Annotated in this window: 47 protein-coding genes; 14 read left to right on the top strand and 33 right to left on the bottom strand. The window is 49.1% G+C overall.

Annotated elements, in window-relative coordinates:
- The coding region (locus BMW71_RS18240; protein WP_143057679.1) for a T9SS type B sorting domain-containing protein at positions 1 to 1,719 on the top strand (1,719 nt) is incomplete at its 5' end.
- Between the two features lie 10 nt (positions 1,720 to 1,729).
- Positions 1,730 to 2,701: a PorP/SprF family type IX secretion system membrane protein gene (locus BMW71_RS18245; protein ID WP_092177361.1), complete on the top strand. Its 972-nt coding sequence runs from the start codon at positions 1,730 to 1,732 to the stop codon at positions 2,699 to 2,701.
- Between the two features lie 24 nt (positions 2,702 to 2,725).
- Here the strand turns inward: BMW71_RS18245 and BMW71_RS18250 are convergent, their stop codons facing one another.
- The 9 genes from BMW71_RS18250 to BMW71_RS18290 all read right to left on the bottom strand — a co-directional run bounded on the left by BMW71_RS18250 (position 2,726) and on the right by BMW71_RS18290 (position 11,945).
- Entirely contained in the window at positions 2,726 to 3,439 is a 714-nt protein-coding gene (locus BMW71_RS18250; protein WP_092177363.1) for a sulfite exporter TauE/SafE family protein, read from the bottom strand.
- A 2-nt stretch (positions 3,440 to 3,441) separates the two neighbouring features.
- Complete coding sequence (locus BMW71_RS18255) at positions 3,442 to 3,867, bottom strand: FixH family protein (protein WP_092177365.1); 426 nt, start codon at positions 3,865 to 3,867, stop codon at positions 3,442 to 3,444.
- 11 nt (positions 3,868 to 3,878) lie between these two features.
- On the bottom strand, positions 3,879 to 5,294 hold the full coding sequence (gene ccoG / locus BMW71_RS18260; RefSeq protein ID WP_092177638.1) for a cytochrome c oxidase accessory protein CcoG: 1,416 nt from the start codon (positions 5,292 to 5,294) through the stop codon (positions 3,879 to 3,881).
- A 74-nt stretch (positions 5,295 to 5,368) separates the two neighbouring features.
- Positions 5,369 to 6,295 (bottom strand): cbb3-type cytochrome c oxidase N-terminal domain-containing protein, encoded by a 927-nt coding sequence (locus BMW71_RS18265; RefSeq protein ID WP_092177367.1) that lies wholly within the window; start codon positions 6,293 to 6,295, stop codon positions 5,369 to 5,371.
- On the bottom strand, positions 6,282 to 6,473 hold the full coding sequence (locus BMW71_RS18270) for a CcoQ/FixQ family Cbb3-type cytochrome c oxidase assembly chaperone (RefSeq protein WP_092177369.1): 192 nt from the start codon (positions 6,471 to 6,473) through the stop codon (positions 6,282 to 6,284). The genes BMW71_RS18265 and BMW71_RS18270 overlap by 14 nt, the downstream gene beginning before the upstream one ends.
- Before the next feature lie 12 nt (positions 6,474 to 6,485).
- On the bottom strand, positions 6,486 to 8,618 hold the full coding sequence (gene ccoN / locus BMW71_RS18275) for a cytochrome-c oxidase, cbb3-type subunit I (protein WP_092177371.1): 2,133 nt from the start codon (positions 8,616 to 8,618) through the stop codon (positions 6,486 to 6,488).
- Position 8,619: 1 nt separating this feature from the next.
- On the bottom strand, positions 8,620 to 8,808 hold the full coding sequence (ccoS, locus tag BMW71_RS18280) for a cbb3-type cytochrome oxidase assembly protein CcoS (RefSeq protein ID WP_092177373.1): 189 nt from the start codon (positions 8,806 to 8,808) through the stop codon (positions 8,620 to 8,622).
- Complete coding sequence (locus BMW71_RS18285) at positions 8,799 to 11,252, bottom strand: heavy metal translocating P-type ATPase (RefSeq protein WP_092177375.1); 2,454 nt, start codon at positions 11,250 to 11,252, stop codon at positions 8,799 to 8,801. The genes ccoS and BMW71_RS18285 overlap by 10 nt, the downstream gene beginning before the upstream one ends.
- A 63-nt stretch (positions 11,253 to 11,315) precedes the next feature.
- Positions 11,316 to 11,945, bottom strand: a complete 630-nt coding sequence (locus tag BMW71_RS18290; RefSeq protein WP_092177377.1) for a hypothetical protein — start codon at positions 11,943 to 11,945, stop codon at positions 11,316 to 11,318.
- A gap of 195 nt (positions 11,946 to 12,140) precedes the next feature.
- Here BMW71_RS18290 and BMW71_RS18295 point away from each other — a divergent pair, with 195 nt between their 5' ends.
- Positions 12,141 to 12,872 carry an SIMPL domain-containing protein gene (locus BMW71_RS18295; RefSeq protein WP_092177640.1) on the top strand — a complete coding sequence of 244 codons (732 nt, stop codon included), beginning with the start codon at positions 12,141 to 12,143 and terminating at the stop codon, positions 12,870 to 12,872.
- Positions 12,873 to 12,950: 78 nt separating this feature from the next.
- On the opposite strand, the gene BMW71_RS18300 is transcribed toward BMW71_RS18295, so the two are convergent.
- Positions 12,951 to 13,829 (bottom strand): oxygenase MpaB family protein, encoded by an 879-nt coding sequence (locus tag BMW71_RS18300; RefSeq protein WP_244891217.1) that lies wholly within the window; start codon positions 13,827 to 13,829, stop codon positions 12,951 to 12,953.
- Between the two features lie 105 nt (positions 13,830 to 13,934).
- On the opposite strand from BMW71_RS18300, the gene BMW71_RS18305 reads away from it, so the two are divergent.
- Positions 13,935 to 14,813: a ChaN family lipoprotein gene (locus tag BMW71_RS18305; RefSeq protein ID WP_092177379.1), complete on the top strand. Its 879-nt coding sequence runs from the start codon at positions 13,935 to 13,937 to the stop codon at positions 14,811 to 14,813.
- A 21-nt stretch (positions 14,814 to 14,834) separates the two neighbouring features.
- On the opposite strand, the gene BMW71_RS18310 is transcribed toward BMW71_RS18305, so the two are convergent.
- From BMW71_RS18310 to BMW71_RS18330, 5 genes are all read right to left on the bottom strand, one after another.
- Complete coding sequence (locus BMW71_RS18310) at positions 14,835 to 15,224, bottom strand: nuclear transport factor 2 family protein (protein WP_177179703.1); 390 nt, start codon at positions 15,222 to 15,224, stop codon at positions 14,835 to 14,837.
- A 157-nt stretch (positions 15,225 to 15,381) separates the two neighbouring features.
- Complete coding sequence (locus tag BMW71_RS18315; RefSeq protein ID WP_092177383.1) at positions 15,382 to 15,807, bottom strand: response regulator; 426 nt, start codon at positions 15,805 to 15,807, stop codon at positions 15,382 to 15,384.
- Positions 15,804 to 19,967, bottom strand: coding sequence for a PAS domain S-box protein (locus BMW71_RS18320; RefSeq protein ID WP_092177385.1), 4,164 nt, complete (start codon positions 19,965 to 19,967; stop codon positions 15,804 to 15,806). The genes BMW71_RS18315 and BMW71_RS18320 overlap by 4 nt, the downstream gene beginning before the upstream one ends.
- A gap of 999 nt (positions 19,968 to 20,966) precedes the next feature.
- Entirely contained in the window at positions 20,967 to 21,413 is a 447-nt protein-coding gene (locus tag BMW71_RS18325) for a phage tail protein (protein WP_092177387.1), read from the bottom strand.
- A gap of 782 nt (positions 21,414 to 22,195) precedes the next feature.
- Entirely contained in the window at positions 22,196 to 22,927 is a 732-nt protein-coding gene (locus BMW71_RS18330) for an NUDIX hydrolase (protein ID WP_092177389.1), read from the bottom strand.
- A gap of 172 nt (positions 22,928 to 23,099) precedes the next feature.
- On the opposite strand from BMW71_RS18330, the gene BMW71_RS18335 reads away from it, so the two are divergent.
- Positions 23,100 to 24,620: a glycosyl hydrolase family 79 N-terminal domain-containing protein gene (locus BMW71_RS18335; RefSeq protein ID WP_092177391.1), complete on the top strand. Its 1,521-nt coding sequence runs from the start codon at positions 23,100 to 23,102 to the stop codon at positions 24,618 to 24,620.
- A gap of 194 nt (positions 24,621 to 24,814) precedes the next feature.
- Here BMW71_RS18335 and BMW71_RS18340 read toward each other — a convergent pair whose 3' ends face one another.
- The 7 genes from BMW71_RS18340 to BMW71_RS18370 form a co-directional block, all read right to left on the bottom strand.
- On the bottom strand, positions 24,815 to 25,087 hold the full coding sequence (locus tag BMW71_RS18340) for an antitoxin VbhA family protein (RefSeq protein ID WP_244891218.1): 273 nt from the start codon (positions 25,085 to 25,087) through the stop codon (positions 24,815 to 24,817).
- A gap of 510 nt (positions 25,088 to 25,597) precedes the next feature.
- Positions 25,598 to 25,906, bottom strand: coding sequence for a putative quinol monooxygenase (locus BMW71_RS18345; protein WP_092177395.1), 309 nt, complete (start codon positions 25,904 to 25,906; stop codon positions 25,598 to 25,600).
- Between the two features lie 87 nt (positions 25,907 to 25,993).
- Entirely contained in the window at positions 25,994 to 27,265 is a 1,272-nt protein-coding gene (locus BMW71_RS18350) for a mandelate racemase/muconate lactonizing enzyme family protein (RefSeq protein ID WP_092177397.1), read from the bottom strand.
- 3 nt (positions 27,266 to 27,268) lie between these two features.
- Complete coding sequence (locus tag BMW71_RS18355; protein WP_092177399.1) at positions 27,269 to 28,195, bottom strand: SMP-30/gluconolactonase/LRE family protein; 927 nt, start codon at positions 28,193 to 28,195, stop codon at positions 27,269 to 27,271.
- 178 nt (positions 28,196 to 28,373) lie between these two features.
- Complete coding sequence (gene cydB / locus BMW71_RS18360) at positions 28,374 to 29,411, bottom strand: cytochrome d ubiquinol oxidase subunit II (protein WP_092177401.1); 1,038 nt, start codon at positions 29,409 to 29,411, stop codon at positions 28,374 to 28,376.
- A 3-nt stretch (positions 29,412 to 29,414) separates the two neighbouring features.
- Positions 29,415 to 30,800: a cytochrome ubiquinol oxidase subunit I gene (locus tag BMW71_RS18365; protein WP_092177403.1), complete on the bottom strand. Its 1,386-nt coding sequence runs from the start codon at positions 30,798 to 30,800 to the stop codon at positions 29,415 to 29,417.
- A gap of 256 nt (positions 30,801 to 31,056) precedes the next feature.
- A complete protein-coding gene (locus tag BMW71_RS18370; protein ID WP_092177405.1) occupies positions 31,057 to 33,234 on the bottom strand; it encodes a penicillin acylase family protein in 2,178 nt (725 codons plus the stop codon).
- 138 nt (positions 33,235 to 33,372) lie between these two features.
- Here BMW71_RS18370 and BMW71_RS23575 point away from each other — a divergent pair, with 138 nt between their 5' ends.
- On the top strand, positions 33,373 to 33,603 hold the full coding sequence (locus tag BMW71_RS23575) for a hypothetical protein (protein ID WP_143057680.1): 231 nt from the start codon (positions 33,373 to 33,375) through the stop codon (positions 33,601 to 33,603).
- A 28-nt stretch (positions 33,604 to 33,631) separates the two neighbouring features.
- Here the strand turns inward: BMW71_RS23575 and BMW71_RS18375 are convergent, their stop codons facing one another.
- Complete coding sequence (locus BMW71_RS18375) at positions 33,632 to 34,618, bottom strand: DUF4097 family beta strand repeat-containing protein (protein WP_092177407.1); 987 nt, start codon at positions 34,616 to 34,618, stop codon at positions 33,632 to 33,634.
- Between the two features lie 368 nt (positions 34,619 to 34,986).
- Here BMW71_RS18375 and BMW71_RS18385 point away from each other — a divergent pair, with 368 nt between their 5' ends.
- The 4 genes from BMW71_RS18385 to BMW71_RS18400 all read left to right on the top strand — a co-directional run bounded on the left by BMW71_RS18385 (position 34,987) and on the right by BMW71_RS18400 (position 42,606).
- Entirely contained in the window at positions 34,987 to 35,310 is a 324-nt protein-coding gene (locus BMW71_RS18385; protein WP_244891219.1) for an antibiotic biosynthesis monooxygenase family protein, read from the top strand.
- A 34-nt stretch (positions 35,311 to 35,344) separates the two neighbouring features.
- Positions 35,345 to 37,057: an amidohydrolase gene (locus tag BMW71_RS18390; RefSeq protein ID WP_092177411.1), complete on the top strand. Its 1,713-nt coding sequence runs from the start codon at positions 35,345 to 35,347 to the stop codon at positions 37,055 to 37,057.
- A 69-nt stretch (positions 37,058 to 37,126) separates the two neighbouring features.
- Complete coding sequence (locus tag BMW71_RS18395) at positions 37,127 to 41,443, top strand: CusA/CzcA family heavy metal efflux RND transporter (RefSeq protein ID WP_092177413.1); 4,317 nt, start codon at positions 37,127 to 37,129, stop codon at positions 41,441 to 41,443.
- A complete protein-coding gene (locus BMW71_RS18400) occupies positions 41,440 to 42,606 on the top strand; it encodes an efflux RND transporter periplasmic adaptor subunit (protein WP_092177415.1) in 1,167 nt (388 codons plus the stop codon). The genes BMW71_RS18395 and BMW71_RS18400 overlap by 4 nt, the downstream gene beginning before the upstream one ends.
- Here the strand turns inward: BMW71_RS18400 and BMW71_RS18405 are convergent.
- Positions 42,603 to 43,010, bottom strand: a complete 408-nt coding sequence (locus BMW71_RS18405; protein ID WP_092177417.1) for a DUF779 domain-containing protein — start codon at positions 43,008 to 43,010, stop codon at positions 42,603 to 42,605. The two genes, BMW71_RS18400 and BMW71_RS18405, sit on opposite strands and share 4 nt — an antisense overlap.
- A 72-nt stretch (positions 43,011 to 43,082) precedes the next feature.
- Complete coding sequence (locus BMW71_RS18410; RefSeq protein WP_092177419.1) at positions 43,083 to 44,609, bottom strand: aldehyde dehydrogenase family protein; 1,527 nt, start codon at positions 44,607 to 44,609, stop codon at positions 43,083 to 43,085.
- 559 nt (positions 44,610 to 45,168) lie between these two features.
- Here BMW71_RS18410 and BMW71_RS18415 point away from each other — a divergent pair.
- Together BMW71_RS18415 and BMW71_RS18420 are read left to right on the top strand one after the other, a co-directional pair.
- Entirely contained in the window at positions 45,169 to 46,095 is a 927-nt protein-coding gene (locus BMW71_RS18415) for an AraC family transcriptional regulator (protein ID WP_092177421.1), read from the top strand.
- A gap of 140 nt (positions 46,096 to 46,235) precedes the next feature.
- Positions 46,236 to 48,533 (top strand): hypothetical protein, encoded by a 2,298-nt coding sequence (locus tag BMW71_RS18420; protein WP_092177423.1) that lies wholly within the window; start codon positions 46,236 to 46,238, stop codon positions 48,531 to 48,533.
- An 18-nt stretch (positions 48,534 to 48,551) separates the two neighbouring features.
- Here the strand turns inward: BMW71_RS18420 and BMW71_RS18425 are convergent, their stop codons facing one another.
- The 7 genes from BMW71_RS18425 to BMW71_RS18450 all read right to left on the bottom strand — a co-directional run bounded on the left by BMW71_RS18425 (position 48,552) and on the right by BMW71_RS18450 (position 54,390).
- Complete coding sequence (locus BMW71_RS18425) at positions 48,552 to 48,857, bottom strand: type II toxin-antitoxin system PemK/MazF family toxin (RefSeq protein ID WP_092177425.1); 306 nt, start codon at positions 48,855 to 48,857, stop codon at positions 48,552 to 48,554.
- Positions 48,854 to 49,390 carry a glycosyl-4,4'-diaponeurosporenoate acyltransferase CrtO family protein gene (locus tag BMW71_RS18430; RefSeq protein ID WP_092177427.1) on the bottom strand — a complete coding sequence of 179 codons (537 nt, stop codon included), beginning with the start codon at positions 49,388 to 49,390 and terminating at the stop codon, positions 48,854 to 48,856. The genes BMW71_RS18425 and BMW71_RS18430 overlap by 4 nt, the downstream gene beginning before the upstream one ends.
- Before the next feature lie 91 nt (positions 49,391 to 49,481).
- Positions 49,482 to 49,940 carry a DUF1569 domain-containing protein gene (locus BMW71_RS18435; RefSeq protein ID WP_092177429.1) on the bottom strand — a complete coding sequence of 153 codons (459 nt, stop codon included), beginning with the start codon at positions 49,938 to 49,940 and terminating at the stop codon, positions 49,482 to 49,484.
- Positions 49,941 to 50,118: 178 nt separating this feature from the next.
- Positions 50,119 to 50,856 carry a carboxypeptidase-like regulatory domain-containing protein gene (locus tag BMW71_RS18440; protein ID WP_092177431.1) on the bottom strand — a complete coding sequence of 246 codons (738 nt, stop codon included), beginning with the start codon at positions 50,854 to 50,856 and terminating at the stop codon, positions 50,119 to 50,121.
- A 61-nt stretch (positions 50,857 to 50,917) separates the two neighbouring features.
- Positions 50,918 to 51,541 (bottom strand): hypothetical protein, encoded by a 624-nt coding sequence (locus tag BMW71_RS18445; RefSeq protein ID WP_092177433.1) that lies wholly within the window; start codon positions 51,539 to 51,541, stop codon positions 50,918 to 50,920.
- A 195-nt stretch (positions 51,542 to 51,736) separates the two neighbouring features.
- Positions 51,737 to 52,378, bottom strand: coding sequence for a cation transporting ATPase C-terminal domain-containing protein (locus tag BMW71_RS23920; protein ID WP_244891221.1), 642 nt, complete (start codon positions 52,376 to 52,378; stop codon positions 51,737 to 51,739).
- On the bottom strand, positions 52,366 to 54,390 hold the full coding sequence (locus BMW71_RS18450) for a cation-translocating P-type ATPase (protein ID WP_244891229.1): 2,025 nt from the start codon (positions 54,388 to 54,390) through the stop codon (positions 52,366 to 52,368). The genes BMW71_RS23920 and BMW71_RS18450 overlap by 13 nt, the downstream gene beginning before the upstream one ends.
- A 912-nt stretch (positions 54,391 to 55,302) precedes the next feature.
- Here BMW71_RS18450 and BMW71_RS18460 point away from each other — a divergent pair.
- Both BMW71_RS18460 and BMW71_RS18465 read left to right on the top strand, forming a co-directional pair.
- A complete protein-coding gene (locus BMW71_RS18460; protein WP_092177437.1) occupies positions 55,303 to 55,689 on the top strand; it encodes a hypothetical protein in 387 nt (128 codons plus the stop codon).
- A gap of 174 nt (positions 55,690 to 55,863) precedes the next feature.
- A complete protein-coding gene (locus BMW71_RS18465; RefSeq protein WP_092177439.1) occupies positions 55,864 to 56,952 on the top strand; it encodes a hypothetical protein in 1,089 nt (362 codons plus the stop codon).
- Between the two features lie 454 nt (positions 56,953 to 57,406).
- Here the strand turns inward: BMW71_RS18465 and BMW71_RS18475 are convergent, their stop codons facing one another.
- Entirely contained in the window at positions 57,407 to 57,580 is a 174-nt protein-coding gene (locus BMW71_RS18475; RefSeq protein WP_218145607.1) for a DUF2281 domain-containing protein, read from the bottom strand.
- Between the last annotated feature and the right edge of the window lie 91 nt (positions 57,581 to 57,671).

A 57,671-nucleotide genomic window follows, 5' to 3' on the forward strand; every position in this document is an offset into this window, starting at 1 on the left:
GATAACGGCCAAAGCAAGACCTACGGGCAAGCCGATCCGACCTTTGCCTTTAGCAGCAGCGGTTTTGTAAACGGTGAGGACGAATCCATACTGACTGGTGCACTAAGTCGAGTACCCGGCGAAGATGTGGGTAGCTATGCGCTGACCCTGGGTGATTTGAGCGCCGGTGGAAATTACGTTTTTTCACTGGCAGAAAGCCAATTCCAGATTTTACCAAAAACCAAAAACGGAACACTGGTACTGGATGCCAACGGAATGGGTTTATTAGAGCCTTCCCTACTATTGGATCAACCCCTGTCTGCCGGACAGACGGTGATTCTGGAAACGAGTAATTTCACCTGCACGAATCTGGGTAACCAGGAAATAGACGTTACCATTCGCAACCCGAACGGACAGTTGTTTCCATCCACAGCAATGCTGCGCGTGGAGGATCAGACAGCTCCCGTCCCGATTACTAGCGACTTACCGTTGTTGCAGTCCGAATGCAGCATCGAAAGCCTGGAACCGCCAACTGCTATGGACAACTGCGGAGGCATCATTACGGGAACAGCGGATCTTGAATTACCGATTCCAGCGAGTACGGTAATTACCTGGACATTTACCGATAGGACTGGAAACAGCAGCACCCAATTGCAGGAGGTCATCATCGAGGATACCACGGCTCCGGTAATCGAATCGGTTCCTACGGATGAAACCATTTACTTAAACGGAACCTATGTATTACCGGACTTCACCGAAATAGCGGTAGCGCGAGACAATTGCGAATTGTCCCAATTCGTACAGCTACCAGCGGCAGGCACGCAATACACCGATTCAGAAACAATCCGGATTCAACTAATTGCAACCGATGCGGAAGGAAACGAAAGTAAAGTTGAATTTGAACGTCGTCTACTAAATCTCAACCTCATCGAAATCGAGGATCCGGCATTGCTGTCCATTGCCTGGAACAGTCTGTTGGAATCCATAGTTTTTCCGGAAACGATACAGGCACAACTTAGCAATGGAGAGATGGTCGACCTTCCGGTTCATTGGACGCTACCCGTACTGGATACCAAAATAGCCGGTTTGTACCAGTATTTCGGAGTACTGGAGCTGGGCGAAATTCAGAATCCGAATCAGCTGGAACCCATTCTCAGCATATTGGTGGCAGACAAAGCGCTTCCACAGGAAATCACCCTAACCAGCGATGCGTTTGAAGCAGATAGTGATCCGGGGACACGCATTGGAACCTTGAATACCCTGGACCCTGCGGACGACGTGCATGCCTATTCCCTGATTCCTTCCTCGGGTGACAACCAGTACTTTGGAATTTCGGGAACCGAACTATTCTGGAACAGCCGTGAAGCGCTCCCTGGAAAATCCACCTTTACCGTAGAAATCAGTAGTACGGACCGAGCCGGGAACACCCTTACACAGACATTCACGCTGCGTAGAAACCGAATGGAATTGGAAGCCATTTCGGTACCAAACACGTTTACGCCCAACGGGGACGGTTTCAACGACGACTGGGGAATCGACGATCTCCGGTATTACCAAGGAGCAAAAGTGGCCGTCTATGAACGCAGCGGCAAACGCGTCTTTTACACCGAAAGTCCGGATATACGTTGGGATGGAACCTATCTCGGTAAGAAGCTGCCGACCGGCACCTATTTCTGGGTGATCAGCCTGGATGAAATCAACGAAACCCGCAGAGGCGTGCTTACAATTTTTAACGATTAATTAAAGAAAGATGAAAAACAGCCAGACACAAAAAACCGTGTACCTCTTTCTCTTGATGCTTGCTTTACAAACAACCTATTTGCAGGCACAATCCAGAAAATACATCAGTCAATTCAGCCACTTTCAAAGCTATTTTAACCCTGGATTGACGGGGTACGAGGGAAGTGCCTTAAGGGGATTTGTACGAAACCAATGGTCCGGAATGGAAGGCGCACCAAAAACCTATTTTATCAGCGCGGAGATAGATTTTTCTGAAACCAAAGGATTGGAAGACCCTGCGCTAATGGGGAAGAATGCCTTCAGCTTGAATTTACTGCACGATACCTATGGGGCATTCAAGGAAACGGAACTACTGCTTGCCTACGCCAGCCGGGTGCGGCTGACAGCCAGGCACCAATTACGATTGGGGGCGGGCCTCAACTACCAAACGATCCGACTAGACGGAAATGCACTTACTAGTGAACAGGCCGGAGATCCCTTGATTGGGCAGTACGTAGGCGGGTTTTCCGATATGCAGATTTTTGATTTTAATTTGGGGCTTGCGCTTACCCATAAATCGTACTACCTCTCCTATGCCATGCACAACGTAAACAAAGGGCGGATTGCGAGTGGAGAGGAATTTATGGAGGGAAGGCCAGTCACCTATATCGCACAGGCCGGATACCGGGAAGCGCTTTCCTCCCAGGTCTCGCTGATTCTGAATGGATTTTACCGCAACCAGGAAGGCTTGCCCGACAATATCGAATTCAATGTAAAAACCCTGTTGGGCAACAAGCTATGGATCGGGGGTGGACATCGTTTTGATTATGCCAGCAATCTGCAGTTTGGTGTTGTGTTTGACAAGATACGACTGGGATACGTCTATGAATTTCCCTCAAACCGCAGCTACCTGCTGCCTGGACAAACCCATGAATTTGCGCTGGTTTACAGGCTGTTTGGAACCTATGAAAACTCATCCGACCACGCACCGACCATCTGGTAGGGATTGGTCTGTTCAGGCATTTGGTTATTCACAATGCGTAATGTTCGCATCCAAAAGCTCGGTGGTTTGGTTGCTGGCAAAGGAAAGTTTGGGACTTAAGTAGGGGATTCCCCAGCCCATCCCACGTACGATGAATAAAGCGCCCATGAGCAAAGCAAAATAGGGAACAAACCGGTTAATTTTTATCCGGAATCCCATGGAAAAAATGTTGCCGGAGATCATTAATAAAATCATGACCGGAAAGGTACCCAAGCCAAAAAAGAACATGTAGGCCATGCCTTGCAAGGGGCTTTGCATGGCCAAGGAAGCGACCAACGCCATGTAAACCAGCCCGCAGGGCAATAGGCCGTTCAATAATCCGGAAAAAACAAAGGCCCGGGTACCACCCGGTTTGATGGAACGACCGAGCCGGATTTTCAGTTGGGCCAATGATGTGGAAAAAACGGAATTAGCAACCCATTTTTCTGATTTGCGGTAGGAAAAGGCCATGAGCAGCAGGACGACCCCTGTAAGGATGGACAACCATTGTTGAATTCCTGCCAGGGCCATCGAAAAGCCAAGCAAGCCCACCAGACCACCTAAAAAGGCATAGGTGATCGTCCGGCCGGAATTGTACAGCAGTTTGTTTAGCAGGAACTTATTTTTATCCTTTCCGGCCAGTGCCAGGGCTATCGGTCCACACATCCCGATGCAATGAAACGACCCCAATAATCCCCATACAAACGCTGTCCAAAACATGCCTACAGATCAATCTTCTGTTCCTCGAAAAAGCCCTGCCCCTTTTCCTCCCAGTTTAGTTTTACCTTCCAATACCCACTTTGAAGGCTTTTGAGATTCACGGTGTTTGCGGCAGCATTTTGAATGTCTACGGCTATTTTTCGATCCATTCTCGCGTCCGAAGGCCGGAAGAGATGCAACTCGCCCTGCGCTCCAACGGGGAGATTCAGGGTCAACACCTTGCTCTGCGGATCAAAGCTCAGCGCATTTTTCGCTGAATGCTGCGAGTTGGTTACTTTATCAATGTGCTCTTGATACTTGATCTCTTCTTCGTAATAATTTTCCGTAACCAGGTGCAGGTCATCTTGTTTCATACATATGGTCACCATCGTGGCCATTACCGCCACAAAAGCGACAAACACTAAAATTATTCCATTTCCCCAATTCATCGTCTTTAGTTTTAGTTTTCTACCGGCCCCATAAAACTGGTTTTTATCCGGTCTATGGTTTCACCATTTTGTTGCAATAACAGGACAATGCTTTCCTGAGGCACCTGCATGGCTGCTTGTGGCTTTACCAGAAAGAATCGTCCTTCAAATTTCGATTGACCGTCTAAGGTCCAATCGGTATCTCCTACCCGTTCCAATTGGAAGGCAGGATCTTCGGGAACCAGGTTCACTTGCTGTTCGTCAAAGGTCTTATTGATCAGGGTTACCTCGTAGAGGTTGCTGATCTGTTCTCCCTCTCGTTCCTGAAAGGTCATCCCCCTGAATCGGGTCACCGTAGCTCCCAAATCTTCCCGGGTCGCCAGCAGGGCAACAAACCCGGCAATCAGGAGCACAAGTATGGAAGAGTACGCCTTGACCCTACCCGTGATTAATCGGGAAGAGCCTTTTTGAACACTCGTCTCCGAAGCGTAGCGAATAAGCCCGAGTGGACGATCTACTTTTTCCATGACCTCATCGCAGGCATCCATGCAAGCCGTACAATTGACGCATTCCATCTGCACGCCATTCCGGATATCAATACCCGTGGGGCACACTTGTACGCAAAGCGAGCAATCCACGCAATCCCCCAAAGATTGATCTTCAACCTTATTTTTTCGGATGGGTCCTCTGGGTTCTCCCCGCACGTAATCGTAGGTGACGTTGATGGACTGGTTGTCAAGCAATACGCCCTGAAGACGACCATACGGGCAAACCACCAGGCAAGCTTGTTCCCGAAACCAGGAGAATACAAAAAGAAAAATACCGGTAAATGCGATCAATCCCATGAAGCCAGCCAGATTTTCGGCCGGAGGTTGCTGAACAATCTCAAATACCTGATCGATTCCGATGAGATAGGCCATTACCGTATGTGAAATGAGCAAGGAGATAAGGGTGAATATCCCCATTTTCACGGTCTTCTTTCGGATCTTTTCCCCGTTCCAGGGCATGGCATTCAGCTTGCGTTGCTGGTTGGCATCCCCCTCGATCCAATATTCGATTTTACGGAAAACCATTTCCATAAAAAGCGTTTGCGGACAGGCCCATCCGCAGAAAACCCTGCCGAAAACCACGGTAAACAAGATGATGAAAACCACAAAAATCAGCAGCAGGAAAATCAGTAAATGGGTATCCTGCGGCCAAAATACTGCCCCGAAAATAATAAACTTGCGCTCAAAAATATTGAAGAGTAGCCAGGGCCTTCCGTCGATGCGGATAAATGGACCGGCAAAAAGGATAGCCAATAGCAGCCAGGAGACATAGGTCCGCCATTTGTAGAACTTTCCGGATACTTTCTTCGGATAAATCCAGTTCCGTCCACCGTCGCTGGTGACAGTACCTAAGGAGTCCCTAAATTTTTCCGGGTCGAGGCTTTCATTTTTTATCGCCATGGTTGTTAGTCGATTTTTTGTGTATGCGCGGTGCATAGGGTCGGAACAGTCGGTCCGACCCTATTGGTAAACACTTATTCTACAGGTTCCAATCCCAATTCTTCCTCTCCCAGGGCGTCAGCCGGTTCTTCAACCGCAGGGGTGAATTTTTCTCCCTGAGGTTCTTTAGGGTTTGCTGGTGTGGTGCCCTGAAGGGTCAATACGTAGCTGGAAACCTGTTGCATTTGCTCCGGGCTTAGTTGATCCTGCCAGGGGATCATTCCTTTTTCAACCACCCCGTATTTTACCACCGAGAATACATCCTTGATGTCTCCGCCATGGATCCAGTACGCATCGGTAAGGTTGGGACCAACACCTCCCCCGCCATCCATCGCATGACAGGCTGCACAGTTTCCGGTGTACAGCTCTTTGCCCGCCTCGATGGTAGGGGTCGTTGCATCAAATTGAACCGTGGTTTCATCGATAGCCGCCAGCATGGTTTCGCCTCGTTCCTCTTCTTCCAGCGCAGCGATCGCCAGTTCTTCTTCGTATTCTTCGTACTGGTTCTTTCCAAGGCCCAACACGGAATAATTCACAAAGTAGACCACCGCAAAGACAATGCTGATATAAAAGACGTATTTCAACCAGGGAGGCATGAAATTATCCAGCTCCACGATCCCATCGTAACTATGGTCCAGTTGGATGTCTTGTTCCTTTTCGATGGGCTTCATTTTGCCCGTAACAAATTTCTCTTTAAAGTTTTCCCACCAGGAAGGCTCTGCAGCGAGGACCGGATTGTCTTTTTTGATCACGGACATCAAAAAGGACAATAAATACAGCATGATGCCCATGATGATCACAATCAATAGCAACACCACACCGATGATAACCAACAATGTCAGTTGGCTGCTGTCCAATTGTTGCACTTGGGAGGTCCAGCTTTCTCCACTCTCCTGAGCAAATCCAGGAGTCGCCAGCAATAGGGCCATTAAACTGGCTCCAATGAGTTTAAACGTTTTCATGGGAATCATCTTTTTGAGGTTCATCTGCAAGGGGCATTTCTTTCATGTGGTCGATGTACTTTTTGTCGACACGCAGTACCCACCAAAACATTCCGATAAAGAAAGCAACAAATAGCAGAAGCGAGATAATGGGATAGATTTCGATATTTTCTATGGATCTTAAAATTTCTTTTTGCATGATCGGGGTGGATTAAGGGTTCGCACTGGTCGTTTTACTGATGTCGGTTCCCAATCGCTGCAGGTAGGCAATCAAGGCAACGATTTCGGTTTCGGGGAGTACTTCAACCCCCGATTCTTTCAGACCTGCCACAATTGATTCTGCCTGCGCACGCAAATCGTCGATGGCCGTTTCGTCGTAGCCCTCGGGATAGGGAACACCCAATTTCATCATGGTGCGGATTTTAGCACCTATCGAACTATGATCCATTATCGTGGTCGTCATCCAAGGGTAGGGCGGCATCAAGGATCCGGGTGACATGGTCCTTGGGTCCACCATGTGGTGGTAATGCCAGCTATCCGGGTACTTTCCACCCACCCGGTGCAAATCCGGACCGGTACGCTTGGAACCCCACAGGAACGGTCGATCGTATACAAATTCCCCAGCCTTGGAATATTCACCATACCGCTCCGTTTCATTCCGGAACGGTCGAATCATTTGGGAGTGACAACCTACGCAACCATTGGAAATGTAGAGGTCCCTTCCCTGTAGCTCGAGCGGTGTATAGGGCTCCACGCTGCTGATCGTCGGCACGTTGGATTTTATCAAAATGGTCGGAATTATTTCAACCACGCCCCCGATGAGTATGGCCACGGTAGCCAGGACGGTAAAAAACACGGGCTTTCGCTCCCAGGCCCGGTGCCAAAACTCTCCGCCGGTAGGCACGTGTTTGGCCAGAGCCGGCGCTTCGTCTGCCTCTTCTTCCTGAAACGAGCCAGCTGCAGCCGTTTTTATCAAATTATACACCATCAGGATTGCGCCAGAGAGGTAAAGCACCCCGCCGAAGGCCCGCAACATGTACATAGGTACAATTTGTATCACGGTTTCGAGAAAATTCGGGTAGGCCAACCTGCCTGCTTCTCCAAACTCCTTCCACATCAAGCTTTGGGTAAGTGCTGCCACATACATGGGTAAGGCATAAAACAAAATTCCCAGGGTACCGAGCCAAAAGTGGGTATTGGCTAGTTTCACGGAGTACAAATTGGTTCGCCACATCTTGGGCCACAGCCAATACAACATGGAAAAGGTTAAAAATCCATTCCATCCCAGTCCGCCAATGTGCACGTGCGCAACGATCCAATCGGTGTAGTGGGCAATTGCGTTCACATTTTTCAGAGAGAGCAAGGGGCCTTCAAAAGTAGCCATGCCGTAGGCCGTTACGGCCACGACCATGAATTTTAAAACAGGATCTACACGTACCTTATCCCAGGCACCACGCAAGGTCAACAAGCCATTGACCATCCCTCCCCAGGAAGGTGCGATAAGCATGACGGAAAAAGCCACACCCAAAACCTGTGCCCACTCGGGCAAGGCCGTGTACAGCAAATGGTGGGGTCCCGCCCAAATGTAAATAAAGATCAGGGACCAGAAATGGATGATGGAAAGCTTGTAAGAATAAACCGGCCGATTGGCTGCCTTGGGAAGGTAATAATACATCAGGCCCAAAAATGGCGTGGTCAGGAAAAATGCCACGGCATTGTGCCCGTACCACCACTGCACCAGCGCATCCTGTACGCCCGCATAGGCCGAATAACTCTTAAAAAGCGATACCGGCAAGGCCAGGGAGTTGAAGATATGAAGCACCGCAACCGTAACAAAGGAAGCCAGGTAAAACCAAATGGCTACGTACATGTGCTTTTCTCTACGCGTGATCAGCGTACCGATCATATTTGCCCCGAATGCCACCCAAACAACCGCAATGGCAATATCGATGGGCCATTCCAACTCGGCATATTCTTTGGATGAGGTCAAGCCCAGCGGAAGGGTAATGACCGCCGAAAGAATAATGGCCTGCCAGCCCCAGAAATGAAACCAACTCAGGGTTTTGTTCCACATCGGCGCTTTCAATAAACGGGGCATGGAATAGTACACCCCTGCAAAAATTGCGTTTCCTACAAAGGCGAAAATCACCGCATTCGTATGGAGTGGCCGTATCCTTCCAAAAGTGGTGTACGGGTTGCCCATATTGGCCTCGGGAAGAAAAAGCTGGGTCGCAGCGATCACCCCGATCAGCATACCGGCGAGCCCCCAGATAACGGTGGCTGCACCGAAGTATTTTACGATCTTATTATCGTAACTAAACTGTTCAAGTGTTGTTCCTGACATATCACTTCGTGTTTTTAGGTGTTTTTTTATTGGTTGTATGTTTTTTATGTGTCTTTCGCTCAAATAGTATGCGCATGGCAGGCGTGTGCTGATCGTCAAACTGTCCCCCTTTCATCGCTTTAAAAAACAGCCACAAAAACCCTCCGGCCATTGCCAAACTTACGCCAATCAATACAAAAATTACTTCCATCGTAGCTCAGTTTTTTCGTTCATGCCCTTTCTTCGGGCAAAATAGTTGGTCGCCAGTGTGGTAAATAAAACCACTGAAATACTGCTCGCCGGCATCAAAATAGCACAAAATACGGGACTTACCAACCCTTGCACGGCAAAGTAAATTCCAAGTGTATTGTAGGTGAAACTGAGTCCAAAACTACTTTTAATAATCTTTCTGCCCAGTTTTGCGAAATCCAGGTAGGCGGGTAAGTGGCGAAGTTTCTCCCCATCCAGTATGGCATCACTTGCCGGACTAAAATGAGAAATATTCTCGGTGACAGCGATCCCCACATGCCCTGCCTTCAATGCACCGGCATCATTCAGTCCATCGCCCACCATCAGCACCCGGTGCCCCCCTTCACGAAGTTGCTGAATTTGATTCAACTTATCTTTCGGGCTCTGCTGAAAATGCATGCGAAGTGCCGTACCCAGTTTTTTCTCCAACTCGGTTTTTTCATGATCCTGATCCCCCGATAGTAAATGCAGGGAATAATTGGAGGCCAATGCAGGAATCATTTCCTCCATGCCCTGCCGTATGCCACTCTCAATGTAAAACGTCCCCAAATGAACTCCTTCAATGACCAAATGTACTTCATTACCCGCGCTGCGGGCTTGCGGAGATGACTTCATGCCGGCAAACGAGGCCGAGCCCAGGACCAGTGACTGGGACTTGTAAACCGCCCGTAATCCTTTGCCTGGAATTTCCTCCACCTGCTCCAGTTTCACTGCCGGAACGCTCCCCAGCCAACGATTGATTCGGTTACTCAGTGGATGGATGGAATGGTTTACCAGTGCTTTTACTACCCCACGGGTTTCCTCCGAAAGCGATTCTCCCTGGTAATGTACCCGGGCTTTTGACGGCGCGGTCAGCGTGCCTGTTTTATCAAACACCAGGGTGTCTAATCCAGCTAATTTCTCAATTACCTGGGTGTTTTTCAGATAAAAGCCACGTTTTCCAAAAATCCGCATCACGTTTCCCAGCGTAAAGGGCGTGGACATGGCAAGCGCACAGGGACAGGTGATGATCAAAACGGCCGTAAAGGCGCGAATCCCCATGGAAAAGTCGTAAAAACTCCAATAGCTCAGCGCTCCAAATGCAATCAGGAGGACAGTGAAGGTAAACTTTCCGCTGATTCGGGTTGCCAGGGAGGCCAGGGAATCTTCTTGTTCATTTTTCGAAAATGCCTCGTTGTTCCATAAATCGGTCAGGTAGCCCTGCGAAGGAGATTTTTGAACCAATAACTGAATGGCAGCCCCTTTTTGCCGTCCTCCGGCATAGACCAAAGCGCCCTTTTTTACCAGTACCGGGACTTCCTCTCCGGTCACAAAACTGTAGTCGATTGTGGCTTCTTCATCGAGCAATACGCTATCCGCAGGCACCAACTCCTCGTTCCGCACCCGAATTCTATCCCCCACCTGCACTTTGGTCAGAGGGATCACTTGCTCTGTGTTTTGCGTCAATTTACTAACGCCGATCGGAAAATAGGAGGTATAATCACGGTCAAAGGAAAGGGTATCAAAGGTTTTTTGCTGGTACAATTTGCCCAAAAGGAGAAAAAACAACAGGCCGCCAAGTGTATCCAGGTATCCTTCCTGATCAATAAGAAATATTTCATACAAGCTATAGGTAAATAAGGTAACAATGCCGAGTACGATAGGTACCTCCATGCTAATGGACCTGTTTTTTAGCGAATACCAGGCATTTCTGTAATAATCCGAAGCCGAATAAAAAAACACTGGTAAGGCCAATACCACGTTGAGGTAGCGAAACAACTCCCTGAATCCCTGACCCAACAATTCTGCCTCAGAAAAATACTCTGGAAGACTAAAAAACATCATGTTTCCAAAGCAAAACCCTGCCACAGCAAGCTGGTATATCAGTTTTCTGTCAGCGGGCCGGGTTGTTTGCGGCACCATGTCCGATAGATTGATACGCGGCTCGTACCCGATTCCCGCCATCAATGCAACCAGCTCCTTCAAACTAATCTCCTCTTTAAAAAAGCGTATTTGCACTTTCTTCTCGATGAAATTAACCCGCGAATCAACCACTCCTTCGTGAAGTCTGTTAAGATTTTCCAACAGCCAAATGCAGGAAGCACAATGAATCAGGGGGACAAAAAACGTCACGTGTACCTGCTTTCCGTCCTGATAATCAACCAATTTGTCCCGAACGTCTGTATCATCCAGGTAATCAAACCGATTGGTCCGGGTATTTTCCTTCCGTCGGTTTGAACCCGGGGCATCGGACAGGTCGTAATAATCGCAAAGGTCGTTTTCACTCAGCACATCGTACACCGTCTTGCATCCCGCACAGCAAAAGTCTTTTCCCTCATGGTGCAGGATTTCCTCTTCACAGCGCTCACCACAATGGTAGCAGCTGATTTGAGCGAGTTGTTTAACAGGGGTAGATGTATTCTCCATTTGGCGGCAAGTTACTTCAGCGTCTAGCTCAAAAACATGACGAATGTCATTCAATATACTGATTTATATAGCCAAATAAAAGGAAAGTCTTTCGTACCACATGCCGCCTTTGTAAAAATGAAACAACACTTTCGCCAGATCGGCCTGATTGTTTTTGGTAGTGACCAAAAAGGTACACTGATGTTTGACCGCATAGGACCAAAAATCCCCAATTCGATTGAAATTAAATTTAATGAAGGACGTTTCAGCGGTGTGATTGCTCACTTCCTGAATGATTGCTTGCTCCTCCCTCTTTTTTGATTTGGGAATGAATGCCGGAGAAATAATGGTTGCTCTACTGTTGGAAATATTTTCTGAAAAAAGTGCGAGAAATTGTTTGATAATCTTTGCCGAGGCTGGAGTTCCATCGTAATGAAAGAGCAACCGTTCGAACGAAAGCTCCCGATCATACAATAGAACCGGCACCTCGCAAGGCTCGCTTTCCAAAGCTTTGGGGTAGTCCAATCCATGCAACCAATCCAATACCTCCGGTAAATGAGCGGTATATAGTTTAGCGGATGCCGGACCCAGTAGCTGTTGCGTGGTGGATACCTCCATTTCCCCGGTTTGGAATCCCATGGGTAAGGGACAGCCGTAGTGCGCGGTAACAATGTCTTCGGGAAAAGCAAAATGTACGTCCAACTTGCTCTGCATAAGCGTATCTTTTTTTACAAAGCTAGGCCTAGCAAGAAAGGTAAAGAGTGATTTTGGGAAGGGCCAAACATGATAAATATCATCTTTTTCTCAGTGATTGCTTTTTTCAGCCCAAAACGCATCAATAAATTTGGGGCCCATTTAGGGGATTTCGCCAATAAATTGCGAAATTCCACCGATCAAAATCCCCAAGCAATGAAACAACACCTTACCGCTGTAATTTTTGCCCTGGCAATCGTACTTTCCTCCATTGTGTTAGGGAATGCTTTCTGGAAACGGAGCCAGGCCCAGGCGAAAATTTCCGTCACCGGTCTCGGAGAGACGGATTTTATTTCCGACCTGATCGTCTGGGAAGGACTCTTTGAAAAACAGGCCTATACGCTGGGCGAAGCGTATTCGGGTTTGGAAAAAGACCGCAAAGCCGTTACCGAATACCTGAATTCGAAGGGAATTGCCTCGGAGGAACTTGTCTTTAGCGCCGTACAGTCCCGCCAAAATACCCGGGCCGAATACAGCCCTGAAGGCAGGTTCATGGGAGAAACATTTTTGGGATATATCCTGAGTCAAACCATCAGCATAGAATCCAAAGAAGTGGAGAAAGTGGAGAAAATAGCCCGGGAAATTACCGAACTGCTCAACAAGGAAATTCAGTTTTACTCCCAGGCGCCCCGGTATTATTTTACCCAACTCGCAGATTTGAAAATTGAACTGATCTCCAAAGCGACTGAAGACGCTCGCATCCGCGCCGAGACGATCGCCAAAAATTCAGGCGCAACATTGGGAGACCTGATTGTTGCAAACATGGGAATATTTCAGATCACCGGTCAGAATTCCGGCGAAGATTACTCCTGGGGCGGCACCTTCAATACCAGTTCGAAGGCGAAAACCGCATCCATCACCATGAAACTGGATTATCAGATCAAATGACCTCTTCGCCCAATTGCTTACAGAATTTCCCAAACAAAGCGATTCCTTGAAGGCTCCCCATCCGGCACCTACACGAACTCATTTTCCAGGGGTGTTGGTTCCCAATGCTTCGATGGTGTACCCTTTGGGATAACTGGAACGCTTGCGTTTTGTGCCAAGAACCGGTTTACCTGGCTCCGGAATCCAACCCGTCACCAGTGCTCTGACTTTCATCACTACCTTTACCAGAAACACAAGCAAGCCCGGTGGATGGGGGTATCCCATCGCCTGTCGAAGCCGGGAATCCATCAGGCAATAGGCGATGGGCCTGCCCAACCCAAACAGCTTTTCTGGCAAATAGAAACCCAACAGCAATTCCAGGGTTTTATTCCCGATGATTTTATTGGCCGGATCAAAGGAAAAATGAGCGCGTTCGTACGCTACATTAAATGCCTCGAAGGAATCCAGCGAATCGGGTACCTCCCGGATACCCATCCGTTTTGCAAGCTCTTGATAATTGATCAAAATGGCCTCCTTTTCTATCGGGGTAAACGGCCGCCATCCCCACTGGTCCATCCAACGAATGGGTTCAAATATGAATGTGGAGAGTACGTACAAATACTCCTCGTTCGAAATCTTGAATCGACCGTGCATGGCATTCATCCGCGCGATGGCTGCCTGCCCCCTGACACTATCCATGCCATTTTCCAGGATTTCGTAAAGGATGAGTTCGGTGTCGTCGTATCGCTTTTGGGTCCGGTTAACAAATTCTCCGGTCGCCAGCAATAACCTGGATACCGAGGGAACAGCAAATGTCCGGAACAGGGCAAATTCCAGCGCTTTTTCCATGTCCCAGGGAAAACAGTGAAAGGTCAATAAATAGGCAATTCGCTCGTAATCGGAACGGGGATTCAACCCGGTGATCGCTTTTGTATAGGGTTTGATCGTCATCGTATGGACCCGGTCGGTTTCCTGCAAGTTACTTGCTTTTTGCGAAGCCGGAAAGCCATTGACCCGAATTCGGGCACAATAAGCCGGTAAAAACGGAAAGAATTGTTTACTTTCACTGAAAAATTTTCCCTCATGAGAACCCGAATCTGGCTCATTTTCTTTCTTTCAACCCCCCCTTTGGCCTGGGCGCAGCAAATCGTAGAAACCGGCATCAAACTATACCATACACCCTCCGCCACAGAAATCAGCGTTGCAGACATCGTCCAACTGTCCCGGAAAAAACAAGTAATTGTATTCGGAGAAGAGCACAACGATAGCCTGGCACATGTGCTACAAAACGCACTCTATGCTGCTTTGCTGGATGAATACCCACAGGTAATTCTCTCCATGGAAATGTTTGAGCGGGACGTACAGTTGGTGCTAAACGAGTACCTGTCCGGTCTGATCCGTGAGCGAAGCTTTACGAAAGAGAGCCGGGCCTGGAGCAATTACGCCGACTACGCGCCCCTGGTTCAGCTTGCCAAATCAAAAGCACAACAGGTCATTGCGGCTAACGTCCCGGGAAGGTATGCCAGCATGGTCAGCCAAAAAGGGATTGGTACCTTAAAGCAGCTTCCTAAGGCGGCGAAATCTTACTATAGCCTATTTGAACTTCCCCGGGAAGACAATCCCTACCGCCAAAAATTCTACGCGGCAATGGGCGAACATGCGCACCACATGGGGCCCTCGATCTTTCACGCCCAACTATTGCGCGACGCCACGATGGCAGAAAGCATCGTCACTACCTGGAAAAAAAATAGAAAAGCGAAAATCCTCCACCTGACAGGGAAATTTCATAGCGACGAAGGATTGGGCACCGTGGCAGCCGTGAAAGAAAGCAAGCGGGGCCTTGACATCCTTACCATCTCCTGTTTTCCCTCGGATGATTTCCACGCACCTAACTGGGAAGCCCATCGGGACAAAGCCGATATTATCGTTCTCACCGACCCCAATCAACCAAAAACCTATTAAAAGCAGCCCATACGGGCTTCGTTAACTTCGATCGTTAATAACTTTGATTCTATCGTTTTCAAACGTAAACTCCGAGATTCCAGACATATGCAAGCGCTCCCCGGCCTTGAGACCGTTGGGGAAATCCACCGCCAATACGGCCTGGTAATCAACCTCCACGCGAACAAGGTCGCCCGCAAATTCCCAGGATAGAACCGTCTGCTTCCGATGGGAAAAATAGGAAAGGGCTTCCTCGGCCTGTCTTCGAAACGCATCAAGGCCTTCCAATCGCATGCTTACCTCATCGTTTGTCAGGTGTTCAAACACCACATCTACAGACAAGTCCCGTACCATCTCTTCCACATTCTTGGCATTGTAAGCCGCGATGTACTTTTCGATCACTAGTTTATATGTAGCGTTTAGTTGATCCATTTTTAGCATATTTAAACGGGTCGGATTTTCCAAAAACAGGACTCGGCAAAATTACATTTTTTTTGGAGCAAAGGCTCGGGGAGCCTCAAAAAATCATCTCCGTATTTGGAAGCCAGGCACCGGTTGTCCCGCTAACACACCAGCAGTGGAAGAAAGCTTATTTTGCTAATTTAGACAATTGGAGCCAAAATTGTTCGATTTTCAGTATGGCGCTAATAAAACGATCCATCTCTATGGGTTTAGTGATATAGCTATTTGCGTGGTTTTCGTAGGCAAGGTCGATGTCTTTCTGGTTGGAGGAGGTGGTCAACATGATTACCGGGATTTTTTTCAGAGACGGGTGTTCCTTGATCCTCTTAAGCACCTCGTGTCCACTGTATACCGGAATATTGATGTCGAGTAATATCAGATCGGGACGGTTGTCTGGTTGCCCCGCCCCCTCCCCAAAGAGAAAATCCAGTGCTTCTTTCCCATTTTTGGCAACACTTATTCGGGTTTTAATTTTGCATTCTTCAAATGCATCCAAGGTAAGGACGATATCCCCTTCGTTGTCTTCTACTAGTAATAGGTGTGCCTCTATCATCCGAATTCTTTATTAACGGTAAAATAAAACGTACTGCCAACACCAGGACTGGATTCCAGCCAAATTTTTCCTCCCCAGAATTCCACATGTTTTTTCACGATCGAAAGCCCAATTCCAGTTCCTTTGTACTGCTCCTTATTATGCAAACGTTGGAAAATAATGAAAATTTTGTCAAAAAATTGGGAATCAATCCCAATTCCGTTGTCTGCGATACCAAACTCCCAATGTGTTTCTTTTTCGCTGACCCGTATGTCAATCCTGGGCGGCACCCCTTCCCTCGAATAATTGATCGCATTATCCAGCAAGCAATGAAAGGTTTGTACGAGCGGTGCCTTATAGCAGGAAATAGTGGGAAGGCTTTCGGCAGTCAAAACCGCTTCTTTATCGCGTAGCAACTTTCGACGCAAAACCTTGTATTCTTCAATGAGCACGTGTATGTTGACTGGCTCGGGTGTATCCGCAAATTTCCCTGCACGGGAATATTCCAACAAATCCAAAATAATTCGTTTCATCCGTTTTGCACCGTCGGTCGCAAAGTGAATGTATTGGTGGGCTTTTGCATCCAACTGATCCCCGTATTTACGTTCGATTTGGTTGAGAAAACTCGAAATCATGCGCAGTGGTTCCTGTAAATCGTGGGAAGCAATAAAAGCAAACTGCTCCAACTGCTCGTTGGTCACTTCAAGCTCTTGTACGTGCTGTTTCAATAGTTGATTCAACTCCTGTACCTCTCGCTCGTGCTTTTTACGTTCGCTAATATCCGTCAACGCTCCCACCATTCGTATGGCCTTTCCTGACTCATTACGAATAATCATCCCTTTGTCAATCACTGTTCGCTCTTCCCCACTGCTATGGGTAATCCGGTACTCCATCTGCCATTTTTCCCGCGTGGGATCCGCCAGGCTGGCTTTGAGGCTTTCTTTGATTCTGAGAAGATCATCCGGATGATAACAATCCTGCTGAAACTCCGCTGATTTAAAATTTCGTTGCACGTTCCTTCCAAAAAACTTTTCGAAACCCATGCCTCGAAAAATAAGGTCATTTTCGATATCCCAATCCCAAATGGCATCGGTAGTCGCCTGAGTCACTTTTTCAAACCGCTCGTTAGCACGTACTATTTGCATGGCGGTATTTTTTCTACGGGTAATGTCTTTGAAATAAACTGACAAGCCATCAATGCTGGGGTACACGGCCACTTCCAACCACGTGTTTAGTGTGGGATAAAAAACTTCAAAGGCCGCATTTTGACTGGATTCCATCGCCGCACCACATTGCACGTAGAAATCGGTAGCAACAAGATCCGCATACTGTTTCCAAAGATTCCGTCCCAGCATCGACGATCGTGACCTGCCCATCAGCCGCTCGGCTTCCTTGTTCCAATAGGTAATGGTCCACTGCTTGTCTACGGTAAAAAACGCATCTCCAATACTTTCAATGATGTTGATTTTTTCCCGATAGGCCTTTTGCAATTCTTCTGCCGCGCGACGTTTCTCATCGATATTTTTAAAATAGGAAGAAATCCCTCCACCCGAGGGGTAGGTATTGATCTCGTACCAGGAGCCGTCGCCGGGATACTGGTATTCGAAACTCACTGCCTTTCCCTGTGCCGCTACGTCTCGGTATATTCGCTCCATCTGGGTTCCTATTGCCGGGGAAAACTCCTCCCAAAAATTCTTACCCAAAAGCTCCTCCTTCCTCCTGTTAAGCAGGTTTTCCGCCTCTTTATTAAAAAAGGTGAAATTCCAGTCGGCATCTACGGCATAAAACCCATCAGAAATACTACCCAATATCTCGGAAATCCGCAGCTCCGTTTTCTTCATGCCATCGATATCCTGAAAGCTACCGAAAATCTTCGTGCACCTTCCGTTAGTCCGTTCACTCCTACCGATGCACCGAACCCATTTTTCTTTTCCGGTACTCGTTAGCAGGAGCAGTTCTTCGTCAAATTCAACGCCCTGTTCAATTAACTTGTCCACCGCGGCCCTGATTTTCGCTTTGCTGTCTGCCGAATAGAACTCAAAACCACCGGAAAGTGAAGGGTTGTAATCCTCAGGTACTTCCAGGATTTCCTTAACCATCGGGGACCAATACATGGTATCGGAACCTTCCTGTTTGGCTAAGTCTAGTTCCCATCCGCCGATCTTTGCAAGTTGAGAGGCATCCACGATTAACTCCTGAAGCTTTTTCTCCTCAGTAACGTTCTTTGCAGAAGCATATATTACTTGCTCAGTGAGATGGGGATTGCCGTACCAATTTAACCAAACTACCCTGCCAGATTTGGTCAAAAAACGATTTTCAACTTTAAAAATACCGCCCTGAGATTTCAGGTTTTGGAATGCTTCTGCGGTATTCCCGGCATCCTCAGGATGGATGAATTGAGCAAATGAGCTTCCCCGAATTTCCATTTCCTGGTACCCCAGTAACTCGCAGCCCGACCGATTCATTTTTAGAAAATTACCCTGAAAATCGGTAAGACAGATGATATCTGGTAGTGCCTCAAACAAATGAAGTAATTCCTCTTCCAGTCCTTTTCTATTAATCTCCGACCCGATAAACGACTGGAGCATACTTAAGACTGGTTGGTGTTGCTCCATCGAGCCAAGTTGTTCGCAAGCGCCCACCACCAGAACGCCCACCTTGGCGTCCCGGTGACGCAAAGGAATGCCCAGTACCACAGATAGCCCCGAATGCCACGCTGCCTGTCTGCGGACGAAGCATTCGTTCTGTCCCACTTTCTCCCAAATGACAGATTTGTTTTCGCTCCATACCTTGCCAGGGAGCCCCTCATCTACATCCATTTTGGTAACTTTTCCAGATTGATCGTAAAAGGTTTTTCCAGCAGCGTCATGCGCAAAATTGGCGGCCAGACGTAATGATTTCTTTTGAAGACCGGGAATCCATACTTCGCAAAAACTAAAGTCTCCATAAATAGCAATTAGTCGACAGACCTCAATAAGAGCGGATTGAAGGTCGGCTCCTTCGTGAAACGCCACACTGATTTTCGCCAAAAGATCGCGCTGCAACTGCTCATTCATTACAGCGGTCACATCTTTTTCGAGGGCAATCCAGTGACTAACGCGGCCGGTCTCATCCAATACTGGGGAAATGGAAATGGACACCCAAAATTGCTCCCCGTTTTTTTTATAATTAATGGTGGTTATCTCACAAAATTCCCGGCTTTTTACGGCTTCATTGAGTCGCTGAATCGCTTCCCAATCGGATTTGGGTCCTTGCAGTATTCTTGGGGATTTTCCGACAATCTCGCCAAAGGTATAACCGGTCATTTTGGTAAAAGCGTCGTTGACGTAAACGATTCGCGCACCGGAACCATCCTCCGATGTAGCTTCTGTAATCATAATGGAATCACTGGTATGTGTCACCACGCTTTCAAGCAAACGTAATTGTTGCTCCTCCAGCTTCTGCTTGGTAATGTCTTGAACCGTTCCCTCGAATAATAAAGGATTTCCCCGTTCATCACGATTCAATCTTCCCAGCTCGTGTACCCATTTCACATTCCCATTTGGCAATAGTATACGATGACAGACATCCAGCGTTTCTTTCCCGGCAAAGACTGCAGCTTCCTCCTTCAGGAAAAGATCCCGATCTGCCGGATGAATCGTTTCAAAAAAATTTTTAAAAGTTGCTTCAAAAAGCCCTTTTTTTCTTCCCCAGATCCGGTATACTTCGTCCGACCAATTTAATACGCTGGAACCCACTTCTTGCCGCCAATAGCCTAATTTCGCAATGGAAGAAGCCGTTTTCAATTTCTGTTCAGAATCCGTGAGTTCCAATAGTTGCTTTTCCTTTTCTGTTACATCCTGGCAGGTCACCATCAGGCATTGACGACCCTTAAAAATGACCGGGTGCCCATTCACATCCACCCGAATTCGCTCCCCTCCCTTCTTCCTGTGAGTAAACGTGCCAAAATAAATGGGATTCTTTTTGTCGTCCACACCTTCATGCGAAGCGTGGAGTTTGGGTAGCTCTTCCGCAGGCCTCAAGTCCCGAATGGTCATGGATAGGAATTCTTGCCTGCTGTAGCCGTAGTGGTCGATTGCTGATTGGTTAACGTCTACGATTTCAAAAGTTTCCTTATCGTACACCCAATTTGGCAGGGGATTGAAATAAAACAAGGTGCTATAATCGTGAACATTATCCATCAGCGATCTTTCGTCAATTCTAAAAATTAGTGACCGACCATGACCAAATGGGGCCAAAACCTGCCCTCACACTAACTTAAGCATTTCGGTTGTCTTTTCCTTGTAGAATAGACGTTTTTTTTTATAGAAATAACAGCTTTCCTTACCTTTGTCGATTCAGATTTTATACCTGATCAGCGAAAAAGTTCTGAGAAAACCTAGAGTAGGTTAAAACCGATTCAAATACAAATAAAATACTTGAAGCGAGTAGCTATTCCCAATCATGGTGGAGCCCATTTACCTTCGCTTGGTAATCCTGTGTTACAGACACCTCAGGTTTAGCCCGTTTACAGGCACGGCAACACCCATATCCCCATTCCTCAAGCACACAAAGTGCGGCCAGAACGCAACTGTGCCTCGTTGTATTGCCTTACAACAACAGGATCGGCCATTTTGTTTTTCGCTTCTTTCAATACCAGAATCTCTATTTATATCGGTCACCACTACCTGTCAAATGTCTGAACAAAATCCACATCAACTGCCACCGTTACGGTTTTGTCGAAATAGTAGGGCTTTTTATACTACCAATGGTGGCGGCGACTGTCGGAAACGAATTGAACGCGCTGGCCTGATTGGCATCCATCGCTTTTCAGGAATTTCTTTCCCGAAGTACATCAACAGCCAAAAAACGGTAGTTGGATAGCAGTCAGCATCGACTTGCGCAAGGGGCATCTAAAAGACTGACCAACATGTCCATCGCCTGTTGGGCGGAATGGATCAAAATACCCTTTGCGGCATCATCGGGAATAAAACCGTCTAATAAGCCTTTTTGGGTATAATTTTAAAAAAAATGGCGCGCCAAATCCTTTCGGGTAAAAATCAATACCGTCGGTAAACACTCCGGGTAGATGGACTGCTACAAACGTAGCTCTTTCTCAGGGTTCTAGCACTTCTAAAAGGTATGTAGTATCTTTTAGTGCCGATTCACTGTGTCATCGTCAAAAAGCCAAAAACCACATTTTATCCATTCACAATCGTTAATCCTTCGTGCGCCAACTCCATGGACTCGACCGCAATTTCATTGCCTTCGGATTTTAAATCAGTACCTGTGATTTTAGTGGGCCAGGCATTCTGTAAATTCCAGGTCATTGATGGGTGACCGTTCTCATCTAACAATCGAATCGATACCGTTTCTCGTTTAATCGTATTCATTCGAATGGCATTGTACCAGGCATAGAAATGGGTATCGGACTGAAAAATCCCTTTTCGTAGTGTTACCGTGCCTATCCTGCCAATGCCCGGCATTTTGATCACAGAAAAATCACCGTGGCGGTAATCGATGATGTCCGTTTCCGTATCCAGACCGGTAACCTCCTGAAAAACAACTGCTTTTTCCAGTGAATCAAAGGTGACGGTAAAGTAAAACTTTGGCATCGGCCATATCGTATCTTGAACGTCTTCTTCCATGCGCTTGCAGGATTAAAGTGTAAATTATTTTTCGCTGGGGGAATTTGTCAATAAATTCCCTATCCGAAGCGTTGAATAGTCCATTAATCAGCAATCTCCCGTATATCATTCGTAATAGTATTGCCGCTTTTTTCGTTGCCGGTGTTTGATCAGAAAGTGGTGGCTACTATCCCTATCTCAAAAGGATGGTTGCTTGCACACAAACCATGTGCTACCCGACTCTCGGTTTTCAATAACCAAAATAAGGATTTCGGATAGGAAATCAAGGATAATCGGCTTCTATTTTTCGGGAAGTAACGTGAGTTCGACCTAATTTAAAAATCAAAATGTTAAAAAAATAAAGAATAGCATCAAATCACCTCCCCCCGGGCCCCTTCCTGTTTTCAGGAGGGGGAGACAGGGGGTGGTAAAAATACGTCATCGGTAGTTTTTGGGATAGATCTATAACCATGAGAATCGGCTACAGGTATCAAAAACCAGAGGGTGGATTTTTTTTCAGGGCTGGTTACACCCCTATGCTTAATTTTGAAGGTTCTGAATTTGCAGAAAAATCCACCCGTTTTTTCCCATTCAAAGTGGGGATCAGCCTGGGGAAAAGTTTTTAAAGAGTTAAACGAAAGACCACCGAGGTTGTAAAAACCTCAGCGGTCCTGTTCAGAAATCCAAAGTTCTCATTCCTTCGCCGCTCTCTTCTTCTCATCTCATACCAATTTAGTTATCTCTTTTTATTCTATTTGGGGGTAAGAAAGGAAGGGATTCTCCTCCCAAAAATGTCAGTTCTGCTATTTCAGTCTATAGAGATAAGGAGCTTTGTTCTTCGCTCCGGTTAACCTTTTTTCCAAACGCTCGAGTACATCCATATCCAAAATTTTCTTTTGAAAGTTGCTGCGGGTAAATTCCTTTTCAAATATCGTCTCATAAATTTGTTGCACTTCTTTCATGGTAAACTTCTCGGGAAGTAGATTGAAGGCATTGAATTTATGATCAATGTCTGTCCGGAGCGCCGCTAATGCTTCCTGAAACACCTCGTCGTAGTGCATGATCAGTTCGGGTACTTCCTGTATGGGACACCAGTCTATCGAAACGTCGAACTGCGTCAGTTTGGGACTGACTCGTTTCATATCCACCAGGGCATAGTAACCAATGGAAATAAAACGCTTTGTAAACCAGGCATACGCATTGGAATTGTTCGTCTCCGTAAGAAATTTTCGGTCTTCGGAATAATTGGATTGTATCAGCGCATCCAAAAACTGCTTCCGTTTGTTGTCGGCCCTTCCAAAAACCTTGAACTGCTCCAGGTAAATATCTTGAAAACCGGTTCGGTCTTCCAAAATTCGCTTCGCGGCCTCATCGAGGTCCTCTTCCTGCTTAATAAAGCCGCTGTGAAGCGCATAAAAATTGCCCTTGAAGGCCAGTTTGGAAAGCAACACCTTCAATTGGCGGTTTTCGTAACCAAAGATGACACAATCGATCGCTACCTGTGGAATATAGTTTTTATCGCTCAAAACGTCCATACGAATACCAGTAAATGGTGCCAATTATTTAATAGCTCTAAGCTACTCCGAGTAAACCAAGCGTGCTCCTGTGATTGATAGCAATATTAGTAAAAAAATATAAAATATATTGTATATTTTTTTATACAATAAAAAAATTGGATACTTTTGATTCCTTATCAAATGCGTCGTTATGAAATCGATACCAAAATACCTGCCTGTACTGCTCGTTGGGCTAAGCCTTTCCTGTGCCAGCGAAAAGGAGACAGTGGAAACTTCTGCTCTTTTTGACTTTTCCGAAATGGAGCAGATTGCCGAAGTAGACGAACGCTACCAATCGATCAATGTAGAGATGTGTGAAGTGGTCGGTGGCGATTTCTGGGTACCCTACAGTCAAATTGATACGGCGAAAGTTCGGGCCCTTGGTTTTGCTGGTCTCAAGCAGCGCATCCCCTCCATCAACCTATACGATAAAAAACTTCGTACCCTTGCAAAGGGGCTCGGCCCCATGTACATTCGGGTAAGCGGCACCTGGGCCAACACCACGTATTTTCAGGACAATGACGCGCCGAAAATGAGCCAGGCACCCGAAGGCTATGAAAATGTATTGACCCGGGCTGAATGGAAAGGCGTCATCGATTTTTGCAAGGCCATGGATGCCAAATTGGTTACCTCTTTTGCCAATAGTGAAGGAATACGTGATGTAAACGGGAACTGGACGGCTGCACAGGCAGCGCCACTTTTGGACTACACCCATTCAATCGGTGGGGAGATCCATGCTGCGGAGATGTTCAATGAACCTTCACATGCCAGCCATGGCGGCGCACCCGAGGGATATGACGCGGCGCGGTACGCGGAAGATTTCGCGGCTTTCGAAGCGTTCGTATCCCAAACGGCGCCGGAGATGAAAATCATGGGGCCCGGATCGACCGGTGAAGGGGGAATCATCCCGGGAATTGATTCAACCCTGACCACCGATAAAATTCTTACGGCCAGTCCGGCGCCGGAATTTGACATATTTAGCTACCATTACTACGGAGGTGTCTCCCAACGATGCATGGGCCAACTTACCCCGGAAAATGCATTGAGCGAGGAATGGCTTTCAAAGACCGAGGAAGGACTTGCCTATTATGAAGAAGCCCGAGACCAATACCTGCCCAATGCTCCCCTATGGTTGACCGAAACCGCCGAAGCGGCCTGTGGCGGGAATCCCTGGGCAGCTACCTATATCGATAGCTTCCGCTACCTGGAACAGTTGGGGAGACTGGCGAAAGAAGGCGTTCAGGTGGTCATGCACAATACCTTGGCGGCTAGTGAATATGCCTTACTCGAACAGGGCACCCACGATCCACGGCCTAATTACTGGGCCGCTCTATTGTGGAGTAAATTCATGGGAGAAAAGGTATACGATGTAACAGCTTCTATGGATGGACCAGACCTATTTGTGCACAATTTGAAAAATGCTCCCAATGGCTATGCTGTACTGTTGGTAAATCCAAAAGACACCGAGACCTCCTTTCGTATTCCAGCGGATGCCGTGCAGTACCTGCTCACGGCCGATGACATTCTTTCCAAAGAGGTCAAACTGAATGGGGAAGTACTTCAACTCAAATCCGATGATACCTTACCTGAAATCCAGGGCAAGAATGTGCAGGCCGGGGAGTTGGTGATGCCTTCGCATAGCATTCTATTTTTGACCTTCCACAATCTGTAAAGCAAAAAAACGAACCAAAACCACTCCTATTCCAACGGGGGCATACATGACGTGCCTGAGGAATCGAAGGCAAGGTTAATGTTTGGGTTGTTGGATGTCGTATTTTTATTTTCTCCTGTGTGTACAGGATATTCTAATAAACCAAATGTATCATTTAGTTGAACAAGTTTGACATACCGATCCATCAAAAAGAATCAGACATAAGCCTTTTCTTCTGCAAACTTCACCAATTCGCTCAATGAAATTTTGCCTATTACATAATCTCTAATTATTTCAACCCCTTTTGGTGTTGGTTTAAAACCTTCAAACATATTACTTCCTAAAGCATTTGCTGTCCTTTCTAATATCTTTAAATCTGAAAACTTCACTCCCATTATTGTCAGATTATTCCTGTCAATTTCGATTGTATTAAACATATGCTTTGTGGATAAATCCTCAACGAATTTACAAAAACCCTCATTTTTCACTTATATCCCTCTGTTTTAGAATGGTGCATTACGTCAGTATAAAGCTATGTCTTGGAAGGAGAGTTGCGTGTATACGGACTATGTAACCCAACGCATTCCCTGGTTTTGTTCGACAAATTAAGCATTTCGGAGATTGAAGCAAAAAACAAACCGGTTTTTCACATGCCAGCGCTTTGCCAAAAATTTAGGATACGCAAGGCCCGGCCCCAGTCACAATTGCTGCTCATTTCCCCAGGTCGTCCCCACTCGACTTTCAAACGCTAGTGCTTTCGGTGCGCCAATGTTTCAAAGAATCCGCCGATTCTGATCCCAAAGATGTCCTTTCCAAGCTGGGATGATTTCGATGGTCTGGTTTCATCATCTCATTAACAGCATGCATTGAAATTGACAATGGCATTCACCGGAGGGTATCTATTGTTTGAAGAAGACAATTATAGAGACGTGTACTGCTCACTCAAATCACCAGAGACCCACCGCTCCGTTAGCTATATACTGCTTCCGAACGCCACCTCAAACCCCCGCTCCACCAATAATTTCCAGCTCCTGCCCTTTGGCTGGCGGCCCGTCCAGTAGGGGCATGGCCTTCATGATGAGTTCCCGTACCCCTTCTACGTTTAGGGATTGGTCGTGGTCCTCTTTGCTGTCCCAGATTTCGGTAACGTATACGGAATGGCTATCCGCTTTGTCGGTTCCGATTACATATAACCGGCATCCTTTGGCGGTAGCCACCAAATGGGACGCTTGCAATAAAATCGCAGCCAGTGCGTCCTGATGTCCGGGCTTTGCGGTCAATTTGCCATTCAATAGGTATTGGTTCATTTTATACGGATTAGCATTTATTGTTCTAATTAGCGGCCAAAGGTAACGATACCATCTTTTACTTTTTTCCCGGCAAACCTACCGGCTTCACCCCCTTACCACCCGGTGCTCCGCCACAAACTTCGGATCCAGCGTTACGCCCAACCCCGGTCCCGTCGGAACGGTCACTTTGCCGCCTTTGCTGGAAAGGCTGGAACTAGGACTTTCCAGGGGAATGTCATTATTAAAACCCTTGAATTCGTGGTACGGCCCGGCATTGGCAACAGCCGATACAAAGTGCATCATGTACAGGTAACCCAGGCCCGAACCGGAAATATGGGGCGTACAGGGTTTTCCTTTCAGCGCCGCCATTTTGGCCACTTTCATCGAGCGAACCATTCCCCCAAAATAAAAAATATCCGGCTGCACGATATCCAGGGCATCCTCCTTGATCAGCCAGCGAAAACCATGCAGGCTGGGCTCCTGTTCCCCACCGGCTACTGGAATGTTTACAGCATCGCAGACCGCTTTGGTCTCTTCGTACCAGTCAAACGGCACGGGTTCCTCGTAAAAATCATAGGCATACTCCTCCATGATCTTCCCAATACGTATGGCCTCATCAGCGGTATAGGAACCATTGGAATCGGCATAAATCGTCATCTCCGGACCAAAACGCTCCCGCACCAGCGGAATCAGTGCTTCGGTCCTTCCCGGAGGAAAATCGGCATTGTGACTCATCCGCCCTCCTACCTTGAATTTCAGCGCACGCGCTTCGGTTTCCCGGACTTGCTTTTCAATCAGGTCAATGGACGCTTCGGCCGACTTGCCCCGGTAATTATTGGCCTGGTACACGGCGATCTCCGGATGGTAGATGGTTTCTGCCAGGAGGGCTCCCATGCTTTTTCCAGCCAGTTTTCCCAACAAATCCAGAATGGCAAACTCCAAGGTGGCCAAGGGCACCCAGAATGCCAGGTTTTGCAGCTTGTAATTGCTCTGGTACACGTACACCTCCTCCAAAAGCTTTTCCCATTCCCGGGCATCCTTACCGATAAAAAAGGGCTGAATGCGGTTGACAAAAATGGGGTACAGGTGCTTCATCTGCATGTTATTGCTTACGGATAGCCCTTCGGCACCCGCTTTGGAGCGAACGCGGCAGATAAAGTTGTCTCCCTTGCGCAGCAATTCTACCGTCTCAATCCATACCGGATCCTTCAGCGCATCCAGACGCAAAACCGGTTCGGCCAAAATTCGGTCCAATGCTTCTTCCTGTCGGCGTCGTTCTTCCACCACATTTCCCCGAGATCCGCTCGTAAAGGCTGTCATCCCTACCATTGCGCCGAGGGCAGAACGCTTGATAAATTTCCGTCTATTCTCTTTCATGGTTTACTTATTTCCTGCTACGTTTAATTCCACCGCATACAGTCCGGTTCGTGCCGTTACAAAAAGGGTTTTGCCCTCGGGTCCGCCAAAAGCGAGATTGGAAGGGGTCTCCGGAAAGCGGATGGTCCCCAGCAGGCGTCCGTTAGGGGCAAATACCAGCACCCCGCCCGGCCCGGTAGCAAAGAGGTTGCCTAGCGCGTCTACTTTGATTCCATCCGGATTTCCGTTTCCGGGAAGGCTGGATGCATTGAAAAACAAGCTTCCCTTGCCCACCTTTCCTCCTTTACTGACGGGGTATTTCATGTACTTTTTGGGCCGGTCCGAATTGGCCACGTAGAGCGTGCGCTCATCCGGCGACAGGGCCAAGCCGTTGGGCCGGTACAAGTCCTCTACCAATAGCTTGATTTTTCCCTTGTGGTACCGGTACACACCAAAGATACCCAGGGTATCGCTGGCACCCGCCGGCAAGCCGTACGGGGGATCGGTGAAGTAGATGGCACCGTTGCTGTGGACAATCAGGTCATTGGGACTGTTGAGCCGGATACCTTTGAATTCCCGCGCCAGGGCTTGGTACTCCCCATCCGGGCTAAGCCGGGCAATCTTTCTGCCGCTGTGTTCGGCGATCAGTAAATTCCCTTCCGCATCGTAGGTCAGGCCATTGGCATTGTTACTCGGCGTCCGAAACGGGCGTACTTCCTCACCAGGGATCCACTGATAAATGGTATTGGCAGGAATATCGCTAAAAAGCAGGTAACCCTGCTCCTTGTTCCAAACGGGCCCTTCGGTAAACCGAAAGCCGTCGGCTAGTTTCTCAATGGATGCATCCGCTGCAATCAATTCCAGCAGCCCCGGATTTTTAATATCCAGGTGCTGCCCCCAGACTGGGAGGGACAAAAGGGCAAACAAAAATAAAAGCAATCGGCATTTCATGGTCTCTTGGGATTTGGGTTACGACAAGTCAACGGAAGCAAACCGTGTCGATTTAACCGCCCGATTTACAGGGCCGGTATTCGCGAAGGCGACCGGTCTTCCAGGGGAAATATACTTCAATTACCGGTAAATTCCATGCGCTTCGCTCCGAATTGGCAGGAAAAACGAGGGAAAGAGGTCAATAGCTCATTTCGTCGATTTTCACCTTTCCCCGGAAAGTAAGGTACACAAAAGTGGTATAGCCGATAACCAAGGGTGTGCCGATGGCAGCAAATGTCAGCATGATTCCCAGGGACTTATCCGAGGCGGCGGCGTTGTAAACGGTAATCGTGTATTGGGGATCCAGGGTGGAGACGAGTAGATTGGGGTACAACTCAATGGCTACCAACACCAGCAACAAACTGATGGTCAGGGAGGAAAACAAAAATGCTTGTCCGTATTTCTTCTTGCTTGAAAGGCGGGGCACATTGGCAATGCTCAAAAATACCAGCAGCGGTACCACAAACAAAACGGGCTGATTCCGAAAGGTATCCGACAGATGCGGAATGTAGATCAGCGTGTATAGCGAGGTGATGCCAAAACTCACCATAAAGAAAATCATACCCTTTTTGAGCAAAACCGTCAGTTTGGCGTACATCCTGCCTTCCGTTTTCAGCAGCAGGTAAATGGCCCCATGGCTCATCATCAGCGCCAGGGTAGAGATCCCCACCATTAAGGCAAAAGGATTGAGGAAAGTAAATAAGCCCCCGCCCTCGTATTCAAAATTTTCCCCGATTGGCAGCCCCAGCAGCACGTTTCCGAGGACCACTCCCAGTAAAAAGGGTAAAACGATACTGGACAGGGAGTAGGAGATATCCCACATCTTTCGCCACCAGGCCATCTCTTCCTTTCCGCGGAATTCGATGGATACGGCCCGAAAAATAATAAATACCAAGAACAGCATAAAAGGCACGTACATACCGGACAGCAAGGTAGCATACATCACCGGAAACCCGGCGAAAAGGGCTCCCCCTCCGATAACCAGCCAAACCTCGTTTCCATCCCATACCGGACCGATTGCATTCAGCGCCAGGCGCCGGCTTTTTTCCTCTTTAAAAAACAAGTGCCAGGCGCCTGCACCAAAATCAAATCCATCCAGAATGGCGTAGCCCGAAAAAAGGCCGCCAACAACAAGAAACCAAAGAGTGGGATAGTCAATACCGGCTAATGTTTCCATGGATCAGCTTTTTGGTGTGGAAAAGGATTGGGCCACTTCCCGCTGAAACGGACGGTCATCGTCGTCTTTTTCGTCGTAGGGCCCATGTTTTATCTTTTTATTCAACAAGTACAAAAACAGGAACAGTAGTAAGGTATACACCAGGAAAAACAAAATCAATGAAAAAAGCACCTGATTTTCAGTCACGGACTTGCTGAGTGCATCGCTGGTGCGCAAAAGACCGTACACAACCCAGGGTTGCCGGCCCATTTCTGCGGCAAACCAGCCCACCTGATTGGCAATCTGGGGCAGAATAACGGAAAAGGAAAATACCCAAAGCAGGCGGTTGCTCGCAAACAAATCACCCCGCAACCATTTGTAACAGGCAAACAGGGTCAGGGCGATGAGAAACATCCCGATGGATACCATGATGTGGTAAAACTGAAAAACGGCATTTACCTGCGAGGGGCGGTCCTCCTCCGGGAAGGCATTGAGACCCGTAACCGGTGTATCGAATCGGTAATCCAGCAAGAAGGAGAGCCCTCCAGGCACCTTTACTCCCCACACCTGTTGCGATTCTTTGTCTACCCATCCAAATAGGTACATGTCTCCGGGGGCCTTCGCGTCGAAATGTCCTTCAAAAGCCGCCAGCTTGGCGGGCTGATTTACTGCCACCCCATTGGCCGAACTGTGGCCGGAAACCAACTGGGAAAGGGAAAAAACGGTAGCGACTACCAAAGCGATGCGAAAGGCTTTCTTGGAGATATCCACAAACCGCCCCTTGCGGAGGTAGTAGGCATGCACGCTTAGCACCAAAAAGGCCCCTGCCAGAAAAGCACCCTGCCAGGTATGGATCAGGCGGTCCATGCTGGAGGGGTTGAATACCATTTCCCAGAAATCGGTGATCTCGGCCCTGGCCTGCATCCCCTCTCCCACCACGTGGTACCCAGCCGGTGTTTGCTGCCAGCTGTTGGCGATCACGATCCAAACCGCCGAGAACATGGAGCCCAAAAATACACCCAGGGTAGCCACCCAATGCACCCAGGGTTTTACCCGGTTCCAGCCGAAAAGCAAGATCCCCAAAAAACCGCTTTCCAGGGCAAAGGCAAAAATTCCTTCCGCCGCCAGGGCACTCCCAAATACATCTCCCACGTACCGGGAGTAGGTGGCCCAATTGGTGCCAAATTCAAACTCCATGACGATACCTGTGGCCACGCCAATACCGAAGGTGAGCGCAAAAATACGGGTCCAAAACTTCGCCAGGATTTCGTATTCCTTGTTTCCCGTTTTCAGATACCAGGATTCCATGATCACCATGATCAAACCCAAACCGATGCTAAGCGGCGGGTAGATGTAATGGAAGGCTACCGTAAACGCAAATTGAATGCGGGATAAAATCTCTACGTCCATCGTCTATTTTTTTTAATAAACTGGTCTTTTCTACCACAGCCGTCCGTTTCAGTAGAGCCGTGCCTCACCCTTTCGGCAACAAACAAACGCCTCTCCCAGGCGGACTCTGGCTTGTGCCTGCTTTCCCCCTGCAAACCGAGAACGTGCTACTTCGCTCAGGGCCTACGCTCGGTAAATCTCCGAAAAGATACAGAGAAAACCCATCCCGGCGGCCTTGAATTTTCCTGAGATTTATCAGCAACGACCGGACAGCAGGCTACCGCTTACCGGGCTGATAGGTCTCCTCCGCTCTGGATTCCACGTCCTCCCGGTAGTAGGCCACCTCTTTGAATGTTCCGGAAGCGTACATTTCGGCCTGATCGTCAAAATGGGGAGAAGTTGGATCCGCATTTTGTCCTCCGGCCAGGAGGCTTTTGGCACGTACCTTTTCGCCAAACTCTACCGCCGCCACAAAGCTATTGCCGGAGGAGCCGTACAGTTTTTTGGTGTTTTCGCGGGCACTGGCGCCAAATGAGGCCAGGGCACCCCAGCGGCCCGAGGCCAGTCCGATGGGAAGGCTTTCCAGGGAATCATCGTAGGCCAGGTCAATATCTCCACTGAGCCGCTGAAAGCGGTTGATTTCACCCCAGGGGATATTCCAGGTGCCAAAATCCGCTTCCAATTGCGCGAGCGCCTGTTCAAACGCCCCCACCAACGCTTCCGGTTGGAGATCCAGGGCAGTACCATCCTGTTGATTAAACGGGATCAAGGCATAGGGGCTGCCAATCAACCGGGCGAAAGCCATGCCGTAAAAATGACCCAGACTCATGGCCACGGATGCTTCTCCGGTGCGGTAATCCCATTCCCGCAATAGCTCAAATGCCTGGGCGGTTTCTCCCTGCGGCATGCCAACGGTTTCGTAGGCTTGCTCCAGAAGCGGTACCAGGTACGCGAATGCAGGCAAATAGGAATCGTATCCCAGCGCAATCAAATCGTCCAGGGAAACCTCGCTGGCCTCGGAAAGCAAGTCTACTGCATGGATGCCCCGGAAGTTTTCGGCATCTGGAGCCATGTAATAGGGGTAGTTTTCTTTCTTGGGACTAAAAGGCCCTGCCGCCGTAAAGGGCGTGGAGTTACAGTTTTGTATCCAGCCGCTTTCCGGATTATGAATCACAATGCTTTCGTCCACCGTGTGCAGCCCCTGCCAATCCGTAGCGGGATTGCTGCCGTCTACCGGCTTCGAAAAATCAAAAGAGGTATCTCTTTTCGGAATAAAATTGCCATGAAAATAGGCAATATTGCCAGAGGCATCGGCAAAAACCGTATTGTTGGAAGAATTGGTCCGGATCGCCATCATCTCTTCGAAAGCCTCGTAATTATCCAATTTGGTACGGGTAAAACTTTGGATCAGCGCATTGACCGGATCCCAGTTGATTTTGGTTGCCACCCACTTGTCGTCCAGTTGGTGAGTGACCGGCCCGTGGTGGGTTCGGTACATGGTAAAGGTTTTTTCCTTCAAGCCATCCGATGTGGAGTAATTTAAGGTGACAGGGATCTCTTCTACAGCTCTCCACTCCTCTCCGTACGCATATTCATAGCCATCTTCGGTTTCCCTTACTTCTTCCATAAACTCATCCATGAAATCCAGGCGGGTGGAGGTATGCATCCAGCCTGTTTTTTCGTTGAAGCCCTGGTACACAAAAAACTGACCCCAGGTAACGGCCCCGTAGGCATTGAGCCCTTCCTCACTCACCACATGTATCTCCGGGCGAAAGTAAAACGAGGTATGGGGGTTGATTAGCAATAGCGCATGGCCACTGGCACTCCGTTCCGGAGCGATGGCTATGCCATTGGAACCTCTCGGTTCTTCGTAGGGATCCGGATGGAGCAAGCCGTCGCCAAATTCGCTGTAGGCCAATCCTTGTTGCTCTTCGTAAAATGCCCGGATGCGTTGTGTGGAAATGCGTTCGATGTCTCCGCCAATAGACCCTTCGCTAAAATACATGGGAAACCAGGGCTGGTAGTGGGTCAGCACCCGGGGTTCTACCTCCGGATGGGTTTCGAGGTAGTAATTGACCCCGTCCGCAAAGGCATCGCACAATTCCTGCAGCCAGGAAGGGGCTGCTTCGTAGGCCGCTTTTGCTTCCGCTTCGGTCATGTACAGCCGGGCGCGTAAATCGCTGTAAAGGGCCTCTTCTCCTTCCAATTCGGCCAGCCTGCCGGTCGCCCAGATGTAATTTCGCTCCACCCGGCGAAAATCATCTTCGCATTGGGCATAGAGCATGCCAAAAACGGCATCGGCATCTGTTTTGGCGTAAATATGGGGGATTCCGTAATCGTCGCGGATGATGGTCACCTGCGCTGCCCGATCTTCCAGGCTGCGGATTTCCGTTCCGACCGGTTCCTGGCAGGTCCAAAAAGAAAGGGCCAGTACTACTAGCAGTAATTTTTGCATGATTGGTGGTTAAAGGTTTACAGGCAGCGGCCAAAAAATGACAACCACCGCTTTAGGGTGGATGATTTCGGACCGTTGCTACCCGTGTTCAATATTAGGGAAAAATCCAGTTTCAGGCAATAAAAACCGCAATGCAGATTGATTTTTACTGAGAGGATTTCAAAAACTGCCGTTAATAACCCAACGCCCACTAAAAAAACAACCCCTTACCAAATTGCCATCGGTGTAGCTACAGCGATTTCTGTTGAATTATTGACTTCCACAGCTTGCAACCCAAAAAAGCCAGCAGCCGAAACAGCGTGTGTTGGCTATTGGCTTCTGAAAAACTGGCTTGTAGTGCCCGGTTGGTTCCGTGGCTGCCAAATTTAAGTAACAGGTGTAGCTCCTGAAAAAGGCGTTAGTTTACCAACGTAATGGTACCGGAGTTAACCTCTCCCCTAATGGTATGGGGCGAACCATTGTCGATTTTTAGGATACCGGAGGATTGGCTTTCGCCAATTCTGGCCCTTCCGCTGCCGGTATGGATGTCGTAATTGAATGCGCGGAGGTCGCTATGGGTCTGTAGTGATATCGTTCCGGAGGAAGCCTTGAAAGACGTGTGCTCGCTCAATCCAATATTCCTCCCGGATACCTTTCCAGAGCTGAGATGTACCCTGCCCAGCGTTTGCACCCCATCCATATCAATTTTTCCTGAACTCAATGTGACATGTACCAGGCCATTGATCCCCTCCAATTCCATCGCTCCACTTGATGTTTCTGCATTCAGATCTCCCTCCAGCTGTTTCAGGATTATTTTACCCGATGAAACGGTAGCAACCGTTTCTCCCTTGAGCGACTCGCCGACTACCTCACCGGAACTTGCAGCGAGGTACAACTCGGGTGCTTCCAGGTGTTTGGCGTGAACACGGCCGGAATTCACCTCCAAATCGATGTGTTCACCGATTACGTTTTCGGCACGCACGGTACCGGAACCGGCATGCATTCGCAAGGAAAGGTCGGTAGGACCGGTAAGTCGTATGTGTCCTTCAGACCGGCCGAAACCCAGCCCGTTACTTTCCAGACGGACAATCAGTGTCTCACCCTCCACCCGATAGGAAATATTTTTCCCCCCGTTTGAGGTGGACCGAAGCAATGCGTCCAGGGATACCTCCTCCAGGTCCGGATTGCCCAGGTACGTTGCGGGAAGGAAACCGGCGTCAACCTCGACGGAGGTGATCTCCGCAAAACTCTCCTCAATATCGGAAACGGTTTCTAATTGGGCATCCAAACAAGACGTGAGAGAAAAAATAGCGAATACCAGTAATCCGGCAGTTGGCGCGTTTCTAGTGGAAGGAAAATTAAACTGCCAGATTTTCTTTCCCGGTTTTTTAGGTAGTTTTTTCATTTTGTAACGTTATTGAAACGATTGGTTTTTTTTAAAGGACACGTAATCCAAACCGATGCCAATTTTCGAAACCTCTCCCAATCGATGGATTTAGGCGTACTTTCCTCCATGAAGCTATTGGAACAGTGATTCTAATTGTTCAAAAACGGACAGAATTGCTTTGCATACCGGACATAGGAAATTGTTTCTAGAAATAGGGCATGGAATACCGGAAAGCTGACTACCTGCCGCTCCTCCAAGGCTTCTCCAACATGATTTGCAGCATACCAAACAGAGAAACGCTCCATCCGAAAATCCCCGAATCGTATCTTAGCACTGTTCAGTTTGGCAATTTTTTTTATATTTAAGCCGAAATCGCCGGTTTTTCTATGCAACCCCGACTCCCAGACATGCCTACTGTCCCTTACTATGCGGTCATTTTCACCAGCATCAAACAGCCCGAAGCAGGGCAGGATTATGTGGATATGGCCCAGGAGATGGAAGACCTGGTACGGAACCAAACCGGATACCTGGGGCATGAGTCCGCGAGAGACAGCCTGGGCATCACGGTAAGCTACTGGGACAGCCTGGAGGCCATCGCTGCCTGGAAAAAAGAAGCCCGCCACCGCATGGCTCAGCAATTGGGCCGGGAAAAATGGTACCAACACTACACCATACGTATTTGCAAAGTTGAGAAAGAATACAGCTTTTAATTCCCCTTTATTCCTACCAAACGTTCACGCCACCATGACAACCAAATTACATGCACTATTCACCCTTGCTTCGGCCCTTTTACTGCTTTCCTGTTCCGGATCCCCGGAAACCGCCACCCGGGTCTTTACGGGCGGCATTCTCTACACCGTAAACGAACAGCAGCCGACCGCCGAAGCCCTTGCCATTCAAGGGAATCGGATCGTGTATGTGGGCGACCTGGATGGCATACAGCCATTTATCGGACCCGAAACGGAGCAGATCGACCTGCAAGGCAACATCCTGACTCCCGGTTGGATTGAGGGGCACGGGCACTTTATGGGATTGGGTTATAATGAATTAAACCTGGATTTATCCGCTACCAAAAGCTTTCAGGAAATCGTTGCTAGGGTAAAGGAGGCAGCCGAGCGAACACCGGCAGGCGAGTGGATCACCGGCAGGGGCTGGCACCAAAGCAAGTGGACCGAATCTCCGGGAAAGGAAGTGGCCGGTTTTCCCCTTCATCAGGCGCTAAGCGAAGCTTCGCCCGATCACCCCGTGTTTTTGTACCATGCCAGTGGGCATGCCGGCTTTGCCAATGCGCGGGCCATGGAATTGGCTGGACTGATGTCCCTGGGAAAGGAGCAACTACCCAAATCGGAGCAGCTGGAAGGCGGCGAAATCCTCCGGGATGAAAACGGCAATCCCACTGGCTTATTCAATGAAACCGCCATGGGTTTGATCAGCCGGCACATTCCCGCCAATAGCCCCGAAAAAGACCGGCAGGCGTTCGAATTGGCACTGGCGGCCTGCCACCGGCACGGCATCACCGGATTTCACGACGCGGGCATTGGTTCCAAAACCGTGGATCTGTACCGGCAAATGAAGCGAGACGGAAAAATGAAAATCCGCATGTACGCCATGCTGGCTGGAAGCAATCAGGAATTTCTGAACGAATGGCTGGAAAAAGGGCCGGAAATCGACAGCCTGCTCACCTTCCGCTCGATCAAACTGAGTTGCGACGGGGCGCTGGGATCCAGAGGGGCCTGGCTCCTGGAAGCCTATACCGACCGACCGGGCCATTTTGGCCACGAGACCCTGCCCATGGAATACGTCTACGAGGTTTCCAAAAAAGCCCTGAAAAAAGGGTTTCAGGTCTGCTCCCATGCGATCGGAGACCGGGCCAACAAGGAAGTCCTGGACCGGTACCAGGCTGCCCTGAAAGAATTTTCTGACAAACGGGTCGACCACCGCTTTCGTATCGAACATGCCCAGCACCTACACCCGGACGACATTCCACGCTTTGCCGCTCTGGGCGTCTTGCCGGCCATGCAGGCCATTCACCTCTCTTCGGACAGACCCTGGGCCATTGATCGCCTCGGCGAAAAGCGTATCAAGGAAGGGGCCTATATGTGGCAGGCCTTGCTGCAATCCGGCGTACCCATCATCAACGGTACCGACGTACCGGTGGAACCCATCCACCCGTTGGCGAATTTCTATGCCAGCATTACCCGAAAAACCCTGGATGGCAGCCCGGAAGAAGGCTACGAGGCGGATCAAAAAATGACCCGGGAACAGGCCCTGCGCAGCTATACCCTGGATGCTGCCTATGGGGCATTTGAAGAAAACATGAAAGGCAGTCTGGAAGTGGGCAAAGTGGCCGACTTTGTGGTCTTTGACCGCAACATCATGGAAATACCCGAGCAGGAACTGCTGGAAACCAAGGTGCAAATGACCGTAATCGACGGGGAAATAGTTTACGAACAATGATATCTATCATGCCATCAACTCGGGGAAATACGGTAAACTATTTTTACCTTGCATGAAATACCTTACTGAATGATCCATCGGATAATCGCTTTTAGCGTAAAAAATAAATTCATTGTTCTTCTGGCGGTACTGGCTCTTGTAATCTGGGGGCTTTTTTCTTTTCAGCGCCTATCCATTGGCTCCGTTCCAGACATCACGAGCAATCAGGTTCAGATCATCACCGTGGCCCGAAACCTGGCCACGGAGGAGGTGGAGCAATTTATCACGTTTCCGATCGAACTTGCCGTGGCCAATTTGCCCGGAGTCGAAGAAATTCGCTCGGTCTCCAAATACGGCCTATCGACCATCACCGTGGTTTTTGACGAGGGAATGGGGACCTACCTTCCCCGGCAATTGATCGGCGAGAAACTGGCACAGGCCAGCAAAGACATTCCGGCACATTTTGGCAGCCCGGAGATGGCTCCCATTTCCACCGGACTGGGCGAAATCTACCAATACACGCTGGAAACCCGCCCGGGCTACGAAGACCGCTATTCGGTAATGGACCTGAGAGAAATCCAGGATTGGCTGATAAAGCGGCAACTAACTGGCATCGAGGGCGTGGTGGAAATCAATACCTGGGGCGGCTACCTCAAGCAGTACGAAGTAGCCATGCAGCCCGAAAAACTCCGCAGCATGGATATCTCCCTGCTCGAAGTCCTGCAGGCCCTGCAGGATAACAACGAAAATGCCGGCGGCGCCTACCTGGAAAAAAACCAAACCAATTACTTTATTCGCGGGGAAGGAATGATCCAATCCCTGGAAGACATCCGGAAAATCGTAGTGACCAACCGGGGCGGGGTACCCCTGACTATTGCCGATCTGGCCGAGGTGCGCTTTGGCTACGCCACCCGGTTTGGTGCCATTACGGGCAACGGGCAAGGAGAAAAAGTGCTGGGGCAGGTCATGATGCTGAAAGGAGAAAACTCCTATGCGGTTATCAAAAACGTAAAGGAACGCATAGCCGAGGTTGAAAAAATCCTTCCGGAAGGAGTCTACATTAACGGATTCCTGGACCGCTCCGTATTGATCGACAAGACCACCTCCACCATCCAGGAAAACCTCATTCTGGGTGCCTTGTTCGTGATCTTTATTTTGGTCGTGCTGATGGGCAACTTTCGCAGCGGTTTGCTGGTGGCTTCGGTTATCCCGCTTTCCCTGCTTTTTGGTATCTCACTGATGAGCCTTTTTCGTGTAGATGCCAACCTACTCAGTCTGGGGGCCATTGACTTCGGAATTCTGATTGACGGAGCGGTAGTGGTGGTGGAGTACGTGGTGTACCAAATGGGAAAAAAATTCCCCGGGCTGACCGGAAAAGCCCAAAAAGAGGGAGTGGATAAATTGGTCATCGATAGCTCAAACCGGATGATGAACGCTGCCATTTTTGGGCAGATCATCATCCTGATCGTGTTTATCCCCATCCTGAGTTTTACCGGAGTGGAAGGTAAAATGTTTCAACCCATGGCCCTGACCTTTATGTTTATCCTGGCCGGGGCCATGATTCTTTGCCTGACCTATGTACCTGTAATGGCCGCCTTGTTTGTCCGACCCTCCAAAAACGAAAACGAGACGCTATCTGCCCGGATTATCCGCACCGTACACGGTTGGTACGAGCCGGTACTGATCCGGGCCCTGAAGCATTCGAAGTTTGTCTTAATCACGGCCCTGATTGCATTTGGAAGCAGCCTGTTTGTCTTTTCCAGGCTGGGAGGAGAGTTTTTGCCCACGCTGGACGAAGGAGATTACGTGATCCAACCCGTACTGAAGCCGGGTACCTCCCTGGCCCAGACCATTGAAATCACCACCAAAATCGAGTCCATACTGCTGGAGAAATTTCCCGATGAGGTGGAGCAAGTGGTCAGCCGAATCGGGGCTGCCGAGATACCCACGGATCCCATGTCCATGGAGATGTCGGACATTATCATCAAGCTACGCGAGCCAGGCGATTGGTCCCGGGCTGAGGGAAAGGCCGATTTGGCCAATCAGATGACCGCCGAACTATCGGTCTTGCCGGGAATCACCTACCAGTTTACCCAGCCCATCGAAATGCGTTTCAACGAACTGCTCACGGGGGTGCAATCCGACCTGGCCATCAAAATATTTGGGGAAGACCTGGAAACCCTCTACCGCTACGGCTTGGAAGCCGCCTCCATTATTCGCGACGTGGAAGGCATCGACAACATCAAAGTGGAACAGTTGGTAGGCCTGCCACAGGTGTCCATCCGGTACAATCGGGACAAACTGGCCCTGTACGGTCTGTCCATTGCGGATGTCAATCAGGTAATTCGCACGGCCTTTGCGGGTAGCGCGGTGGGAACCATTTTCGAAAAGGAGCGCCGATTTGACCTGGTCTTGCGGCTGGATCGGGAAACGGTGAGTACGGAGGTGGTGGAAGAATTGAGTCTACCCCTGCCAAATGGAGAGAAAATCCTATTGAAGCAGGTCGCCGATATTAGCTTTCAGTCCGGCCCGGCTCAAATTTCCCGGGACGACACCAAACGCCGCATTGTGCTGAGTCTAAACGCCAGCGAACGGGACGTGGAATCCATCGTAACCGATATACAGGCATTGCTGGACGCGCAATTGGATTTGCCCACCGGCTACTCCATCGCCTATGGCGGGCAGTTTGAAAACCTGAATCAGGCCCGGGACCGGCTCATAAAGGTGGTGCCGTTGGCCCTCTTACTCATTGCCATCATGCTTTACTTTACCTTTCATTCCGTTTCCGAAACCATTATGGTCTTTTTGTCCATCCCCCTGGCAGTAATTGGGGGGATTGTGGCGCTGTGGATCCGGGACATGCCTTTCAGCATCTCGGCAGGGATCGGATTTATTGCCCTGTTTGGCATCGCGGTGCTCAACGGCATTGTGCTAATCAGCTACCTGAATGACCTGGAATCCGATGGGGAAACCGATATCCACAAACGCATCCTGAAGGGCTGCAAAAACCGCTTGCGTCCCGTGCTCCTGACAGCCTCCACGGATATCCTGGGCTTTATTCCCATGGCCCTATCTACCTCTGCAGGGGCCGAGGTGCAACGACCCATCGCTACCGTGGTGATCGGGGGCCTGATCACCGCGTTTTTTCTGACCTTAATCGTGCTTCCGGTGGTGTATTACGTGGTAAAATCCAAAAAAATTCGGGGTTTTCGCCCAGGTAAAGCGCTAACTGCAGTGGTCCTGCTGTTTGGAATTCCCTTTCTGAGTCCGGCACAGGAACAGGCCATTGGTCCGGAAGAAGCCTGGGCCATGGCATTGGAAAACAACTACGAGCTGGCCGCTGCCCGTTTGTCGGTAGAAAACCGCGCCGTTTTGACTCGGACCGGATGGGACATCGCCCCTTCCCTGTTCTTTGTCGGGACGGAAGAAAACCAGCGTAACCTGGAGGGAGATGGGGTCAACTCTTTTGGATTTCAGCAGTACCTGGATTTTCCAGGCGTCTATATCGCACGAAAAAAAGTACTGGAAAAGGACCTGCTGCTGGAAGAAGACCGCTACGGCCTGCGGACCCTGGCCTTGAAAAAGCGCCTGTACAAGGCCTTTTACCAGTTGGATTACCTGGTAAAAAAGAAACGCCAATACGCAGGTTTTGACTCCCTGTACCAAAACCTGTACCAAGCCTCCGAGAAGCGCTATGCTTCCGGAATGACCAACAAGCTGGCCATGGTGATGGCAAAGGCCCGATCTGAAAAAATTCGGCTCAACTATTCCCAGCTGGATCAGGATATCCACATTGCCTACCAACAGGTGCAGGAAATCGTGCAAACCTCCGACACCTTGCGGATAAACGCTCCGGAATTGACGCTGGACATGGCCACCCTACCCCAACTGGAGGACCATCCCTCCTACGCTTACCTGCGCCATCAAAAGGAACGGTTTGCGGCGGAAACCAGGCAAATGCAAAACAAATTGCTGCCCGGGCTATACCTGCAATACATGTTCCAAAAAGTGGATGGCGTCAGTGGCTTTTTTGGCTACCAGGCGGGAATCCAGCTGCCGCTGTGGTTTGGCCCCTCCCGGGCCCGGGTACAGGCTGCACGGGTATCCGTCTACCGGTCCGAAAACGAAATCGACGCCCTTGGCATGCGCTACGAATCTGCCCTAAACCAGAAAAAATCGCTTCTCGAAAAGCAGCTCAATGAGTTGGACTATTACAACCGGGAGGCCCTTCCCCTGGCAAAAGAAATCGTCAGCACCGCCCAAACGAGTTTCGATAGCGGTGAAATCGACTACCTGGAGTTCATCCGAAGCCTGGAGTACGCCACCGAGATTGAAATGAACCACCTGGACCTGCGGAACGCCTACAACCAAACACTACTTGATATTCACTATTTCACCCTGCCATGAAAATCCGAAGCCTACTCTTTCTTCTTCTTGTCAGCGGACTTATGGCCTGCAACGACACCCCTCCTTCCTCCGGGGAAGCTTCCGAATCCGGAGATGCAACCGGCGAGTCCGAAGTTTGGCTCAGTCCCGAACAGGAGGTCATTACCGGCATTCGCCTGGGGAATTTTGTCAAACAACCCCTGGCTGATCTCGTAAAGGCGCCTGGATTTATCGACTCCCCTCCCCAGTACAAGGCCAGTGTAAACGCCTTTGCTACGGTATTTGTCGAAAAAATTCACGTAATCGTGGGCGATGAAGTCCAAAAAGACGAGGTGCTGGTAACCGCTTCCAGCCCGGAGTATGTGGCCATGCAGCAGGCCTATCTGGAAGCCCGAAATCAGCTAGCTGCGCTGGAAAGTGACTTTCTGCGAAAGCAGTCGCTGCGAGCGGACAATATTTCTTCCCAACGGGAATTCGAAGAAGCCCGGGCGGCCTTTCAATCGGCCCGCGGGCAAAAAGCCGCGCTGGAAAGTAACCTGCAACTGATGGGTGCAGACCTACCGGCCCTGGAGGAAGGTACCCTGGCGCCAAAAATTCAGATCAAAAGTCCGATCACTGGAAAAATTGCTATGCTGCAGACCTCAGTGGGGCAACACAGTGCCCCAAACGAAGTAATGATGGAAGTAATTAACAGCGAGCACCTGCACGTAGAAATGAAGGTTCTTGAACAAGACATTCCCAAAATAAAAGAGGGGCAGCCGGTGGTTTTTACCCTACCGGATTTTAAGGAGCAACTATTTCGTGGAGAGGTGTACCGAAAGGGAAACACCATCGACCCGGCCGGACGGTTTGTGCAGGTACATGCACACATGGACACCGAAAACCCCTCGTTTCTTCCCGGTATGTACATCAACAGTTACGTGGTGGTGAATCAGGACTCCATTTGGTCGGTGCCTTCCGGCGCTATTGTGCACGAGGGAAGCGAAACCTTTCTATTTGTCCTGCAGGAAAGCGGGGATGCGCAACGCAAATACCTGCGCAAGCAGGTGCGCACGGGCATAGAAGCCATGGGGTATACCGCCATCCTCAACCCGGACGAGGGGTTGTTTCGGGACAGCGTGGTCGTCTCCGGCACCTACTACTTGTCCAACGCCCTGAACGAAGCCGGGGGACACGATAACTAAATCAAGCCCTCTTCCAATAGTTCTTCGCCTGTTTTTATCGGACTAAGCCGGGTTAATTCCTCCTCCGCGTACAAGCGGGACCGAATCAAAAACCGAATCCCAAGTGGAATTTCCAGGGAAAAACTGCTTCCCCGTCCCGGCGTGGTATCGAGCGTCAATTGGGTATGTTTCCAGTAGTCAAATTGATCCGCATTCATAAAAAAATCACATCCGTACACCTTTCCCATCCAAATATCCTGGGAACCGATTTTAAAATCCCCTTTTTCAAAACACATGGGTGCCGAACCATCGCAGCAACCGCCGCTTTGATGAAACATCAACTCCGAACCGTACTGCTTTCGTAGCCGGTCGATTACCTCTTTTGCTTTTTCCGTGATGCATACACGAGGGACTGTCGCTGTCATTTTTTTTGGTTATTTGGGGTGCATAGCTGGAAAAACAATGACCGCTCCCATTGGGAGCGGCCCTTGCGTCCGTTAAAAGAAACCCAACTTATTCTTATCGTACGAAATAAGCATGTTCTTGGTTTGCCGGTAGTGGTAAAGCATCATCAGGTGGTTTTCCCGTCCAAAGCCGGACTTTTTGTACCCCCCGAATGGCGCGTGCGCCGGGTAGGCATGGTAGCAATTGACCCAAACGCGGCCAGCTTTGATCGCCCGGGGCACCTGATACAGCTCGTGGGCATCGCGGGACCAAAGTCCTGCCCCAAGCCCGTACATGGTGTCGTTGGCAATTTCGATGGCCTCCTCGGTAGTCTTAAACGTAGTCACGGATGTTACCGGACCGAATATTTCCTCCTGAAAGATCCGCATCTTGTTGTGGCCCTTAAAGATGGTCGGCTGGATGTAAAAGCCGTTTTCCAAACCGGAATTGAGGCTGGCCTTGTCTCCGCCGCAGAGCACTTCAGCCCCTTCCTGCTTGCCAATGTCCAGGTACGAAAGGATTTTCTCAAACTGGTCGTTGGAAGCCTGGGCACCCATCATGGTGTCCTCGGCAAGGGGATGCCCCATTTTGATGGCTTTGGTGCGCTCCACTACTTTCTCCATAAAGACTTCGTAAATGTCCTCGTGAACCAGGATTCGGGAAGGACAGGTACAGACTTCGCCCTGATTCAGCGCAAACATCACCGCTCCTTCCACCGCTTTGTCGAAATAGGCATCGTCTGCGTCGGCCACCGATTTCATAAAGATATTGGGTGATTTTCCGCCCAATTCCATGGTCACGGGAATGAGGTTTTCGGAGGCATATTGCATGATCAGGCGTCCGGTGGTTGTTTCTCCCGTAAAGGCTACCTTGGCCACCCGGGTAGATGTCGCCAGCGGTTTTCCAGCCTCCGGACCGAATCCGGTCACCACGTTCAATACGCCTGGAGGCAGCACTTCACCGATCAGTTCCATCAAGACCATAATGCTGGTTGGCGTCTGCTCGGCCGGCTTTACCACGGTACAGCAGCCGGCAGCCAACGCCGGCGCGATTTTCCAAGTCGCCATTAGCAAGGGAAAGTTCCAGGGAATGATTTGCCCCACCACCCCTAGCGGCTCGTGCAGTGCAATGCTCACCGTGTGCTCGTCGTGCTCCGAAATGGTGCTTTCGTCGGCACGGATCACGCCGGCAAAATACCGGAAATGATCGATCACCAACGGCAAATCCGCAGCACGCGTCTCACGCAGTGCTTTTCCATTGTCCAGAGTTTCCACACGGGCAAGCATTTCCAGGTTGGCCTCGATGATGTCCGCCACCTTGTTTAGCACCCTGCTTCGTTCGGCCGCGGACGTTTTGGACCAGGAAGGGAAGGCCTGATGGGCCGCATCCAATGCCTTTTCCACATCCGCCCGATTTCCGCGGGCTGCGCTGGACAATACCTTCCCATCCACGGGAGAGGTATTTTCAAAATATTCGCCGGAGGAGGGAGCTACCCATGCGCCACCGATGAAATGATCGTATTTTTCTTTAATCGAAGGCCTGTCTACAGGCTTGGATTGGGATACTGTTATTGTTGACATACTCGTGTTAATTGATTACCTGTCAAATTTCAGCAACAATTTTTCTAAAAAATCCACCTAATGCAGCAAACTATCCACCTAATCTGAGTTTGTACGCGTTCCCTACCGGCATTAATCCAAGGTTTAGAGAAGCGCATCCCAATCCCAGGCAAGGCGGGATGCACCGAAAGGAAGGTGACGGGCGAAACGCATCTGGGTAGCCTCGAAAAATGGTGTTTGGTACCGTCCTGCGTCGGAGAAACACCTGGCCGGACTGAAAGGAAAAGGCCTAGGATTGCAGCGAGCCAGACCGACCGCCCGGCCCCATCCTTTCTGCTACAGAAATCTCCCCAGGTATGCGGTTGCGTAATCGCAGGAATCCGCAGCCGGCGCAACAGGCCAAGGCCTCTACCCATCAACCAAGTGGCTAGAATTCAGTCAGGGAACGTAAAATCGAATCAATCAGGCCCTTTCTATGCGCTATGCGAGGGAAAATTGACTCGGTACACGGTATTTGTGGTAGAATTGTTATGAAAAAATTTCCGAATTACCTACCTTGTTTTCTTTAGTATGCAAAAGAATGCCTAATAAACCCCTAATTGCCCCTGTTCCCTGGAGAGACGAACGGGATTTAAAATCCCTGGTGGAAAACCGCACTACCTATACGCTCGACAATTGCGAACTGAATATCTTCGAAACCCACCAAAAAGCCGCAAACGTCAACCTGAGCTTCGGCGATCTGGTGCTGACCACCATGCTCAAGGGGAAAAAGGTCATGCACCTGTTTGACAAGCCGGGATTTGACTACCTGCCCGGGGAGTCCGTCATCGTGCCGCCGGAAGAATGCATGAAGATCGACTTTCCTGAAGCTCGCTGGGACAATCCCACCCAGTGCATTGCCCTGTCCATATCCAGGGAGATGATTGAAAACACCTTTCACCTGCTCAATGAAAAATTTCCCGACAAAATCTGGCAGCAGGAATGGGGATTGGACAGCAACTGCTTCCATTTGATCAATACCCGTGATTTATCGGCTGTCATCAATCGGTTTATCAACATTGGCGTGAAAGAACGTTCCCGGGAAAAAGACCTGATCGCTTCCCTCGCCCTCAAAGAACTGCTGATTCGCTTGTCTCAAACCCAGGCCCGGGACTTGCTGGAAAAGACCTACCGCAACCATTCGGATTCCAACCGCCTCGCGCACGTGGTGCACTTCATCAAAACCAACATCCGGGAAGAGATCAGCGTGGACCAACTCAGCGAAAAAGCCTGCATGAGTAAAGCCCATTTTTCCCGGTCTTTTAAAAAAGAACTGGGCATCAGTCCCTCGGAATACATCCTGGACCAGCGCCTGACCCTGGCTGCCAATTACCTGAAACAAGGGGTCTCGCAAGTACAGGAAGTATGCTTTATGTCCGGCTTCAATAACGTCACCTATTTTATACGCGCGTTTAAAAACCGCTTCGGAAAAACCCCAAAAGCCTTCCAGAATACCCACCCTTACTAACTAAGAAAAGTTTTCGCAGCTTCTTGCGGATCGGATACTTCCAGTTGCACCATTCATCAGGAATCCGTGTGGGTCAATGGCCCTTTTTCGACATGGCGGGTATAGGATATAAAAATACATTCTGCAGACCCGTTTAAAAAATGACTCAATCGCTAAAATTCTATACGCTTGGACTTCTTATTTCTGTCCTGAGCTTACCATTGGCCGCCCAGCAAACGCTCTGGAAACCGGTAGCCGACAAGGTATTCCTTCAGGAAAAAAGTGAATTGGTTCATACCCCCACCGCCGTGACGCAGGTAGCCCTTTTGGCGGGCCGTTCCTTTGCCGTGGTGGATGGAACACTTCAGGAACTGAAAGAAGGAAGCCTTCAGCCGGTATCCGATAGCCCGGCGGGGATACAGAAGTTAGAAGTTATTGGCGCCGACGCCTGGGTCATCGCCGCCTCCGGGTTGTACCGCTTTGGCGGCAACTCCTGGGAAAAACTCAGTGAAGAGACTTTTGTAGATGTTTGCCTGCATCAGGGTAAGGTCCATGCCGCTACCCGTGAGGCCATTTACGTACACGAAACAGGGAAATTAACCAACATTGAACCGGATGGCGGCTACCTTTCCAGCGATGTGACCATGCTGATGGAAGACGGTACCCAGCTGCTGGCCGATCCGGTAAAATTGGGGCCTATCACGGCAATAGCCAGTTACAGCGGTACCTTGCACATTCTCCGGCCTGGAAAACTGGTACAGCTTTCCGGAAAGGTGGTCAACGAACACCTCATTGATTGGGGCAATCTGCCTTCTAAAACTACCTACGACCTGCTGTCCCTGGGAAGTCGGCTATATGTTAGCACAGACCGGGGTTTGGGCGTGCTGCGCGGTGCTTCCCTGCAGCAAATCAAGGGGGCCGACGGCCTGCCGGTAGAAGATACCCGGGAACTGGCACAGGGTTTTGATCGGGATGTATGGATTGCCACCACCCGCGGGGCGGTTCGGATGCTGGAAGACGACTGGCACTATTTCGGTGCAGACCACTGGCTGCCGGATAACCAAGTCAATGATATTGCGGTGGGGGAAAACGAAGTGCTGCTGGCCACCGAAGGCGGCATTGGCATTATTCGCTACGAGCCATTTACCCTGCGCAAGAAAAGCGACCATTACGAACAATGGCTGGAGGAATACGGACACAAACGCATGGGCTTTATTCACACCCTCTACCAATACGAAGGCGAATGGGTACGCGAAATCAGCGACAATGACGGCGCCCATACGGCCACCTACCTCTCGGCCATGAGCTACAAATACGCCGTGACCGGGGAGGAAACGGCGCGCCAAGAAGCGGTCAATTCCTTTCAGGCCATGTTGTGGCTGGAGCGAGTCACCCCCATTGACGGACTGATCGCCCGCTCCATCTGGTCCCGCAAAGGAGATAAAGGCGCCATGGGCCAAAGGGGTTCCGGCGGCCTGCCTGCCAAATGGAACGCCACGGCAGATAGCCTTTGGTACTGGAAAGGGGATGCTTCCAGCGACGAGATTATCGCTCATTTCTATAGCGTGGCCTTGTTTCACGACCTGGCAGCTAAGGGGCAGGAAAAGGAACTGGCCAAAGAGCACATGCGCCGGATAGCCGGCTACATCATGGAAAACGGCTGGGTGCTGATCGATGCGGATGGGCAACCCACCCGCTGGGGACGCTGGAATCCTGAGTACCTGCTGCGCCCCTATGGCTGGTCCGACCGGGGTGTGAACGGCCTGGAAGCGCTGGCGTTCACCTACTCCACCTACGTCCTGACCGGAGAAGAACGCTTCAAAAAAGGATACGAGCAGTTGGTAGACTGGGGCTATGCGGAAAATACCGTCAAGCAGAAAAACACCTTCCCTCCTTCCCAGATTGCCCCCTGGGATGACAACCTGGCCTTTGAGGCCTACAATACCCTGCTGCGCTACGAGAAGGATCCCATTCTCCGCTCCTTTTACCTGAGAAGCCTGGAGCGTACCTTTGAAATCAAGCGCATGGAGCAGATCCCCTGGTTTAACTTTACCTACGCGGCCATGACCGGCAACGATGCCGATTTGGAAGCTGCCGTGCAACACTTGCGGGAATGGACACTCGATTGCACGGAGCACAATTTTGCCAATTCCCACCGGGACGATTTGTTTGTGGAAGCGGGCTACACCTCCTACGAGGGGGGGCTAAAGGCCATTTCTCCCCGGGAAACGGCAGTCACCCGTGGTGCCCGACGGGCCATTGTATTGGATGGTGGGCAAAACAGCAAAAGGATCATGGAGCCAACAGGCTTTATTAGAGACTATTGGATGGGCCGGCACTATGGCCTGATTCAGGCTCCCGAAGCGAACGATCGCGATTTGTTGGAGGTGGACAGAGGTTCAGGGGAAAAAGTTGGAGCGGCACCTTATGATGGACCGGATCGGCCGGATTTTTTGTAAAATACGTTGAAGGTATTCTTATTCAAGATCAAGGACAATGCGAATAGTTTCCTTAACCTGAACCGCTAATTCGTCTGGTAATGTACCCAGCCTTTCGGTAAGCCTTCGATTATCTATTGCCCTTACTTGGTCAATCATGGCTTCACAGGGCTGATTCAAATTTGCATCGCCGGTACTTAAGTGAACCTTTAAAATCTCCGCATCTTTTCGCACATGGGTTGTGATTAAACATACAACCGTTGATGAGTGAGGGATTTTAGCAAGAAGATTTGTTTGAATGAGCAAAACGGGACTTTCGTTATTTCCAGACCCCTTTCGATTCAGGCCAAAACACGCCTCATCCTGGGGCGGTTATACCGCTGCACTGCGATCGGGTAACCGTTTAACAGGATATTCAGAAAAAAGAGCCAAAAGGATGCCCTGATGCCGTATAGCAAGGCTACCAGGAGGCCAAAAATCGCTACAACAACAAAAATGAGTAGGTGGCCAAACTCCGATTGACGGGTTTGGTATTCTAGTTTTTGTAGGGCTTCCCGGTTCTTTTTTACCGGGTTGGAGGCCCTGCTGAGTTTCTCCCAGCCAATCCATACCAGCAACTTCCTAAAAACGCATACCCCGAGCCATCTATATACCGTTCCTCCTGCTTCCCACTTTTTGGTGTCAAAATAGCTCGATTGCAGTGGGGGTTGGAAGGTTTCGGTGTAGGACAAAACCGCTGTCATTAAGAGAAAGTTTACTACCCAGGCGAAAACAAAGGAATGCAGGCCCTGCCAGCTAGCTATCCCCACCGTGCTAGCAGCGACAAAAAGCCAGGTAAAACCTACGAATGCGTATTTTTTGAGACCTTTCTTTTCCATAGAGCCTGGCGGATCAATTAGTTAAGGGTGGCCAAATCGTTTTCAGGAAACGGCGGTAAACCCGAATGGAATCTCCTACTGCCTGACATTGTTACACCCCAAATTGCCTCAGGTGGTGGTCCAGGTGCTTGTAAAACATATTGTTCCATTCTTCTTTCGACAATTTACCGAAGGACAGGGATTCCCTTCCATCAAAATGATCTGCTCCCAACTCCACGGTTTTGTGCAAGTACTGGATCAGTCGTGCTTTCTCTTCCTCAAAAACCCGCTCATCTGCGATGATAAACGCCGGTGCCGTTCGAACATTCTTCTTGTAAGGGGTTTCGTTCACCACCATTTTTTTGACAAAGGCTTTGAGGATCAATCCCATAAAAAAATTGGGTTTGGGATGCTTGTTTTCATAAGCCATCTCATAGGTGACGTTGCAATGCGCCAGCATTTGAGCCACACTCATTTTTCCCCATTGCGGCTGGGTACTGGGTGTCAGAGAGTCAATCCTCCGGATCAGCTCCGCTGTTACTTCTTTGTCGAAAATAGTGGGTAAAGCCATATCAATTGGTATTTGTGTTTCAAATGTTTCCGCTGCCAGCCCAGCCAAAAGCAGGAATGGGTTCTTTCCTATTTATATTCTAAGCAGGCAGACCGCAAAAGGCCGGGAGAAGGCGCTTGCCATTCAGGTCAAATAAGCCGCCTATCGAGCTTTTCCTCCCTCCTTCTATACTCCATCCTTAGGGCATCACAAATGATACCGCATCCGCAGCGTTTGGGTGGATATTTGGAAATACCGTACGATCCAGGTCCGGGTCAAGGTAGGTATTGCTCCAAAATGAATCCCCATATGCCCGAACATACACCGTCTGTCCGGAGGTAAATCCGGCATCCTGTAGGTCTGTTTGAGACAAGGTAAGCTCAAACGGGTTGATCTGGGCTACAAATACCGGAGAAAATGCTTGATAGTCTTCCACCTCAAGGCTGGATTCGGTGCCGAGAAAATACCGGACATACCGACGGTTTGCAGAATTTCCAGCCGGGTCGGTCGTAATTTGCAGCGTCACCTCCCCAGCCTGTAGTTGAACCGCCAGGGCGGTAATCTCGGTGGTGGAGCGTTGACCCAGGGAGGGTGTTTCCGAGATAGCCGTAACGGGTCCGGTATTTTCGTGAACCACCTCGTATTTCTTAAAGGTACCATACCCTGCTTTTTCGTACACCAGGGTATGGGTTCCGAAAGGGACATCGGCTAGCACAAAGCGCCCATTGGCATCGGTTGTGGCAGTAATAAGTGGTGAGGTACCTTCCACGCTTACTTGCATGCCGGCGTTGTCCAGAGAGTTGGTGCCCTCGTCGTATAAATTGACCGAACCTACGATGTCTGCCGCAGTGGCCGGACCGTCGTCGGGATCGGTATCGTTGCCGCAGGACACCACTAAAAAGGCAATCAGGACTACCAAAAGAAATTTGAATTTCATCGTTTTTTTTTCGTTAGTTAGTTTCGATCGATTCGTTGCTACTCGGGTGCTCGCTGGCTCCCTATTTCAAATAAATACTGTTTTCATCAAACAAAGGCGCTTCCTGCCCGATTTCCACAAACAAGGCTCTGTCCGGATTGGACCGGTGAATTTCGAAATACCGAATGCCGCTGTTGCCCATTCCCCAGCCGGCACAGGTTTGGGTGATGGGTTCCACCGAGGCCCGCTCCTCGTACGCCTGCCTTGCCTTTCCGGTGGGACGCAGCTCGTACCGATCCACTCCCGCCCGGTTGGATGCAATCGCTTCAAAAGCACAGCCCTCCGCTTTCGACCAACCCTCATCCGCTGCCAAAATGTCCAACAGGTCCTCGATTTTTTCGTTCGGAAGGGAGAATACCTGCAGGACGCGTTGCAGGGCTACCGGCTGCCCGTTTTCCACGCGCTCCACAAATGCACCGGGTAGGGTTTCACTGATTTCCACCCGTAGATCGGGGCTTTGTTGCGCCCAAAACTCCATGCCTGCCCCGGAAATTTTCTCCCACTTCATCCCTGCATAAGGCGCTCGCAAAGGTTTTTCGTCCAGCGTCGCCGCAGCTTCGGTTTTCCTTTCTTTTCCTTTCTCTGCAGGGCCGCAGGACCCAAGGGCAAGTAGCAGCAGCACAAAAAACAGCAGCGGATGGTTCATTGCGTTATCGGACCGGTCAAAATTAATGCCCTAAATATACAGCTTTTTCGCTTTTCAAAAAGCTGGCAGGATCGTTTTTTGGGTTGCCTCGCGGGTCCTTTTTCCCGACGCTTGCGCCACTGCGGTGGTCGGACGTAGACGGAGAACGGGCAGCTTAACGCGTCGGACCGGGAGGGGAAGGACCGATCGCTCGACTCAGAACCCATCCGACCCTGTAAATTTTCTGCGGATGGTCTTTTCCAGGGACACCAATAGGAATAGGCCAATCCCTGCCCCCAGCACCCGTATCCAGGAGTCCAGACCAATGGGGGCCGAGTGGAACAAGGTATTCATCAGCGGCGCATGAATGAATACGAGTTGCAGGAGTAGCATGGTAAAGGCGCCCACGTACACCCATTTATTGGAAAACCAGCCGATTTCCCGAACGGACCGGTGTAGGGAGCGGCAGTTGAACAAGTAGAAGCTTTCCAGTACGATAAATACCGTGGTGGCCACCGTCTGGGCTTCGGCCAGGCTGGCCCCCAGAGATAACTCGTAACGAAACAGTAAAAACGAACTGAGCATCAGCAAGGTCCCGACCAACAGGGTCCGCATGATCAGGGGAAAGGTAAGGATAGGCTTTCCCGAGGGAACCGGAGGTCGGTCCATGATGCCTTTTTCCTTGGGTTCGAAAGTAAGCATCAAGCCAAGCAACACGGCGGTGGTCATGTTGATCCAGAGAATCTGCACCGGGGCCAGCGGCAATTGGGTAGTAAAGGCAATGCTGGCAAGGATGACCAGGGCCTCTCCCAGGTTGGTCGGAAGGGTCCAGACAATAAACTTGGTCAGGTTGTCCAAGACCCCCTTCCCTCTTCCACGGCGGCCTCTATGGAAGCGAAATTGTCGTCGGTAAGCAGCATATCCGAAGCATCTTTGGCGACTTCGGTGCCTGTAATGCCCATGGCGATGCCAATGTTCGCTTGCTTTAAGGCCGGCCCATCATTTACCCCATCACCGGTCATGGCCACCACCTTGCCACTGGCCTGCAGGGCCTTTACCAGCCGAAGTTTCTGATCCGGGCTGACCCGGGCAAAGACCGCCACCGCTCCGGCCACTTCCTGCAATTGCTCGTCCGAGAATCCCTGCAGTTCCAGCCCGGTAAGGGCCAGGAGTCTTTCGTTTTCGGTTTGGCCACGGATCCCCAGTTGCTCGGCGATGTTGGCTGCGGTAAGGGCATGGTCGCCGGTGATCATTTTTACCTGTATACCGGCCTGCTGACAAAGAGCTACGGCATCTACCGCCTCTTTTCTCGGCGGATCTATCATGCCCTGAAGTCCGGTAAAGACCATGCCTTCGGACAGGTCCTGCTGGTCCAGTTGCCGTTGGTCAGGATCGCTGGTTTTAAAGGCAAAGGCCAGGACCCGCAGGCCTTCCGCAGCCAACTGCTCGGCTGCCCGCTGCACGGCGGCTGAATCAATGGGGACAATTTGGCCGGTTTTGTCCAGCGCCCGATCCGCACAGCGGATCACCGACTCCACCGATCCCTTTAAGAAAACCACCGTTTGATCTTCGTGTCGGTGCAGGCTGCCCATGTATTGGTTTTCCGATTGGAAGGGAACCTCGTCCAGGCGGGGATATTGCGGTTCGGTTTGCTGCCGGGTGATGCCTGCTTTTTCGGCGGCACTGATCAGCGCTGCCTCGGTGGGATCGCCCTCCGCTGTCCACCGCCCCCCTTCTTCCACAATGCGGCTATTGGAGCAAAGTAGCCCTGCAGTCAGCACCTGCTGCAAGGCCGGCTTTTCGGAAAGGTCCACCGTTTGCCCATTAAAAAGCACGTTTCCTTCCGGATTGTAGCCTATCCCGGTAAGCTCGAAAGCCTCCCCGCCGGCCAGTATTTTTTGAACCGTCATTTGGTTTTCCGTAAGCGTTCCGGTTTTGTCCGAGCAGATCACGTTGGCGCTGCCCAGGGTTTCCACGGCCACCAGTTTGCGGATAATGGCCCGCCTTTTGGCCATCTGGGCCACGCCAATGGCCAGCATGATGGTCACCGCTGCGGGAAGGCCCTCGGGTATGGCACCCACCATCAGCGCTACGGCCACCATAAAGGCATCTGCCAGGCTCTCTCCCCGCAGGTAGGCCAACGCAAGGATCAGCAGGGACAGGCTCAGAATGATCCAAAGTAACGTATGACTGAATTTTTTGATTTTCAGGGTCAGGGGGGTATCCAGTTCTTCCGCAGAAGCGATGGATTGGTTGATCTTGCCTACCTCTGTGCGGTCCCCGGTAGCCACCACCAGGCCCTTTCCCGTTCCGTAGGTCACCACCGTGGTGGCAAAGCCCATGTTGTGGCGATCCCCCAGCAGGGCATCCCCGTTAGTGGTCTCCGGATTTTTTTCGGTGGCCACCGACTCTCCGGTCAGGGCCGATTCGTCCACCTGCAGGTTTTTGACGGCGAAGAGGCGCAGGTCGGCGGGAATTTTATCCCCCGGCTGGACCACCACGATATCCCCGGGTACCAGGCCCAGGCTGTTTATTTCTGACTGCCTGCCGTCACGAATGACGGTGGCCCGGGTGCTCATGCTTTTTGACAGCGCATCGATGGCCTTCAGGGCTTTGATTTCCTGTACATAACCAATGATGGAGTTGATCAACACCACTGCAAAGATGACAGCGGCATCCGTGTATTCTTCCAGAAGCAGGGTAAGGGCTGTAGCGCCCAGCAAAATATAAATCAGGGGTTGGTGAAATTGGAGCAGAAAGCGAACGATGCTGCTCTGGCTTTTTTTGGTGGTAATGCGGTTTTCCCCGTACTGCTGCAAACGTGCCTGCACCTCATCGGGCGAAAGACCCTGATCGGTGTTGGTTTGCAGCGCTTCTGCTACCTGCTTGTAGCTGTATGTATGCCAGTGCTGATGCGTGTATTACATTCCTATTTATAGTATCCAAAAGCCAAAAAACCTTTGGTGAATATACCCCAAAAAAAAGAAGGAATCAAACGGAGACGCTTTTCCCGGAGCGAAGCGACAGGAAGAGTTCAGTACGGATTTACGGCATTCAAAAGCGTTACCCTCCCCGGCCCGATTGCATTACACAATTTCAGCAACAAATCCAGGTTTAAGCAAATCCCTCCGCCGCGGCGGAGGGCTGGGGATTTCCTTACGTAAACTTCAATAAATCCGAACTTTCAATAAATAATATACGTAAAAACATCCCCAGAACCCGCCATGTTAGCATCACTAACTACCTACTAACCACCTTTTTACAAAAGATCACCAAGTTCTAGCACGAAAAAATGAATTAATTTTTTGTTAATTTTTTATGAAACTTAAAATAAAATAAATAAAAGATATATTTGCATAGTACCGGTATTTCTATGCCAGATAACAGGTATCACCAACTATTTTAGCAGCTGATCCGGTATTCTAACAAACAAATTACATCTGAAACATACCTACTATTTTCGCTATTTATCTCCATTTACCTCGCTATCAGGCGCTTACACTTGCTTTTACAAAAAACTATTTTTACTTTCATACATACAGAAACGAAGTTTGAACCAACCAAACTGTCTACATTCCCAGACCGCTAACTTTAAAACAGATGACTTTTCCAGCCGCAGGCCATTTGTCCTTTATGATACTGACACTATGTATCGCAAAAACCCAAGCTATCGGATCGGCAACCTATTTGGATGTGCTCTATGGCGAGGGGGAATTCCAGGCCTGTCCGGTAGCCGATGGGTGGTATAGTTATTGGAAAAGCCACCTAACAGCTATACTAGTATGAAAACGATAGTCGTATTGTTAGTATCACTGGCGTTTCCCCTAACCCTGTACGGCCAAGATGTAGGTTACCTGATGAAGTTAACCGAAAACAAAAAATGTGAAGTTAGCTCATTCAGAAACCATTATACCTATGAGTTTCGTAAGTTCCCTGACTTTAAAAGTGCCGAAACCTACTATAAAAATTTTGAATCGAGCAAAAGAAAAGACCCTTCCCATCGGTTACTTGTAAGTAGTGTTCGAAAAGACCAGTATTTCGCCGTAATTCTAGTAACCCAAACCTATCCCAACAGCTGTTCATCCGGTCAGCAATTTCAACTGGTCGAATTGCATACCTCCAATGTATCCCTGGCAGATGCCAAGCAGAAAGCGGGAGAAATGGTATAAGGGACGGAACGGGGTGTTGAGTAGTAGTTATTTGGCAGATGGAGAAATTTAATAACTAATCAAAACCTAGATATAACTAAAATATTAAACTTAATTTTTAGAATTTCATTGAAACATGGGTCTATGTCTACGACAAAATACTAATTTAATAATGTTAAAAAAATAAACTCTATTATGAAAAATCTACTCTCTAAAGTACTGGTTCTAACTATACTAGTTTTATTGCTCTCTCCGAACGGTTATTCTATTGAAGAAAATACAAACAGTTCTCCACCATCGATAGAAGAAATTGAATTAGGATCTCTAATTTCATTGATACCCAGTATTATCGAAATAATTCCCGGTATTGACATGCCTGATATTTTTAAAGACGCGATTAATCATCTTCCAAATTTTGCAAGTAAGCTATTAAATAAGAATGATCAACCTAATTTGGACTCGGTTTTTCAAGAATTTGAAGATGCAAACGAAAGAATCGACGCGATTTCCATAACAATGTCTCAGATGAAGGAAAAGCTTATTAGTATAGAGAAAACAGGAAACGAAACGCTTAAAGGAATAAATGCTTTGTATAAGCGAATTGAATTGTTGGAATTGAATGTTATTGGAAGTATAAATGAGGGAAGACTAAGCGAATATAGGAACACTATTGATGCTATAGTAGAACAGGTATCTGCGAAGCAGGAAGAGTGGAGTGATATGAGAGGGAATTACTTTGAAACACTAAGATATCTATATATCTATGAAACAAATCCTCACTATATGGGTAAACTATTTGGATATACGGCCTTTTACTTAATTATGGAAGATATCAAACATTTGGACCCGAACTATAATTCCAACGTCAAAAATTTGATTTCAGGTCACTTTAATGATTTCTACCAAAGGGTTGAGAGATTATTTGAAGTAGAAGATGTTAAATTTAATCGTGTAATGGGAGATATTGGATTATATTTGGGACTAGCAGATGGCACTGGTTTACTCGATAGAAATAGATGGCAAGGTGGAGTGTTTGATGATGGATACGAAGCCTCATTTCGAGGAATAACTTATAAAAAAGACAATACTTTTACTAATCGGCAATTGATAATCAACTGGAAGCAAGATTATCCGGATAATTGGATTTATAAATATCTAGAAACTGGCGCATACGGAGCAGATAAAGGTGCAAGAGTAAGTATTCAAGAAATTTCAATCGCAAGAGATAGCTATTTTTCTCTGCTAGAGTCTTGCATGATTTATAAAAATGAATTTGGAATTTAATTGTATTATAAAAATCACAATGGTGGGATCAAAATATTAATTCTTGTGGACTAGTAAATTTATTTGATTATCTTTAATAATTCACATATCTTTCGTTAAACCTTGATTGAGTATTGGATATTCAATCAAGGTTTTAACAATATTGAATAATTGAATTAGGTCCATTTTAAACTTGTTATTTTGTTGATCACATGGTCTTAATAGTACGAATTTATATTTCTTGGCCAGCAGCTCCAAAATCGCTGTATTCGGATAACGATAACTAATTCTAAACCATGATCGATTGAATTAAGCCCATGCTTTTTCAATCGGACAAAAAAATTTTGATTAAAACTGGCATTGCTAACAAACAAATCATTTTCTTTATCTTTAACTATATCGGTAGCTGTAGCGGATAATTTATCTGATTCACCAAAAATCCACAACAAAATCTGTGTGTCTAATAGATACCTCATTACATATACTCCTCAAAGTCATCCAAGGGTGCATTAAAATCATCAGCCATTTTAATTTTACCTTTGTATTTTCCCAATTCCCGCTCCGCCTTTTGGGTTTTGCTTTTAGGAATGGTTTTCTGAAGTATAGCAATAAGCCGCTGCTTTTCCGGTAATGACAATTGATTCGCCAATTTAACCAATTCTTCAAATCGAACAGAAAGCTTTAGTTCCGTCTTTTAATGTTATTTATCCGTATTCTAAAGTTACGAAAGACAACTCAAT

Source organism: Cyclobacterium xiamenense (assembly GCF_900109255.1).
In the GTDB taxonomy this organism is placed as follows: domain Bacteria; phylum Bacteroidota; class Bacteroidia; order Cytophagales; family Cyclobacteriaceae; genus Cyclobacterium; species Cyclobacterium xiamenense.

Excerpts from the sequence above, each read along its gene's own strand:
- BMW71_RS18445 (WP_092177433.1), bottom strand. The coding sequence starts at position 51,541 with ATGAACCATCCGCTGCTGTTTTTTGTGCTGCTGCTACTTGCCCTTGGG.
- cydB (WP_092177401.1), bottom strand. The coding sequence starts at position 29,411 with ATGGAAACATTAGCCGGTATTGACTATCCCACTCTTTGGTTTCTTGTT.
- BMW71_RS18400 (WP_092177415.1), top strand. The coding sequence starts at position 41,440 with ATGAAAATCCGAAGCCTACTCTTTCTTCTTCTTGTCAGCGGACTTATG.
- BMW71_RS18410 (WP_092177419.1), bottom strand. The coding sequence starts at position 44,609 with ATGTCAACAATAACAGTATCCCAATCCAAGCCTGTAGACAGGCCTTCG.
- BMW71_RS18255 (WP_092177365.1), bottom strand. The coding sequence starts at position 3,867 with ATGAATTGGGGAAATGGAATAATTTTAGTGTTTGTCGCTTTTGTGGCG.
- BMW71_RS18465 (WP_092177439.1), top strand. The coding sequence starts at position 55,864 with ATGAAAAATCTACTCTCTAAAGTACTGGTTCTAACTATACTAGTTTTA.
- ccoN (WP_092177371.1), bottom strand. The coding sequence starts at position 8,618 with ATGTCAGGAACAACACTTGAACAGTTTAGTTACGATAATAAGATCGTA.
- BMW71_RS18315 (WP_092177383.1), bottom strand. The coding sequence starts at position 15,807 with ATGATAGAGGCACACCTATTACTAGTAGAAGACAACGAAGGGGATATC.
- ccoG (WP_092177638.1), bottom strand. The coding sequence starts at position 5,294 with ATGGCGATAAAAAATGAAAGCCTCGACCCGGAAAAATTTAGGGACTCC.
- BMW71_RS18460 (WP_092177437.1), top strand. The coding sequence starts at position 55,303 with ATGAAAACGATAGTCGTATTGTTAGTATCACTGGCGTTTCCCCTAACC.
- BMW71_RS18375 (WP_092177407.1), bottom strand. The coding sequence starts at position 34,618 with ATGAAAAAACTACCTAAAAAACCGGGAAAGAAAATCTGGCAGTTTAAT.
- BMW71_RS18310 (WP_177179703.1), bottom strand. The coding sequence starts at position 15,224 with ATGGATCAACTAAACGCTACATATAAACTAGTGATCGAAAAGTACATC.
- BMW71_RS18270 (WP_092177369.1), bottom strand. The coding sequence starts at position 6,473 with ATGCAAAAAGAAATTTTAAGATCCATAGAAAATATCGAAATCTATCCC.
- BMW71_RS18350 (WP_092177397.1), bottom strand. The coding sequence starts at position 27,265 with ATGAAAGAGAATAGACGGAAATTTATCAAGCGTTCTGCCCTCGGCGCA.
- BMW71_RS18415 (WP_092177421.1), top strand. The coding sequence starts at position 45,169 with ATGCCTAATAAACCCCTAATTGCCCCTGTTCCCTGGAGAGACGAACGG.
- BMW71_RS18430 (WP_092177427.1), bottom strand. The coding sequence starts at position 49,390 with ATGGAAAAGAAAGGTCTCAAAAAATACGCATTCGTAGGTTTTACCTGG.
- BMW71_RS18250 (WP_092177363.1), bottom strand. The coding sequence starts at position 3,439 with ATGTTTTGGACAGCGTTTGTATGGGGATTATTGGGGTCGTTTCATTGC.
- BMW71_RS18355 (WP_092177399.1), bottom strand. The coding sequence starts at position 28,195 with ATGAAATGCCGATTGCTTTTATTTTTGTTTGCCCTTTTGTCCCTCCCA.
- BMW71_RS18440 (WP_092177431.1), bottom strand. The coding sequence starts at position 50,856 with ATGAAATTCAAATTTCTTTTGGTAGTCCTGATTGCCTTTTTAGTGGTG.
- BMW71_RS18395 (WP_092177413.1), top strand. The coding sequence starts at position 37,127 with ATGATCCATCGGATAATCGCTTTTAGCGTAAAAAATAAATTCATTGTT.
- BMW71_RS18435 (WP_092177429.1), bottom strand. The coding sequence starts at position 49,940 with ATGGCTTTACCCACTATTTTCGACAAAGAAGTAACAGCGGAGCTGATC.
- BMW71_RS18365 (WP_092177403.1), bottom strand. The coding sequence starts at position 30,800 with ATGGACGTAGAGATTTTATCCCGCATTCAATTTGCGTTTACGGTAGCC.
- BMW71_RS18370 (WP_092177405.1), bottom strand. The coding sequence starts at position 33,234 with ATGCAAAAATTACTGCTAGTAGTACTGGCCCTTTCTTTTTGGACCTGC.
- BMW71_RS18325 (WP_092177387.1), bottom strand. The coding sequence starts at position 21,413 with ATGGAAGAAGACGTTCAAGATACGATATGGCCGATGCCAAAGTTTTAC.
- BMW71_RS18330 (WP_092177389.1), bottom strand. The coding sequence starts at position 22,927 with ATGGACGTTTTGAGCGATAAAAACTATATTCCACAGGTAGCGATCGAT.
- BMW71_RS18335 (WP_092177391.1), top strand. The coding sequence starts at position 23,100 with ATGAAATCGATACCAAAATACCTGCCTGTACTGCTCGTTGGGCTAAGC.
- BMW71_RS18290 (WP_092177377.1), bottom strand. The coding sequence starts at position 11,945 with ATGCAGAGCAAGTTGGACGTACATTTTGCTTTTCCCGAAGACATTGTT.
- BMW71_RS18285 (WP_092177375.1), bottom strand. The coding sequence starts at position 11,252 with ATGGAGAATACATCTACCCCTGTTAAACAACTCGCTCAAATCAGCTGC.
- BMW71_RS18385 (WP_244891219.1), top strand. The coding sequence starts at position 34,987 with ATGCAACCCCGACTCCCAGACATGCCTACTGTCCCTTACTATGCGGTC.
- BMW71_RS18420 (WP_092177423.1), top strand. The coding sequence starts at position 46,236 with ATGACTCAATCGCTAAAATTCTATACGCTTGGACTTCTTATTTCTGTC.
- BMW71_RS18245 (WP_092177361.1), top strand. The coding sequence starts at position 1,730 with ATGAAAAACAGCCAGACACAAAAAACCGTGTACCTCTTTCTCTTGATG.
- BMW71_RS18345 (WP_092177395.1), bottom strand. The coding sequence starts at position 25,906 with ATGAACCAATACCTATTGAATGGCAAATTGACCGCAAAGCCCGGACAT.
- BMW71_RS18265 (WP_092177367.1), bottom strand. The coding sequence starts at position 6,295 with ATGAAAACGTTTAAACTCATTGGAGCCAGTTTAATGGCCCTATTGCTG.
- BMW71_RS18295 (WP_092177640.1), top strand. The coding sequence starts at position 12,141 with ATGAAACAACACCTTACCGCTGTAATTTTTGCCCTGGCAATCGTACTT.
- BMW71_RS18390 (WP_092177411.1), top strand. The coding sequence starts at position 35,345 with ATGACAACCAAATTACATGCACTATTCACCCTTGCTTCGGCCCTTTTA.
- BMW71_RS18305 (WP_092177379.1), top strand. The coding sequence starts at position 13,935 with ATGAGAACCCGAATCTGGCTCATTTTCTTTCTTTCAACCCCCCCTTTG.
- BMW71_RS18320 (WP_092177385.1), bottom strand. The coding sequence starts at position 19,967 with ATGGATAATGTTCACGATTATAGCACCTTGTTTTATTTCAATCCCCTG.
- ccoS (WP_092177373.1), bottom strand. The coding sequence starts at position 8,808 with ATGGAAGTAATTTTTGTATTGATTGGCGTAAGTTTGGCAATGGCCGGA.
- BMW71_RS18405 (WP_092177417.1), bottom strand. The coding sequence starts at position 43,010 with ATGACAGCGACAGTCCCTCGTGTATGCATCACGGAAAAAGCAAAAGAG.